The sequence below is a fragment of the Nonomuraea ceibae genome (assembly GCF_019396325.1).
In the GTDB taxonomy this organism is placed as follows: Bacteria; Actinomycetota; Actinomycetes; order Streptosporangiales; family Streptosporangiaceae; genus Nonomuraea; species Nonomuraea ceibae.
On the sequence record NZ_JAHKRO010000007.1, the window covers coordinates 115,344 to 173,014 of the forward strand.

The following is a 57,671-nucleotide window of genomic DNA, read 5'->3' on the forward strand; positions in this document are numbered from 1 at the left end:
GATTTCATGACCCGGCTCATGGCCGTACTGGAGCCGGCGGGAGCGACGCAAGCGTGAACCCACTCACTGAACTCAGCCGCGAAGAACGCGCCTTGTTCAACCCGGCCTTTACCGCGCTTGTCACCTGCCGCGCCGTCCAGGGCCACGAGCTCCAGTACAGCCAGCCGTGCCCGGTCCCAGTAGCGGTCTTGTCCGCCGTGATGGCACTGCAACCAGCCGTACGTCGCACTCTGCCGAGATCCCGAAACAGTGGGCTGAACCGATGGCTGGAGGAGAACAAGGGTGTCAAAGTGACCATGTCACAGAACGCCACCGCCTTGGCCGCAGTGGTGCGGCCCGGGCTCCTCTTGGCACTACAGAGCGATGCCGTACACGTCGATGAGGACGGCAAACTTACCGTGGCACCCGGTCGGCTCACGAAGACGATCAACGGCGCCACGGACGAGATCCAGGCCATCCAGAAGGCGGCCCATCTTCTGGGGCGCTGGCTCCCCAGCACGGGCAGCCTCAGTACCGTCATGACATTGCTAGGAGTCCGGCCGTGACGTTCCAGATCAGTGCCATCTCCATCTACAACGAAGACGGCCACATCCGCACCGTCCCCTTCAAGACCGGCAGGCTCAACATCATCACTGGCGACTCGCGGCGCGGGAAGAGCGCTCTGCTTAACATCGTCGACTACTGCCTGGCCAGCAAGGACTATGTCATCAAGGGGGCGGCGCTGCGCAACTTCGTGCAGGTCTTCGCTGTCACTCTCGTGAAGGACCAACAGCAGTTGTTCGTGGCGCGGCCGGCTCCGGCTGGCAAGGCGGCCACGGCGACCACAATGTGCGTCGTCTCTCAAGCGCTCGGCGCGGCGCCTCCGCAACGGGAAGAGCTGAACTTCTCCACCCCTCTCGACATCGCCAAGGATGTCTTGTCGGAGTTCACGGAGATCGACCGGACGGTCCGGATCCCAGCCGTGCGCAGCACTACCCCGATCCCGCCCTCAGTGCGCCATGCGCTGTTCTTCTGTCTACAGAAGCAGAACGAGGTAGCCAACCCAGACCTGCTGTTCCACTCGCAGGGTGAGGAATTCTTGCCAGCGACGATCCGGGCAATGATTCCCTACTTTCTTGGCGCCGTCGATCCCGAACAGGCGTTGCTAGAAAGCCGACTCCGTCTGCTGCGTCGGGAACTCGCACAGATGGAAGCGGCCGTAGCTGCTGCCCACAGCCTGTCTCCAGCCTCCGGGCAAGCGCTGGCTCTGGTCACCGAAGCCGTTGAGGCAGGTCTGCTGCAACCGCCCCAGCGGGAGATGACAGCAGAAAGGGCGTTGGAGTATCTCCGCCAAGCCGTCAACGAGAGCGCCCCCACGCAGCTGCCCGAGGCCGGAGATGATCCAGTTGCCGCTCTCGTAGAGCAACGCCGAAGGCTGCGTGAACGGCATGGACAGATTCGTGCACGCATCGCCAATCTTAAGCGTGCCGCTCAGGAGAACAATGAATTCCTTGACCAGGCGGCTGAGCAGCATGCCCGTCTGGCCACTCTCAACCTCTTCGCACCACCCACCACCGCAGACCAGGAACCGCGTTGCCCGGTGTGCGACAGCCACCAGCCGCAATTGAGCCAGATCGCGGAGGTCATCAATCGCGACCTCGGCCGCCTCGATGCCGACATGACTGTCATCGGCAGCGACACCCCCGAAATCAACGCCCTCATCGCAGCGGAAGAAGACACCCTCCAGGAGATCCGCAGTGCGCTGGGCCGCAATCAGGAGCAGCTCGACACGCTGACCGCCGGCCAGCGCGCTGCGCAAGGCCAGACAGATGCCTCGCGACGTGCCGTGCTTGTCCAAGGCCGCATCAGCCTCTTCCTGGAAACGGCCGGACGCCATGTCCAAGGACCCCAAGTCGTGGACCGGCGCGAAGAAATCAGAGCGAAGATCACTGATCTCGAGGAAGCGATCGGAGCCGGAGCACGAGACGATCGGCTGAACAGTTTCGTCTCCCGAATCAATATGAAGATCAAAGCCAAGGCTGTCGCCTTGGACCTCGAGCACAAGGAGTCCCCCATCCGCCTCGACCCGCGAGGGTTGACCGTCATCGCGGATACCACACGTGGTCCGGTCCGTCTGGCCGACATGGGCGGTGGAGAAAACTGGCTTGGTTACCACGTCGCCACTCTCCTGAGCATGCACGAGTGGTTCTCCGAGCAGCGCAGCCCCGTGCCTCGCTTCCTGGTCCTAGACCAACCATCCCAGGTCTACTTCCCCGAAGACGCCCCAGACGGCACCGTCTTGGCAGGACCCGACAGGACCGCCCTGCTCAACCTCTACAAGACCATCCAGAGGACGATCGAAGCCCTTGACGGCAACTTCCAAGTGATCGTGATGGAGCACGCCGACCTAGACGACGAACCCTTCCGGAGCTCGGTTGAGGCGCGATGGAGGCGCAGCAACGGCCTGGCTCTCGTTCCTCAAGATTGGATCACCGAAGACATCAATGATGACTGACAGGTCCACGGCTCCACGACGAAGGTCGCGGAGCCGTACCAGTGGACGACCGCTAGCCGGTACGAGCTGCCCGCAATTTCGTGTCAGGTAGTCCGGTGCTACAGAAGACGCCAGAGATGATACAAGGGGGCGCAGCAGCCAACCTCCTGTTAGCCTTCCGCGGCTCCATATTTGTCGGGGCTCGGGCATAACATGCCCATCTGGAGGCACCTGAAGACGGAATCCGTCTCACATTGCTGTTTTTGAGGCGTGGCCTGACCGCGAGATCGCACACTGCGCCCAAACGCCGAGCTCTGAGGCTACTCTTCAAGCCTTAGATGCTCCATCCACCAATAGTAGTCAAAGTCGGTTCGCCCCAGAACAAAGGATGCATGCTTCTCAATTCTTTGGAGGAGTCGCGAGATTTCCTTTGGAGTAAGTTCGTCCGCCTCTGCATACTTACGCAGGAGAAGCGAGGTGGACATCAAACGAGACACGCCTACTTCATCGCAAAGCCGACGGCCAGCCCTGTCATCTGTGGCTAGAGGCCATGAACGCGCGACCGCTGCCGCGATGGTCGCCGCTTCGCCATCATCCACTTTGGCTGCATACTGCACATAGAGTGGAAATTCGTCTTCAACCAGTTCCGTGAACTCCAAAGCCCCGGATCTGAGACGTTCCGCAACGTTGATTGGCACAATGACACGTTCCCCGTCAGCGTTGTCTCGAAGGGAGGAAACTTCTCGGGCGGCCTCGCTTACCATTACAAAGACGAGGTCATTCGCTGCAGCGATCTCATCGAATTTCTGCGTAGCTATCAAATTGATGGCGACACAGGCATCAAGCAGAAGACGCGCGGTCATAGAGTCAGCCCGTAGGGTCTATTTCAACGAGGTCGAAAATTTGTGGGGCCCCATCGTCACTTACGTCGGGGCTCCCGGTAAGAGAGCGGTAGATGTCGCGTGCTCCTACTCTGTCAGTACGGAGGAAGCGGGCAAGTTGCCCTTCTGTGATCTTTCCTTGCGCGTAGAGCTGCACCGCCAGCGTGCGATAGTGCTGCGGCAGAGAATCCCCTTCTCCAAGCAGTTCACTCATCCCCAGATGGCGCTCGGCAGCGCGCGGCTTGAACTTATTATCCACCAGCTTGTCCCAAGTGCCACCGGGAATGAGTTGTAGATCTTCAAGACGGTGAGTCATGGCCTGGACGGACACTCGGTATGCCCTGGCCAACTGCAGCAGCGTGGTGGGGGTTGCCTTGCCACTCTGGCTTCGCTTGAGCTCATGAAATCGTCGGGCGAGCCCGCTTCGGGGCATGAGGAGGGCCGCGGCGAAGGTATCAGCGAATCGCTCGCCCTCGGGGACCCTGGTCGAACGACCAAGAAGGGTTACTTCGGGACGATCACGGGAGACAAGGAAATGCGCGTACTCGTGGGCCATCGTGAACCGCCGGCGTTCCAAAGGATGCTTGGCATTGACTGCCACGCATCCGCCAAGGGGTTCTGCGTAGATGAACAGGCCGGCGACCCGGGCAGGTAGCGAGATGATGAACAGCCTGATACCGACGTCGTTCTCCAGCACCTCACGCAGCCGTTCAACAGGTCCGTCTCCTAGACCTAGACGGTTACGCTCATCGGTTGCGAGGTCTTCGGCCTCCTCCGTACTCAAGTCGAGGGTGCGTAGCGCGGGGTATCGTCGCGGCAGCTCGGCGCCAGCCTGACGCGCGAGATCTAGGTAGTCATCTCCGATCCGCTCGAGTTCAGTGATCAGTGCATCGATGTCTGGCACAGGCGCCTTCGCACCGAGTGCTGCTCTGAAGCGGGCGCCTACCGCCGCAGGCGGCGCTGATGGCCGGAGCAGCTCATTGAGCGGACGGCCGTACAAGCGCGCAAGCCGGACCAACTCCTCCGGCCGGACCTCGCGGCTGCCCTTCTCTATTGCGATGAGGAGAGGACGGCTGACGCCCAGTTCGGCGGCGGCCTGCTGTTGCGTCAGCCCTCGCGCCTCCCTGGCTGCTCGAAGCCGAATGCCTAGCGAAGATGGGCTCTCTTGTTCGGTACTCACAACATCTATGGTCATCACGCAGCCGTCCTGTCCCGTGGTGGGGGGGTATCTCCGAACTTGGCCGACACCACGGCCCACTCCTGACAGTAGGTACGATAGAGCCGGACAAGATCGTTTCGGGAGATCATTCTGGACGCAGATCGTAGAGCCGGAAACTCCATCATGAGCGTGTTCCACGGATCCTCGCCTCGCAGGCAGCGCTCAAGGCGTAGGGCTTGCCAGGCCATGGCCGCCCACTGCTCGCTGGTTGATGGGTCAGCCCGACGATAGAGCTGACCCGCCTCCAGATGACTCTTCTTGGAGGCATGGATTGCCAAACGCCGAAGTAGGCATGAAGTGCAGATTCCGCAAGGTTTTCGGCCGCGAACGCGGGCAGAAAAGCCGCTGTCGCAGGAGACTGATTGTTGAAGCGCCTGATCGGCATCCTCTGGAACGGAAGCGATCAACTCTGCTTTGGTAAGCGTGAGATAGGGAGCGTCGATACTGAACGCCTCGCCGGTCACAGAACCGATAAGAGCGCTCATCATATGCAACGTCTTGGGATGCATTGCGCGCGTGGCCTGTGCGCCATACTGAGAACGCAGGTAAGGCAAGTTTATGGCGCCGATTCCGTTCTCATACACCCTGAGAAAGCGGCGACTCATGGTCCAGGCCGCAGCGATCCCAGAAGCGAGATAGACAAACCCTCTCGTTCGCTGGCTTGATTCGATATCAGATAGGCGTAGATTTAGGTTGAACTGCACAGGCAGGCAATGCCCATGGGTGAGATTTTTGATCACCTGGCGCTGTTGATACAACATCCAATTATTAGTGAACACGCTAACAGCCACAACACGCCGCTCATTCACGAAGAGATCTCTCGCGAGCCCGGCGGTCGAATCCATTCCTCCAGAAAACAGGACTGGATCCGCATCCGGGGGTGCCGTCTCGAAGAGCGGTGACTGACCTGGCGTCAGAGGACCCTCTCCTTGACAGAACTCAAGGATCCATTCGTCGTCCGACAACCAGCGAAGCAGTTGCGCAAGTTGTTCTGCATTGGCGTTCCAGACATCCGGACGCCTCACAGGGATTCGCACACGCATCGTCCGAGACCAGCTGCAGCCGTAGTCGGAGCTTCTCCACCCTATTCGGGGAGTCAGACGATCAGCCGCATGAACACATGCTGCTACTTCGAGGAGATCTGCCGCATACCACGGGATCTGCTGGGCAAGCCCGTCCATGACTCGCCGGCCGTCCAGAGTAATGGCGACACCCCACGCTAGATCCACGGGTGGCTCGGCGATCCCGCCCGGCCAGCAGGCCGCGCCGGGCCAACACCGGACAGAGCTCAAGGACATCACAGATCCCCCAAAGGCGTCTCAAGCAGTTCAGAGGTAGACATGCCGCTCGTTCTGAATCCAGGGGCACGCAGCCCCTTCCCGTCAGGATGCCGCAGCAATCTGACGGCAAGGGCCTTGATCTGTGGATGCGCCAAGACAAGTTCCATGATGTTCAGAACCTGCAGGAGTTCCTTACCCCTGCGCACTGCATCCTTGACCATCCGATCGAAGCCGAAGTGGAAGGCAAGCTCTTTGAGAGATGCCTCCGCTACGACCTGTTGAGCCTCTAAGGTCGCGCAGCTTGCGAGCTTCTCGGGCTGGGCCTCCACGAGGGCATCAACAACTTGCCGAGTGATCACAGTGGGCGGGTGGTTCGATGCATGCAACGGATCATGGCCATCGATCCCGAGGTCTAGTTCCGAGCACTTGGTCTGCGCGCGCTGGACGGCCTCATCGGCAATGTCCCGTAGCTCTGGAACACCGCCTACATCACGAAAGGTACGGGCGAAAGCCTGCGCTGTTGCACGCGCGAGCTGGTCAAGCGAGGCTCCGCTGTCGATATAGCGCCAGACCTTACTCCATCCAGGAGGAAGGCCGCGCAACCACCTGTCATCGTCCGGCATGACGACCACCTAGTCCTTCTGACTATGTCATCATCTTTAGCGTACTTCCTCCTCCTGTTGTGTCAATATGTAAAAGCAGGACGGCAGAAGGGTCCGTCCAGTTGCCACCCTCGACCTGGCCGGAGGCCAACGATGTCGTCGAGCACCATCGAACCTGGAGAGACCCGCAAGACCACGCTTTACCGCCTGCAGGAAGCAAGAGGACATCCGAATGACCTGACGAAGGTCATCGTGCCTCGGCACTTGGATGACGAGCGATTCACGGCCGGCCCCGCCGACGTCACCGGCATCCCGTCCCTCCTCATCCATGGCACGATCTCCAAGGGCGTCACGGACTGGTCAGCCGTACTCGAAAAGCTCACCTCCACCTCCGTCGAGGAGACGAACTGCACGGCGGCCGCCGTACTCGTCATCCCGGTCGACGAGGGGGTCTTCGCCCTCAGCTACAGAATGGGCCACCTGCTGATCGATCCCCGTTTCATCGATCCAGGGTTCGGTCTCAGCTTCGCCGTACGAGCCGTCGACCCCAAGAGCGTCAGACAGGTCACCCGAACGGCCATGCTCGCTCAGCCACGTTACGAGCGCAGCTCTGTCCCCGGCGGCCAAAACATCCGCTGGTATGGCATCGAAGAGTACGGCGAGATCGTCGGCAGGATCACCGGCCAGTTGGCCAACGTCGAACTCACCTTCAACAGAGGGCGAAAACGCCGCATCAGCGTGGCCGGCACCGACTCTCTCAAGGTCCACCTCGCCACCGACCCCGAGGATCTGTTGGATGACCTCCGGCGTATCGGCAAGATCTGCGCCAAGGAGTCTCCAGCCGAGGAACTCGAGTTCATCGCACGCCTGCGAGCGCTGAAGCCGAGAGACCCGCTGATTCCCCGGCTCAACGAGGCGCTGGACGACCTGCTCGGCGGCGGCACGGAAGGTGAACTTGCCCTCGCGCTGCCCCTTGCGTGCCAGGACGTAGAGGAAGAACACCAGTCGTACAGGGTAAAAATTGGTCAACGAAGGTTCACCGCGGAGGAAGACCTGTCCCTCGAGACGCTCCTGGCACTGACGCAGCCGCTCCCCCCCAGGCCAGCGAATCAAAGCGCTCCGGGACGGTTACATCCAGGTTTGCGCCGACCACGAAGGCGAGGAACCGCTGAGCCGAAGGGTGAAGGGGCATCTGTGGATCTCCGCCGACATCCCCTTGGACGCACATCGGTACTTCCTCCACGAGGGCAAGTGGTACGAGATCGGCACCGCACACCTGGAGAGCATCCACAAGCACGTCACGCAGATGCTGTCGCAGGCGCCCTCCATACCCCTCCCCTTGTGGGACCTGGCCTTCACCCGCGAGGACGCCTACAACGACGAGGTCGCCCGTCGCGGCCAGTTCCTACTGCTCGACAAGAAGGTGTTGCGCACCACCCAACACCCTCATGGCGTCGAAGCGTGCGACCTCCTTGGCCCCAACGGCGAATTCATCCATGTCAAGGCACCCACTGGTTCGGGAGAGCTCAGCCATCTCTTTCGCCAGGCTCTCACGTCCTACGACGCCCTCCGCTACGACCCCGAAGCACGAGAAGAACTGGCCAAGCTCGTCAAGGCCACCCAACCCGGCATGTCCATCCCGGCACGTCCCACGGTGATCTTCGCGATCGCACTTAAGAGCAAGAAGAAAGGGCAACCGGCTACCTACCGCCCGCTGACCGTGGATACCTTGTTCACCTTCTCCCAGGTCTCTCTCATCCATACGGTCCGGGTATTCGACCTGGTGCAGGTGAAGGTCGAGGTCATCGACATCAGCCCACAGCCATGACAGCCGTGCGGGGCCTCTCCTTCACACTCCTCCGCCGGGATATGGCATGCCTACGCATCTGGCGTGACGGATGACCGCGACGGATCCTGCGCTTCGCCTCCAGGCCCGGGGCTTGTCTAGGTGCTCCTGAGTGGTGTCGGGGGTGTGGTCATGTCGCAGACGATGGGTGTGGAGTCGGGCGGGATGTCCATGAAGGGACGCCTTTCCAGTGAAGGGCTTCAGGCGGCCTCTCTGGTGCAGCGAGGCGGCCTCGCACACGTCCGTGTCCGCGGACTTATCACGGGCGGACAGCATCCCGATTCGTCGGCCGTGATATCCAGCCCTTCCGTGCTGAGCTCCAGCCGCAGCCCGACCAGAGCAGGATCGCACGGCCTGCGGGGCCTGACCACCAGGACATGGGCAATGCAGCCATCTTTGGCGATCGCCAAAGAGTGCGCCAGAGCCCATTGCACACGTTGAATTCATAGAGTCGTCCATGGTTTCGTCGGATATTCGAGTTCTTGAGCCCCATTCGGTCAAACCCCGGAGGTCCAATCAGGCGTCAACGCTTATGCCTTCGGCGCTTTCGGGAGCAGGTCGTCTGGGCCGCGATAAAGCAGGCGGACGCCGGCGCCAGTGCGAAGTCGTCGGGCACGCAACACGCCCTGGCGCTCGCGGTTGAGGCGAATGGCGGCCTCTCCGAGCAGGTCGTAGCCGCTGGACCAGATCTCAATCTTGTCCGGTCCAGTATCAGTCACGCGCAGCCAGGTACCAGGCTCAGGTACTGTCCCGTACCAGGTGACCTCCTGCAAATCCTCGGTCCTGCGGCCCCATCGAAGCGAGCGCTGTGCCCGCGAGGGGTTCACGAATGCCACCCATGCTAACCGTGACTCGGGTGTAGGCCAGCTTTCGCTCAGGGCCTGCGCAGGGTCAAGGTCATCAATCCATTGGCGCATTTCGGCAGCCGAGTCGAATGTGGCGGCAGTGCTCTTGGCTGCCGATATTGCCGCGAGGCGATGGTCGAAGCCAGAGCGTATGAGGATCGAGGCTGCCCGATTGAACGTTCCCGTCTCGATTGCGGTTACTGCCGTGCCCAACAAGGCGTCGGCCTCGAGGTTGCCTTGGGCAATTTCGTAGACCCTGGCAGCTTCCATTCCCCAGACCAGCCGGTAGATGACGTCGGCCTCGATGAACTGCGTTATCGCGACGCGGTCGCCGGAAAGGTCGCCGAGGGCCAGACCGTGAACCCAGTGCCTCAATACCTCGTGCCAGTTGCCGAGCACTGTCTCGGGAGCGAAGATTTCCATCGCGAACAGAGTATCGGCGATCGCCACGAGCAAGTCGGCGGCGGTCTCGCGGTCTGCGTCGGCGATGGCGGCTTCGGCTTGGCCCGCCAAGGCGATGATGCTTCCAGATACTTGTGCGAGCTCGGACCCGGCGTTGGCACCTAGTCCAGCCAAGAACCAGCCGCGGCGTTGGGACGGTGTGGACGTTTGCCACAAGTGCCTGGTCCGGCTGTACACCAGTCCGCGTACGGCAGCGGCTAACGTGTCGTCGTAGCGGCGAAGTTGCCGTTCCCACAGCGAATCGCGCAGGGCATCTGTGACGATCTGCGTCGCGGCGTCGGCGACGTTGTCCAAGCCGCTGTCTCCGACGACGCTCAGGATGCCGATGTCGAGCAACGCGAGGTTCGACTGCCAACTCTGGGCAGCGGCGGCCCGTCCGTCATCAGGCTCCTGGGACACGATGGGCAGGGACCAGTCGGGCCCGCCGGTGAGGTATTCGAGAAGGGGCTCCACCGAAGTGAGCTTCTGCGATGCGTACATCCTTTTCAGGAGTTCAACGCCGATATCGATGAGACCGGATCGCAGGGCCTTGCCGCCATCTCCCTGCGTGAGTGCGAGCCATTCTCGCCAATGTCTTTGAGTTGGTTTGAAGATCGGATAGAGAACGAGCCCTTCAGTGTCGACGAATGCGCGGCCCGCACGCCCGATCACGTTCGCGAACTCGGAACCCTTGAGCACGTCCCTGCCGCGGTGAAGGCCGTGGAAGAGGACCGTCGACGCGGACAGGTTCAGTCCTTGGGCGAGAGTCGGTGAGGCAATAGTGACCTTCAAGCTGCTCCGCTGCAAGAGTCGCTCGATCTCGCGCCGGAAGGGACCGGGGAGCGCTCCGTGGTGGATGGCCACGCCTAGCCGAAGACACTCCAATATCGGATGGTCGGCACCGAACCACTCGGCGCCCACGGCGAGCGCGTCGTGAAGGTCGACGTCCGCGGGGAGGACGGAGGAAATGAGGTCTCTGCGGTGGAGATCAATGATTGCGCGAGCGTACGGCTCCACGGAATTCCGCTGGGGGCAGAAGACGAGGACGGTCTGGCCTTCTTCGACCAGACGCCACGCGGTGGCGATGACGTGTTCACGTTGGTTCGCCGGGAACATCTTCCTGCGCCGGCCGCTCGGCTTCTTCGCCTCGAAGTAACGCGGGATGAACGGTTGGTCGGGCCCGAGGGTGACAGTCAGTCGCGCATGGTTTTTACGCCACTCGACAAGGCCGAAGCGCTGCTGCGTCGGGCGCCACTCTTCGCGGTGCAGACCGTCCGGGGCATCATCAGTGATCCATGCGACGAAGTCGTCGAGTTCGCTCCCGGACGGAAACACGGCCGAAAGACACAGGATGCGGCGCGTCGAAGCGTCTGGACGACGCAGGAGCCGCTGGATCTGGGCTTCGTAGCGGACCTCACGCTCGGTGGCTCCGATCATGTGCCCCTCATCCAGCACGACGAGGCCGACATCATCGAGGACAGATGGGTCGGATCGAAGCGCGAAATCCAGCTTCTCCGGGGTCGCCACGACGATTGCGCTGGAACGCAGGGTGTCCTCGTCGACGTCACTCGTCCCCATGCTGCCGTAAAGGGACGAGACTCGGATGCCTAGCGGCGAAAAGGTCTGCGCGAGGACCTGCTCAGTCTGAGCGGACAAGGCTCGCAGCGGGGTGACGTACACCGTGCGTCGGCCCTGTGCAAGACACGCCAAGATCGCCAGCTCGGCGATACGGGTTTTGCCAGCGCTGGTTGGCAGCGCGACAACGAGATCCTGTACGTCCTGGAAGATCCTGCCGACGACGTGGAGTTGGGAGGGCCACAGGTCTATCTCCGAGCGTTCCCGCGCGAGGAGCGATTCAACGAAGGTGCGCCGGAGATAGCGCCACCGTTCGACGTTATCAGCAGCTCCTGGCGGTGGTTCATCCGGGATGTTCGTCTCAAGGCTGGTGTCGAACAGGCCTCCGAGCAGATGTCGAGTGAGCCGATAAACCCACCAGGGGCCGGGGGCGCTCACGTCCGAGGACGCCTGCTCGCCAAGCCTCAGCTCTTCGAGGGCCGCATCGAGCAGGTCCCGGCTGCCGATCTCGATTGCGAACAAAGCGGCCGAGACCGCCGAGAGATAGTTCTCGCTGAGGAGAAGGACGATGGGGCCGACCTGGTCCGGCGACGTGTCTTCCTCCGTGCTGCTGCCCACTGCGGTAAGGCTCATCAACAGAGCGTCATCGGAGAGTTGGGGAGAGGAGCGCAGGGACTGGGTTCGCTCCTCGATCGAACTCAAGTCGCGCAATACCAGGTCCGCCAGCGTCTGCTCCATCGGCGTCAACCGCCCCGACTGTCGGCTCGCTTGGATCAGCGAGAACGCCCGCGCGGCGTAGCCACCGAGATGGCTGGCCGCGCCGGCGACAAGCCCGTGAAAGACCAAGTCTGCTTCAGGCGTCGCGTTCCGGCTGGCAGCCTCGAGGGCGTAGGAGCTTTGGATGAACCCCTGCTGTGCGAGGGCGATCTGCTCGGTCGTGTCGTCGTCCGCGGCCTCCAAGAGCTCAAGGCTTGTGGCCAGCAACGCGTACCCGTAGTTGAGCAGGTCCGCGTCCAGAAAGGGACTGAACGTGGGTGCGTCTCGAGGAAGAACGCCCTCGCGCCGGATCATGGATTGGGCCTGCCCACGGGCCAGCAGGCGCCCACGAAAGCCAGTGTCGGTGGCTATGGCAAGACTTTCTGCCAGATCCCGCGCCTCACGAGCCACCGACGATCACCCCTTCGTAGGCGTTTTCAATGAACTCTTTGTGGCCTTGAACCCGAAGCGTGATCGTCAGCTGTGGCACGGCGCCCGGGTACGCCTGGAGATCTGCTGTCACGTGTCTACTCGGGTCGCTGCTTGTGAAGAGGAACATCAAGTGACCAACGCGGTCGGGACGGACGCCTTCCAAGAGCTGCATGTCAAGCACGGCCTGGCCGACGACACTGTCAACCGTGGACACGAGCCGTTCGGCGAACTGAGTGAGCGAGTGCGGCGAGGGCAACTCATCGTTGCGTGCTAGACCTTCGCGAGCCTCCTCAACGGTACGCTTGCTCAGCGTGACGCGGCTTTTCGCCTCCGCCTTGGTGATGTGAGGCTTGCCATCGGCGTCAAGCCTTGCCCCGAGTACGTCATCCCCCCTCATCGCCCACTCTTGATGGTCACGCTGAATGAGTCTGCTCGGTCCAACCACATACCCGCGCTCTTCGTGTAGGTACGCCGTCGCAAGAATCTCACCCATGTCCCCGGAACGAGCGCTTGACGTGGTGGGAAACTTGTTGCGGAGGAACTTAGCCACCGCATCCTTCCCAAGTCGCTCCGCGATCAGCGCAAGGGACTCGGTTTCGGCGTACGCGCTCGGAAGAGTTGCGGCGAGGGCACCAGCACCCCCGGCATCATCGTACGACTCGATGACGCCAGCATGGTGGTCGCCAACAGGCACCAATCTTTTGAGAGTGCACCAGCTCCTGAAGTCAGTCATGCACTTCCGCCCACATGTCCATCCCCCAAGACCTAGTGTTCGCTGGACGAACTGTACCTGGAACGCTTTTCATCCTCACGCCGCCTGCGCAACTCGGTGATTCTGCAGGACGGCGATGGCCTGGCACAGGTGACCGGACTTGGACGGGCTACAGCGTAGCTTGCGGAGGATCTTCCAGCTTCATCTGGGCGTTCGCGCGCTCGCCGGGGACTCGGAGTCTGGTGTGGGCGCGGTTGACCCGCTTCTGGGATTCGGGCTTGTCCTTGCCTTGTACGGGTGCGGACCGGACCTTCGGCTCCTTGGTAGGCCTAATGAGCAGCTAGGCCTCGCCCCGAGCGGCAGTAGGAGAGGCCTCATAAGTAGCCAGCGCTCGTAGTGCTGAGACAAGACAGGCACCCCAGTCTAGTTCCCCCGCCCAGACCAGCTGCAGTGCTGCCTGAGCGGAAACAACTTGGTCTCCGACCCGATGAGGAACCGGGTGCGCCCAGGATCCACCGGGATCCGCCGCTCCGCGTCTCTCACGAACGAAATCACACCAGTTCAAACACCGGCGGAGCCCCTCGAGTGAGCGTGAACTCCTTGCTAAGCCTTCAGCTGTTCCTGACAACTAACCCGCCTGACAAACGTACGGCCCGTGGCATCCTGGTCTGCTCTTCTCCGATCGACTTGGAGGTACACACGATGCGCGATGAGAAAAAGATCCTCGAGTATGCCCGCGCCCTGGCTGACGAGCTCGAACAGGACATGACCTGGAAAGCCAATGACGGCCACGGCTACTGGAAGGCTGACGACCGCCAACTCCTCTCAAGGATCAGCGCACGGGCTGCTGCCGCGCTGGAGTTCTTCCGGCAGTACTCCGGCCCCGACAGTACGTGGACCGAGCAGGCCGCACGGTTGTATGCCAACAAGGGGGACAACCAGTCCACCGAGTCCGGCGCACACGGCCTGGGTGACTTGCTCCGGGAGTGGTGCCATCAGGTCGAGGCCGACATCACGGAGATCGTCGGAGCGCGAGCCTGGGCGGAAACTGGCCTGGCCAGCACCGACCTAATGAGCCAGGTGCGGCGTCTGCTGGACGACCGGCAGACGCACCCGGCCGCCGCGATCATGCTATGCGGCGCAGCACTGGAGATCACGTTGCGCGCAATCGCTGACGCCCGCAGCCTGGTGATCGATCGACCATCCCTGAACGCCTATACCGCCGAGCTGCGGAGGGCCGGGCTGATCACCGCGCAGGACGTTAAGGACATCACGCAACTGGCGGGACTGCGCAACGCGGCGGCGCACGGAGACTTCGACGTGCTCAGCCCAGAGCGAGCGGGACTGATGGAGCAGCAGACCAACATGATGCTCCGCCAGCTCGCCGAGCTGGTGTAGCTCGCTCGTGGTTCTGCACCGGGGGTCGGGACCGTAAACGAGGGCTGGGCCGCTGTCTCCAGACAGGGCAAAGCGCGATGAAGACTGAGCCATTTCCAACCTGAAGCACCACGTCACAGGCTTGTTGCAGGCTTGCGGACTTGACCTACAAACGGAGAAGCCCCTGGTAGATGCGTTGTCGACCAAGAGCAACAGCATCCCCAGGAGCTTCGCGTGCTGTTCTATCGTGCTGCGCTGCCGTTGTCACGCCGTACGTTAACGTTCCTGTCCGGCCTCATCCGCCGTCATCGCAGGAGGATCGGCTCTCGCTGGCGCAGGCTCAACCCTGGTCAGCAGGCCTTGCTCACGCTTGTCCACCTGCGCAAAGGTGAGCCGTTCACGGAACTGGCGGAGGGCTTCGCCGTGGGCGCCACCACGGCCTGGCGCTACGTCCGCGAAAGCGTCGATCTCATGGCCGCCCTGGCCGACAACGTGCACGCCGCCGTAAAGCGCGCGGCCCGGTTGGCCTACACCATCCTGGACGGCACCCTCATCCCCATCGACCGGGTGGCCGACGAACGGCCGTACTACAGCGGCAAACACAAGCAACACGGGATGAACATCCAGTTGCTGGCCGATCCCATGGGCCGGCTGACGTGGGCCTCGCCTGCGTTGCCGGGCGCCGTTCATGACGTGACCGCAGCTCGGAAGGTCGGCCTGATCGACGCCGTGACCGGCGCCGGCGTGACGACCTTCGCGGACAAGGGCTACCAAGGCGCGGGCGGCACCATCCGGACGCCGTTCAAGCGGCATCGCCATCGACCCTGGCTGTCGCGTGGGCAGCGGGACGTCAACCGCTCGCATGCCCGCATCCGTGCCATTGGCGAACGTGCCGTCGCGATCTTGAAAACCTGGAAGCTACTGACCAAGTTGCGCTGCTGCCCACATCGAGCGACCGCGCTCGTGCAGGCGATCCTCGTACTTCAGCTCGTCGAAGAGGACCGCTACTCAGGATGAAAAGAGCTCACTTGTGTAGGATCGCAGACCTCGCCCCAGTTCATGGGCGCGATCCAGCCAGTTCTGGTCGAGGTGAGTCGACCGCTGAGACGCTGGGCCGCGAGGTTACGGGCGTAAATCACTGACCGATAGTTGCTCGTATGCGTTCGATCTGCCGGGGAGCTCGAACCTCGTCAGGTAACCTTGCCCCTACGCAGCACGCCGAGCAGCGAACAAATGGCACATAAGGCCGATGGTCAAGAACGCATGGTTGCTCGTTGGTTGCTCGCACGTATGCGCTACAGCACGGCACGCGTGGGTACAGGCCGTCACAACGCCGGAAAGAATCCCGGCCACAGCGATACAAATCAACACTCGGCGGCACTGAGCGACACCCAGGGAACCGACTCATAATCCGTGGGTCGTGGGTTCAAGTCCCACCCGCCCTACTCACCAGTGCCGCGTTCGACCTGGGCTTTCTCGGTTTCCTGGGGCCTCGCGGCACCTCGTTGATCATGATTGGTTGCTCGCCGACTGCTCGCGGGCACGGACCGGGCACATCGGTAGATCGTTCAAGCGGCCAATCCCGACACAGACTTCACAGCGCCGCCGAGCTCGCCATTCCTGGCGACGCCCGACACTGCCTCAAGCACGGATCGAACCGCATCGACAGTGCGCCTGCCGAAAATGCGTCCGTGCAGGTCAAGCGGCGTTGGAGTATTCGTGGAGGATTCCGCCGAGTCGATCGTGTCGGCGGATGTTCAGATCGAGGATGCGCGCCGGTTTGGATCGGGTCGGGTGCGGCGCGGAGTGGGGCGGCTTGGTCGAGAGCTTGATGAGCGCGATGCTCGTTGCAGAGACGCTCATACTCGCCGAGAGCGTGGCGTAGATGGAGTTCATCCGCGGCATCCGAGTGCCGGTGAGCTCAGTCTGGATACCGGTTTCGGCGAGAATCCCATCCATGAGAGCGGGAACTTGCCGTCTCGGTCGCGAATCAGGAACCGTGCCCGGCAGGTCCGGGCATGCTGCCGTTTCACGATCTCGCGGTGCCAGCGCAGGATGGGGTCCGGGCGGACGACAAGCCGGAGCCGGCGCAAGACTGCGCGGGGAAGCGAGGTCAGGAGAGTCGCCAGGAAGAAGCGGTCTTCGGGGGTGAACCTGACCCGCACATCCGCGCCGAGCCGCCGTTCCAAGATTATGATCTGATGACGCAGCGCGAGAATCTCGACGTCCTTGTCACGATCACTCATCGGCAGTAGCCGTAGCGCGGCGAATGCGTTCGTGACGGTCAGACAGGCCGGACGAAGAAGCGTGAACGGTCATCATGCCGCACCAGCAGCCTCCCCGGACGGGTTTTTCGGCAGGCTACACACCCGCCTTGTGGGCATTCGCGCAGCTTATTGCCCTCTATCTTGTAGGACAATAAGTCAGGCGCCGAGCGGCCCGGTGGTCCTCGCGTGGCCGATGGCGAGGATGCCATCGCGCGACTTGAGCAGGTGGGCGCGCATGAGCCGGTCCGCGTGGTCCTCCTCGCCGCGGAGGATCGCGTTGCCGATGTCGCGATGGAACCGGGCGGAGCCGGCCACCGAGAGCTCGTGGTCGGGAGCGGCGGCCCGGATGACCCGGGTCGTCTGCAGGTGGTAGGCCATGACGTGCAACTGGCCGCCCAGACGGCTCAGGACCTCGTTGTCGGCGAGGTCGAGCACCAGGTGGTGGAAGCGCTCGTTCACGTCCATGTAGCCGGCCGGCTCGCCGCCCTGGAGGAACGTGGCGTTCTCCCGCAGCACCTCCCGCAGCACGGCCTCGTGCTCGCCCTGGCCGATGCGGCGGGCCGCGAGCGGCGCCGCGCTTCGGCTCGACGACGACCAGCCCCTCGCCGGCCAGCCGCCCCAGCGCCTCTCGCACAGGGCCACGGCTCACGCCCAGTTCCTGTGTCCAGTCGGCCTCGATCAGCCGCTGGCCGCCGACGAGCTGACCACGCTTGATGCGCTCGCGAAGCTCGCCGGCGATGCGCTCGACGACCGACGACCCGCTCTCGGACACGACCCTGGGCATGGGTGCATCGTGGCAGTGTTCGACTCGATCGTCCGACAAGAGTGTCGGTCACTTCACCCGGTTTCCGGCCGCGTGAACCGAGTCTGCCGCAACGCGGCCTCGACGCGTTCGGCGAAGCCGAGCACGGCGGTCGCCGCGGAGACGGGGTCGCCGGACGCAACCGCCGCGAACTCGACGTCCGGCTCCACCCAGTCCGCCGCGAAGCGGTACCAGTCCACCGGCGTGGTCGGTTCCGCGGTCAGCGCCTTGCGCACCTCGGCGAACCACCGCTCCCAGCGCGAGCGGAAGTAGCCGCCCACCAGACCCGCCCAGCTCCGGGTGGCGTATTCGGTCAGCACGAACGAATCCTCGTAACCCCAGCTCGTGAGGAGCCGTTTGGCCTCGGTCGCCAGCCGCACGGATTCGTCCGGCGTGCCTCCCCACCGTCTCGCGTCGGCGACCCAGCGCCCGAGGAGGAAGTTCTCGTCGGTTGAGAGGACCGCGTCCTGGACCTCGACGCCGTCGAGGAAGAGCGCCACCAGGCGGTCGTACTGGTCCAGGTCCTTCGCGTCGGCGGCCTCGGCGAGGGCCGGAAGGACGCGTCGCGCCTCGTCATCGACCACCTGACGAGCGAGGTCGACGAGATCGAACCGGAATCCGGGCGTCAGCTCGGCGGGAGCGCCGGACAACATCAGACGCAACGCGGGCACCAGCGCTCCGGCCGGATAGCCGAGTGCTCGCGGACCCACCGTGCTCGCCTGGTTGGCGCGCAGGCTCGGGACGGCCGCGATCACCGAGTCGGTGCCCGCGTAGAACTCGAACTCGATGCCGTCGATCGCTCCGGCGACCTCGTTGTCGTTCATCGGAAACCACGACCCGGTGGGAGCCGCGTGGGCGGCGGCATCGACGGCCGTGCCGGACAACGCCGTGCTCCACTCCGCGGGCGCGGGAGCCGGGCCGGCGCCCCGCCACGACGCGTACGCGGTGGCCAGCAGGATCCGCCAGGCTTCGCGCAGCTCCGGGCGCGCGGTGCCGTACCGGGCCGCCGTCCACGACGCCAGCCAGCCGTCCAGCTCGATCCGGTCGCGCTGCCACGCCACATCGTGGAAGAGGTCCCAGACGACCGGATTGTTCCCGACGCCTTCCGCCATGTTCGCGAGCCCCGTCAACCGCCGCGTACCCGCCCTGCCGAGCTTCGCGGGGGTTTCCGCGATCGCCGCCAGGTCGCCGTACAGCGACGTCCGGCCGCCGTAGTTGGGCAGGATCCCGTACACCCACGGGGTGTCGTCGAACGCGTCGAGCCGCTCCCAGGACTCGCCGGTCAGGTCGATCACGAGGAGATGCTCGCGGTCAACGGCGTCGAGCAGTTCGCGGCGCGGGTTCCCGACCCACGCCTGCAGGACCCAGGTGTAGGCGGGGTCGGCTCGCCGCATTCCCGCCTCGACGCCGCGGGCGGCCTCGGCCAGCGGCACGCCGCCGGACTTGCCGCCCTCGTGGAGCAGGTCGACGGCCCACATGCCGCCCGCGTCGAAGAGGCGGCGCTGCTCGGCGTAGAACGCGTCCGCGACGGCGTCGTAGTGCGGCGTGTCGCAGGCCAGCCAGTCCGGGCGTTCTGGGCCGGCCATGTCGAGGAACCACTTGCCCTGCGGGATCGTACGGGCACCGGGATTCCGCTCGGCGAACCCGCGCGGCACCGTCCCGCTGAAACCGGGCAGGACCGCCCGCATTCCCAGCTCGCGCATGCGGCCCAGCACCTGGCGGGCGAGCTCGGCACGGCGTTCGATGAGGTCGAGACTCGTTCCATCGCCGAAGTGCTCGATGTTGTTGAGCCACTGCCATGGCTGGTGGGACGGCGGGGCGATCCAGGCGAGCAGTTCGTCCTGCCGGTAGCCGAATTGCTGGAAGGTGCTGAGCCACACCGCCTCCTGCCCGAGGGTGAGCTGCACGGTGTTGACTCCGCTCGCCGCGAGCAGGTCCAGTTCCCGCTGCCACTGGTCCCAGTCGAAGTACGGCGTCGTGTACCCGCCGACCGTGATGTTGTGCGCGAGGCGGATGGGGTATCCGCACCGCATCTCGATCGGCGCTCCTTCGATGAGCTCACCCGAGATGGGCCGGACGCCGAAACGCGACACGCTGCCGAGACCCGTCCGCCGGGCGTACGCGGCGTAGGCCGACACCGCTGCCACGACGTCGCTCGCGCGGATCCGCAGGCGGCCCCCGGAGGCGTCGACGGCGAAGGCCGAGTGATCTCCAGGGACCGTCATCGGCGAGATCACGATACGGTCGGCCGGCAGCCCGCTGAGGCGGGAGATCGCGGCGACCGCGGCCGTGAACGAGACGCTGTCCGTTGACATGAAGTTCCATCCTCCTGGTACGTCAGGGGCCGGGGCGATCATTTGTCCACGCGCTGGGGTCTGACCCGGAGCACCGTGAGTGATCCGAGGAACGCGAACACGCCGCCCACGACGAAGAGCGCGGGATAGCCGCCGAGCCTCTCCACCGCCAGCGCGGCGGCGAAAGGCGCGATGACCTGGGGCGCGGTGAGAGCGATGTGGAAGACACCCAGGTCACGACCGGCGTCGCCGGTCTTGGGCAGCACGAGGGTCGCGAGGGAGAGGTCCACGCCGAGGAACGCGCCAAGGGCGAATCCGCTCAGCCCGGCCTGGACGAGGAACATGGTCCAGCTCGGCGAGAACAGGGGCAGGACGATCGAGGACGTGAGGAGCAGGGACGAGATCAGCACGAAGCCCCGGTGCCGGCCCAGCCGATCCACGAGCGGTCCGGCGACCAGGGTGCCGATGGTGAGGAACACGATGCTGGTCGTCTGTGCCGTCGCCACCGCGGCGGTGGGCGTGAGTCCCGCCGGCAGCTCGACGTAGTCCTGAAGGATGTACAGGCCGAAGCCGAAGACGATGTAATAGCCCATGTAGATGACGGCGCGGGAGACGAACACCCAGCGATAGTCGCGATCACGCAGACTGCTGAACATCGCCATGAACTGCCGCCCGATAGGCGTCCGCTCAAGCCGCGGATCGTCCAGCGCCGTGCTGGAGCGGTCGCGGACGAGTATCGCGGAGATGACGGACGCGATCAGGAAGAGGCCGCCGAGGAGCGCGTAAGCGACCATGGGCGAGCCGGCCAGCGCCGCACCCAGTTGAACGCCGATGACGCCGCCCACGGGGATGCCGACGCCCTGCACGGTGCTGGCGAGTCCGTGCCGCCTCGGCGGAACGCCCTCCGGGATCGTGGCCAGGATGATGTTGAGGCCGATGTTGATCGTGGCCTGGATCAGGAAGGAGCCGATCACCAGGCCGGTCACGGTGGAGACCGCTCCGGTGAGTACGAGCGCGGCCGCGGTCGTGACGCCGCCGGCGAGGATCCACGGCGATCGGCGGCCCCAGCGGGTTCGCGTACGGTCCGACATCAGTCCCACCAGCGGCGGTATGCCGAACGAGGCGATCGCGCTCACGCTGGTGACGAGGGCCAGGGTGGCGACGGCATCATCGCCGGCGGCGGACCTCACCTGCGTGGGCAGGAGCACGGTGAGGGCGGCGTTGTTGGCGGCGTAACCGAAGACGTTCACGAGGAACATCGCGGTGAGGAGCGGCGCGATGCGTCTCAGGGGCGCCGGGGCGGCGGCGGTCTCGGTTCCGCTTCCTGTCGCGGGATAGGCAGTCATGGGGGGTCCTCTGTTCTCACGTCACGGCTCTGAGACGGGCGATGCCGATGAGGCCCGCCGATCAGACGTGTGTTCGCTCACCTGCGGTTGATCGCTTTCAGGCGATCGAGCACGGCGCGCTCACAGGAGGTGAGCATTGGCGCTGCGGCCGAGAGAAGCCAGCAAATGCCATGAAAGTACCGGAATCGGTCAATAACGGCGTGGCCGCTGCGGCGTGTCTCGGCGATCGTGGTGGCACCGAGTCGCCGGCGGCCCGGAAACCCCCGGGCACCCGTTCCAGAGAGGTTCGATATGGATGTCACCGTCAACAAGCCTGCCTGCGTGGGCGCGGGCCAGTGCGCCCTGGTCGCCGGAGAGCTGTTCGACCAGGACGACGACGGCATCGTGATCATGCTGAAGCCGACGATCGGTCCCTCCGACGAGGCGACCGTGAGACGCGCGGCGACGTTGTGCCCGGCTCGCGCCATCAGGATCGCGGAGTAACAGGGGATGCCATCTGGTGCGCGATCAGAGGTGCTCATCGTCGGCGCGTCGGTGGCGGGGCTGTCCACGGCCGGAACGCTGCGTGACGAGGGCTTCCCGGGCGGAATCACCATGATCGGCGATGAGGACGCGCTGCCGTACGGCAGGCCCCCGCTGTCCAAGCAGATCCTGTCCGGCGAGTGGCCGATCGACGAGTCCGCGTTGTGCACACCGGCTGAGCTGGACAGACTCGGCATCAGGCTCGTACGGGGAACGGCAGCGGTGTCACTCGATCCTTCCGAGCGGGTCGTGACCACGGCCTCGGGTGACGACATGCGCTACGGCACCCTCGTGGTGGCCACCGGGGCATCCGCCCGCCGGCCGCCCTACGGCGACGGCCTCGGGGGCGTCCACTGTCTTCGTACCCGCGCCGACGCCACGGCCCTGCGAGCGGACCTCGCCACAGCCCGGCACGCCGTCGTGGCAGGCGCGGGCGTCCTGGGGTCGGAGATCGCCGCCGGCCTGCGCAAGCTCGGTCTCGCGGTGACCCTCGTCGGACGGTCACCGGAGCTGCGCCTCGCGCAGGCGGGCGCCTTGTTGTCGCCGCTCATCGCGCGACTGCACCGCGAGCACGGCGTCGATCTGCGACTCGGTGAGGAGGTCGTCGCGCTCCGCGGCGCAGACCGGGTGTCGGCCGCGAGGTTGTCCGGCGGCGACGTCATCGAGACGGATCTCGTGGTCGCGGCCATCGGATGCGTCCCCAACACCGGCTGGCTGTCATCGAGCGGGCTCGACGTGTCCAACGGGGTCGTCTGCGACTCCGCGGGCCGTGCCGCTCCCGGCGTCTTCGCCGCGGGCGACGTGGCGGCCTGGACCGACCCCGCAACGGGGATCCCCGCCCGGGTCGGGCACCAGCTCAACGCCGCCGAGCAGGCGCAGATCGTCGCCCGGACCATCGCCACCGGCGCCGTACCCACCGCGCAACCGGTCCCGTTCTTCTGGTCGGAGCTGTTCGGCACCAAGATCCAGGTCTTCGGGCGCTGCGACGGTGTCTCGCTGGACACGATCGCGGGCGACACCTCGTCGGGGCGCTTCGTCGCCGCCGTCCAGCGAGACGGAGTCGTCACCGGAATCGTCGGGTGGAACATGCCGCGCGACTTCCGTATCGCCCGGGAGCGGGTCGGCCGTCCGGCCGAAGGTCTCGACCGATCAAGACAACGTGTTCACTGACAGGAAGGTAGCGATCGTGACGGACTCGCTTTCCACCACACCCGACACCACGGCGGCGGGCTGCCCGTTCCACACCGCCGTCACCATGCCGTTCGACGGGACGCCGCAGCGGCCGTCGTCCCGCTTCGCCGAATGGCGGGCACAGGCTCCGGCGACGCGGATGAAGGCGTCCGACGGAAACGTCGGCTGGTTCGTGACCCGGCACGCCCTCGCCCGCGCCGTGCTCGGGGACGCGAGGTTCAGCCAGCAACCGCAGCGGTTCCCCCTCGGGCCGACCCGCTCCTTCGGCGACGCGGACGAGGACGCGCTGCGCTCGATCGCGTCCGGAAACCTGCTCTCGCTCGACTCGCCGCAGCACGTGAAACTGCGGCGGGCGGTGATCGGCCGTTTCTCCGTCAAGTCCGCCCAGAGCCATAGAGCGGCCATCGCGGCGTTCACGGGGAAGCAGCTTGAGCGATTTCTCACCCACGGCTCACCCGCGGACCTGTACAAGCACTACGCGGAGCCCGTGTCCGTGTTCGCCCACTGCCGCGTGCTCGGGATCCCCGATGACCACATCGAGGGGTTCACGGCGGCCTACGTCGAGGAGGCGCCGCTGGACCTGATGTTCGGCTTCGTCCGGACACTGCTCGACGTCAAGAAGGACGACCTCGGAGAGGACGTCGTCAGCGATCTGCTGCGATCCGAACTCTCACGACACGAGATCGAGGGAATCCTGACCCTGCTGATGGCCGCGGGCCGCGACGCTGTCGCGCACATCATCGCGACCGGCGCCGCCCTGCTGCTCTCCCGTCCCGCGCAGCTTGAGAGGCTGAGATCCGAGCCGGCCCTGATCTCGACCGCGGTGGAGGAGTTCGTCAGGTACGGCGGGATGTTCGTGTCCGTCTTCCCCAGGACGGCGACCGAGGACGTCGTCCTGGAAGGCATGCGCATCCGTAAGGGTGAGTCGGTGTGGGTATCGCCCGCGGCGGCCAACCGCGACGAGAGACGCTTCGCGAACCCCGACGAGTTCGACGTCGGCCGCGACGCGTTCGGGCACCTCGGATTCGGATACGGGACGCACGGCTGCGTCGGGCAGCAACTGGCGCGGGTGGTGATCGCCGAGGCAATCACCCAGCTGGTCGCGGGTGTGCCCTCTCTCACGCTCGTGTCCGCAGAGCAGGACGGCCACCTGCCCTTCGCGGGCGACCTGCCGACCTACCAGACAGGAGCGGTGTTCGTTGCGTGGAAGTGAGCGCCGGGACGCGGCGGGCGGCACCGCGTCCGGCGGGACGATGCGCTGGCAGACACTTCCGTCCGGGGTGCCGGCGAGCACGGAATGGTCTCATTCCGGCATAGCGCTGGATCGGGAGGGGAACCTGTTCTGGGCGCACCCCGGCGGCGGGGCGGTTCTGGTCCGGCGAGCGCTCGACGGCGGTGTCGAGCAGATCGAGGTGCCCCTGCTCGAAATCCACGGGATCAGCTACGACCCTCGCCATGGAGGTGCGCTCTGGCTCGCGGATCCGGGTTTCAAGCCGCGACCGCCGGACTACGACGTCGAGGCACGCGAAGGCCGCGGTGGCCGCCTCGACCTCAGGACGCGACAGTTCACCGCGTTGAGCCGGCCGTCGCACCCGGCGTACGCGAAGGATCCCTGGCGGCCCACCTCCATCGCGGTCGACGGGCCGGCCGTCTTCGTCGCCGACGGCTACGGCGCGAGCCTCGTCCACCTCTACGGCGACCGCGGGCACGAAAGGACCATCGACGGCTCCGAATCGGGGCTGCCCTTCGCGTGCCCGCACGGCCTCGTGATCACCGAAACGGATCGCGGCCGGGAGTTGGTCGTGGCCGACAGGGGCAACCGGCGGCTGGTCACCTTCGGGCTGGACGGCGCATACCACGGCACCTTTACCCACCCCGGGCTGAGGAGTCCGACCTGCCTCGCCGTACGAGAGCGCGAACTCATCGTGACCGACCTCGACGGCGCGCTGACCGCGGTGGACCTGGAGACGGGCGCGCTTCGGCACATCATCCCGTTTCCCGCCGCCGGCAAGAGAGACGGCTGGCCGAACGCCCGGCGCGGCGGCACCCTGAGCCGACCCGACCTGGTCGAGGGCACGCTCAACAGTCCCCACGGCGTGGCTGCCGGGCCCGACGGCTCCATCTACCTCACCGAGTACGTCATCGGTGGCCGCGAGGTCCGGCTGACGCCGTAGCCGGACGGCGAGAGTCCGGGCCCCAGGGCCACGACGGGTGAGCCGGCGCGGCGGCTACGCTGAGTGGAGAGCACGGGGGACCGGGCTGCGCGAAAGAAGGACCAGGGTCAATGCGTATCGTCTATGAGCATCTTGAGCCGGAATTCCCGGTCAACTGGCGCTACACTCGGTTCCAGGAGCCCCGGCTGGATGCTTACTGGCATTTTCATCACGATTACGAGCTGACCTACATCCTCAACGGAAACGGCACCCGCCTGGCCGGGAGCTCGGTGGAGGAATACCGGCCCGGAGACCTTTCCCTGTTCGGTCCCGATTTGCCGCACACGTACGTGTCGACGCCCGAGAGCGAGCCGATCGAGGCGATCGTCGTCCATTTCACCCGGGATTTTCTCGGCCCGGAGTTTTTCGACTCACCGGTGTTCGGAAACGTCGGGCGCATGCTCGACGACTCGCTGCGCGGCATCCACTTTCCTGACGTGGTCCCCCCGCTCGCGGGCCTTGACCGGCTCGCGGCCCCGGAGCGGACGGTCGAGCTGATCAGGATCCTCGTCATGCTGAGCCGGGCGCCCTACATCCTGCTCGCGACGGGACGGAGCCCGTCCGTTCTCCACCACGGCACCGCGCTGCGGATCCAAGCCATGATGAAGGTGATTCATTCCGGTTACACGGCCCGGTTGTCGCTGGACGACATCGCAGCGGCGGCGCACATGAACGCCAGCGCCGCCAGCCGGCTGTTCTCCCGCAGCACCGGTTTCACCGTCTCCCACTACGTGAACCTCGTCCGCGTCAACCGGGCCTGCCAGTTGTTGCGCGACACGGATCGCTCGGTTTCGGTGATCGCCGCCGACTCCGGATTCGGGAACCTCTCCAATTTCAACCGCCGTTTCCGCGAACTCAAGAACATGTCGCCCCGTGAGTATCGCGCGAACTTCCGGGTCGAATTGGAGGCGGTCGGCGGCAGGGACCTCCGCGGCGTCCGGGTGGATCTGCGCGAGCTCCGCAGCCGGCGTGGGAGCCGTGTTTAGGCGCCCGGTCCCGGGCCGCTCCAGTCGGCCGTGCCATCGACCCCGCACGACCGAGAAGCGTCACGAGCCCATCGAACCCTGCTGATGCGGCTGCCGCTGCCGCCGCTGCGGATCCCGCGCGTGCTGGGGGTCGATGACTTCGCGCTCAAGCGCCGGCACCGGTATGCCACCATCCTCATCGACGCCGAGACGGGCGAGCGGATCGATGTCCTGCCCGGCCGCGGGGCCGAGGTCCTGGAAACGTGGCTGCGCTCCCACCCGGGGGTCGCGATCGTTCGCCGCGACGGGTCAGGCGCCTACGGCGAGGCGGTCCGGCGTGCCCTACCGGATGCGGGGCAGGCCGGCCGGCCGCGCTCCTCGGCTCGCACATGTCCAGCCCTTCGTGGCGCTGGTGAGCCCGCTGGGCCGTCGGCCGGCCTTGCAGGCATGTGCCCTGGCGGCGACACCGCGCCGGCGACGCACCCGTACGAGATCCGCACAGTCTGAGATCGCACTGGACGACGATGATCACGTATGCGAACATGAGTTCGACAATTTCCCGCCTGAATGGAGTGCATGTGCGCTTCTCCAACTCTGGCCGTGCTTCTCTCCCCCACCGATTAGTCGCCCTGGCCGGCTCCCTGTTCCTGGCAGCGGCCCTGCTGGTCACCCAGGCGCCCGCCGCCTCGGCCGCCGACACCGTCACCGACCTCGGCGTACCCGCCGGCAGGGGCGGCGACGTGGTAGGGCACACCGGCAAGATCTTCGTCGCCGCCGACGACCGGATCGTGGTCACCAAGAGCGACGGCACGCTCATCGACACGATCGGCGGCCTGTCCGGCGCCCTGGCCCTGTCCGTGGCGGACAACGGCAGGCATGTGTACGCGGCGCTGCGCGACTCGCATGAAGTGATCGAAATCGACATGGCGACGCTCGCCATCACCAGGCGGGTCGACCTCAGCGCCTACCCGTGCCCGTCCACGCTGGCGCAGGCGTACGAGCGGGTGTGGGTCGGCTACGGGTGCGGCCAGGCGGGGGCCGGAGGCGTCGTCACGCTCGAGACGTGGAGGCCCACACCCGCCCTCGTGCCGGTCGAGTCGGGCACGACGCAGCCTCCGCTGGTCGCCGTTGCCGGGCGCACGCTGGCAGTGGGAGAGCCGGGCGCCGGCCCTGCCTCGATCAGGCTGTACGACGTCGGCACCGCTCCGGCCACCCCGCTCGGCGAGATGCGCGCCGGCACGGCCCTGCGGGACCTCGCGCTCGCCGGCCACGGGTCGACGGCGCTGTCGGCGCTGGCCGACACCCACCGGTTCGACGCCTGGGACACGACGACCAGAACCACGACACGCGCGTACGACAGCGGCGAGCTGAGCGAGCACGGCCTCCCCGCCGCCGTCGCGGCCAGCCAGGACGACGACTACGTCGTGGGCGGCTGGAACTCCACCGCGGGCGACGCGGCGGAGCTCGTGGTGTACGACCCGGCCACGGCGGAGGTGATCTACTCGGCCGGCCACCAGGGGAAGACGCTGGTGCCGGGCAGCATCGCCTTCTACGGCGTACTCACCTACGCGGTGCTGAAGGAGCCCGGCACCGGGCGGATGCACCTCTGGCGGCTGCCGCATTCGCCGTACCACTCCTCCACCCTGACCATGACGGCTCCGTCCGAGGCGACCGCGCTCAAGCAGCTGACCTTCCACGGGCGGCTCACGCTGAGCACCGGCGCGCTGCCCGGCGTACAGACGCTTGAGCTGTACAGCTGGCTCCCCGACGGCACCTCGCGGCCCTTCCGGGAAGTCACCACGGAGGCGGACGGCACCTACCAGTTCACCGACACCGCACCGGCAGGAGGGTCGTACGAATACAGGTTGTCCTGGCCGGGCAACTCATGGTTCCGGAGCAGCTGGGACACGGCTGTCGTCGCGGTGAGCCGGTACCAGCCGGTGCTCACGGTGACCGGCCCGCAGACCGGCACCGTCGGCGAGCCACTCGCCTTCAGCGGAACGTTCGCCGCCGACGGCATCACCTTCCCGCCCGGCGTTGTCCTCGTCGTCCGTACCGTCTCCAATTCCGAGGGCAGTACCTCGAAGAGTTTGGCCAAGATAACCACCGGTGCCGACGGGTCGTTCAGCTTCGCCGACACGCCCGAGACGGCCGGCAAGTACACGTACGTCATCCGATCGGTGGCGAACTCGGCCGTCGAGTCGGCGAGGACCAGCCACGTGATGCTCGTCCGCCAGCCCACCACGTAACTCCGACGGGGTGACGGCGATCCGAATCGCCGTCACCCATGTCATATCGTTGAACCACGAAAACCCCAGCCCGCTCGGGTCCTCCCGCACGAACCGATGCGGGCCGCGCGACCGCCCATCGTTCGGCAGGCCACCGGCGTCGTCCTACGCCAGCTCCGGGCCCGTCATTATGTGGAGTCTGTTCTGTCAAGCGGGGCTATTCGCTATCAGCTGGCCGGTTTCGTGCAGAACCTGGACAATCGCCTGGCGTGATGGGGATTTCCGGGTTCGAGCCGACCTTTCTTGTCGGGCTCGAAGCTGTCCGCGTGCAGCACGGACCGGGCCTTGCCGCGCGATCGCGCGTTTCGTCGAGGACGGGGACCGGTTCGCCGACGGCACCCTCGCGGTGGAGTTCGCCGGTTGATCTCGATGACCGGCAGCCGGTGCGCGAGCCCGCGTAGCCGCGTACAGCGGATCGAAATCGGCTTCCCGTAGCATCCGGACATCCTGGACCGACACGGGAGGGGACGATGCAGAACCGGCCATCGCGTTCCACGTCCTGGTGGCGATTCTGCCCTCCATGAAAGCCCCCGGACCATTAGCCGGGCATCCGCGCAATTAGACACCTTGGACAACCAGAAGGATCGGCACCTACTGATACGCGAAACGGGGGAGGCTGCATGCCAGACACGCAGGGCGATCGGCTCGAAATCGCCGGGAGGATCGGGCCGGTGGAGTTCCGGGTGTTGGGCGCGGTGGAAGTGCTCAAGGACGGGGATCGCGTCAACCTGGGCGGGGCGCGGGAACAGACGCTGCTCGGCGCGCTGCTCCTGCATGCGAACGAGCCCGTGAGCGTCGGGTATCTCGTCGAGTCCGTGTGGGATCGCCCGCTGGCGTCCCCGGAGACGAATCTGCGGAGTTATGTGTCCAGGCTGCGCCGCCGGCTGGACGTGGTGCCGCATGGCGGGGACCGGCTGCTCACCCGTAGCGGTGGCTATCTGCTCGTGGTTCAGCCGGGCGAGCTGGACGCCGACGTCTTCGAGCGGCTGCTGGACGAGGCCGAGCGCGCGCTCGCCGCGGATGACCTGTCCCGGGCGGTGACGGCGCTGCGGCAGGCGGTGGACCTGTGGCGGGGCGCGCCCATGCAGGGCGGCCGGGCGGGGCCCGCGCTGTGTTCGGAGCTCACCCGGCTGACCGAACGGAGGTTGTGGGCGTTGGAGCGTTACTACCACACGAGGATCCGGCTCGGCGAGCACGCGGCGGCCTCCAACGACCTGCACCGGCTCGTCGCGCATCATCCGTTGCACGAGGAGCTCTGGGCCCTGCTCATCGTCGCGCTCTACCGCTCGGGTCGCCGCGCCGAGGCGCTGGCGGCTTACACGCGCGTGCGGAACCGGCTGGCCGACGAGCTGGGGATCGCGCCAGGGCCCCGGCTCCGGCAGCTCCATGCCGCGGTCCTGCACGACGATCCCGCACTCGCGCCCCGCCGGCCGGCCGACGACCTGGCGGAGCTCAAACCGCTGCCGACATAGCCCTGTGCGGTCACCGCCTGTCCGCCACCGCCTGCGACTCGGGAGAGGGCCACGGATCCCGGCGGCGCCGGTACCTCAGGTGCATGGCCGCGTCCGGCCCAGGAGCAGCGGGAGCGCCCTCCCTCCGAAGCCGCCTCGGCTGCTGCTGTATTCCGCTGTGTCGTTCACCCGTGGGAACGGCTCATCGGGCACCGGCACCTCGAGGAATGCGCAGAGCGGTTTCCAGCCGTCGCGGACGTCGAGTACCAGTAACCGGTCCGCGGGTACGGTCTCCCGGATCTGCGCGGTGTGCTCCTCGAACAGCTCGACAGCGCGTTGCGGCGTCTGCTCGGCCAGGAATCGCAGGGCCTTCGCCTCGTACGTCACCTGAAAGAGCCTGACCAGTGGAGCGAGATCCGTGCCGAACATCGACGACAGGAGGACCGCGGCCTTTCCGGGCAGCGAATCGACGCGCCGGCGTCGCTCGTACAGCGTCTTCCGTATGCTGTCCAGCCAGCGTTCGGGGTCGCGCACCGTGTGGACGACCTTCGCCTCCGGATAGCAGCGGACCAGCCTGCGCCAGCAGACGGAGGCCGGCTCGCCCAGCAGTGATGCATACCCGGTGAGGATGCCTTCCCAGGGCGCCGAGTCGTCCTCGATGATCCGGAGCAGCGGCCGGATCAGCTCCGTCCTGTCGAAGATCGCTCCCGCGCTGAAACACGGGCCGAATCCGAGCCGTACCAGCGCGACCTCGAGGGACGTCGTTCCCGTACGGCCCAACCCGGTGGCTATGACCTGCATCGATGTCTGCTCCTGTCTCGTCACGAGGGACGGGGGACGCCTACGTGGAACTGCTGGGCCAGGTGGTCCGAGAAGGCCCCTCCGCCGGCCAGCCGGTGGTTGGAGACGGCCACGTCGCCCTTGGTGTACAGCCAGTCGAGACGCCACAGCGCGGGCAGCGAGTAGTCGCGGACGGGCCACGTGTGAGGCGCCCCCAGGGAGCTCCGGGGCCAGTGCGCCTCCGTACCGGCTCCGAGGGGGTAGAGCTCCATCCAGGGCGTGTTGAAGTCACCCGCCACCACCGCCGGGTTGGGGTTGCCGGCGAGGTCCGCGCGCAGCCTGTCCAGTTCCTTGAGCCGCCAGGTGGCCTGTTCCTCGATCAGCCGGGCGGTCTGCGAGGTGAAGACGCCGGAGAGGCTGCCGCGGAAGGGGTTGTCCCCCAGCCGGAAGGGCGTCGGCAGATGGACGTTGTAGAAGGAGACCGTGCGCCCGTCGATCCGGATGTCGGTGCGCTGGTTCTTCGCCGCCTTCCAGAACCACTGGGAGCCGGTGCCGGGCACGTGCTCATGGTGCGTCGCGACGATGGGCAGCCGGGAAAGAGTGACGAACGTGCTGTCGACGGACAGGTGGTAGCCGGGGAATTCCGTCCGCAGCCGGGCCGACTCGTCGATGCGGAATACGTGGTTGTACGGCGCGGCCTCTTTCGCGTGGAGATATTCCTGCAAGAGATAGACATCGGCATCCTGGCGGCGCAGGAAGGCGTAGAAGTCATCCCTGTCGTCCCACATCTCCCAGTATCCGGTGTTCCAGGCGAACACCTTGATCCCGCCGGAGGCACTGGTGGCGCCTGACCATCCACGGCCGTAACCGGCCAGATAGGCCCCGGCCAGCAGCAGGAGAACCAGGACGACCGAGAGCCAACGGCGGACCGGGCGCGCGAACCACACGAACGCGAGCAGCAGCAGCGGCACCACCACCGCCGTCACCGGAGGAGTGGCCTCGAAGACGGACCACACCCACCACCGCCCGGCGAACAGGATGAGCAGGACGAGGTACGTGATCCACGCCGCCGTGGCGGCCACGAGGAGCCGTGTCCCCTTGCACCAGCGGCGTCGCGCGCCCTGGGTGTCCCGCGGCTCCCCGGTGTCGTCTCCTTCGGGCGGGGACAGGGACGGATTGCCTTCTTGCGCCTGTGCGTGTTCCATCGGAGCGTGCGTCCTAACTGACCTGTCGATAGGTGTCTGACGGTTTCACCCGGCGGATTCCGGCCAGCAGCCCCAGCACGCCGAGGGTCGCGACCACGTGGCCCAGGGTCGTGATGGCCCGGCTCAGCAACAGCAGGGTGACCAGGTCCGGCCCGCCGAGCAGAACGCCGAAGGTGAGGCTGAGCACGGCCTCGCGCACTCCCAGGCCGGCGGGCGCGAACGACAGCCCTCCGGCGACGGCGCTCAGCGCGAACCCCCCGATGCCCAGCGTCATGGCGGACGCCGCGGGCACCCCGAGGGCGATGCCGATGATCGCCGCGTGCAGGCCCGTGCACCACCATCCGAGGACGCCCAGGGCGATCACCGCCAGGGAGACCCTGCCGGTGGGAAGCGTGATCTCACGCTCGCCCCGTCGCAGTAGCCGCTGGCCCAGGCGGATCAGTCGCCTCAGCAGGGGCGGCGCCAGCATGACCACACAGGCGCAGAGCACGAGCGGCACCATCAGCCACCATCGGGGACTGTCCGCCACCAGTTGCGGGAGGGCGAGCAGCCCGACCAGGGTCCCGCCGATCGCCGTCATGATCATCATCACCAGGCCCGCCCCGAGGAGCCTGGTCGCCGGCACTCCGACCCGCCGGGCGAGCGTGGCCTGGGTGACGGTGGGCCACATCGCCCCGGGCAGGTAGATCGTCACCCCGGAGAGGAAATACAGCCAGGCCGCGTCGGTAACGGCGAGGCGTCCGCAGGTGCGCGTCACCAGGAGCCGCCACCCGAAGAATCCGGGGAAATTCGCCATCACGGTGACCCCCACCGCGGCAGCGGCGGCGCCCCAGCCCACGGAGCTCAGGCTGTCCGCGAGGCCATGTCGTACACGCCAGACCTGCCAGCCGAGGAAGACGGCGACGGCCGCGTAGACGGCCACTCTCAGAACCTTGAGAACGCTCTTCGACGAACGCACCGCTATCGCACCATCGTGGTTCGGCGATGCGAGCCGATGACGGAAGGGCAGTCCCGGAGCGGAACGAGCTGATCGAACAGCTCCTCGTACGCCTTGAAGCAGTTCTCCTTGTCGTAGAGCTCCCGGGCCCTGCGCCCGCCCTCCGCGCGCTCTGCCGGGGTCAGCGCCGCGAGCTCGGTGATCGCGCGGGCCAGCGCGGCCGGATCACGCATCGGGACCCGGCGGCCGAACCCCGTTTCCATGACGGGCGAGCGCCCTCCAGGAAAGTCCGTGGTGACCGAAGGGACGCCGGCCATCATCGCCTCGGCCTGCACGATGCCGAAGGATTCCCAGATGGACGGCAGGGCGAAGACGTCGATCGACGCGTAGAAGTCGTCGATCTGGCCTCCTCTCAGCATGCCGAGCATCCGCACCCGGCTGTCGTCGCCGATGAGCGGGCGAAGCCGATCTTCGATTCCGCCGCCGGCCACCTCGATCCAGTCGCCGCCGATCAGCAGCCGGGCGTCCGGGTCGTCGAGCAGCTGGAATGCCCGGATCAGGTATTCGATCCCCTTCTCTTCCACGATCCGGCCGAGGAATCCGATGTGCAGCCCGGGCCCGTCACGATGGTTCGGCTCGGCGCCCCGGCGATCCAGGCACGGCGGCGCGATCCCGCGCCAGTGCCTGCGCCTGATCATGGGCCACAGCTTGGAGCCACGCGCCTGATCGGAGCTGTTCAGTACGACGGCGTCGGCGAACCGCATCGCCATCCACGTGGAACGGCTGACCGCGTTCGTCGCGACCGAGTTGACCACTCCCGGTGGCAGCCACAGGTCGGTGTGGTGCGTGATCACCAACGGCCGGTCCCGCACGCTCAGCGCGATCGGCGCCACTTCGAGCATCGGCACATGCAGGTTGACGATCGCCGACCGGCGAGCGACACGCCGGACAAGGGGCACGAACTGCGGGCTCACCGGCCCCCGCCCGATTCTGGTGCGGACAGGGCTGCGGAAGATCGAGACGCCGGCGCGGAGCTCCCGGAGCGGCAGCGACTCGTCGTGCTGGACGGCCACGACCGCCACCCGGCTCCCCCGCTTGGCCAGCCCCTCCGCCAGCGTCTGGGCATAGATCGTCAGCCCGCTGACGTACGGAGCGTAATAGTTGATGATGATCGCAACGTCGAATTCGTGAGCACTCATGGCAGGCATCGGTTCCTCACCCGGACGCGACCAGGGCGTGAGTTCGTGGCGCGCGTTCATGGCGCGGCGGGATGGTGGCCGAGCACGAACAGGACGCTGAACGCGACCGCCCACAGAGCACAGGCGCACTGCAGGGTGCGGTCGCGCAGCAGGTGCCGCACCGGATCGCCGTCGTTCCGGCTCGTCAGCTGGATCTGCAGGTAGCGGAAGACGATGAAGAGCGCGAACGGGGCGGACAGCGCCATCGCCGTCTGGCCGTGGTCGCGGCTCAGCGAAGCCCCGGTTCCCAGGTACATGAGGCCGGAGATGAGGGCGAACACCGACGTGACCTGCATGAGCCAGCCGGTCAGCTCCACCGTGTAGCCGCGGAGCGCCGGCCGGTGCACGGCTCCCGCGCCCAGGAGTTCCTGGCGTCGCTTGCCGAGGAGGAACAGCACGGACACGGCCAGCACCGTGACCAGGAGCCAGTGCGCGACGGGTTCGCCCACCGCCAGATAACCCTGGACGACCCGGAGGACGAAGCCCAGCCCCACCGCGCTCAGGTCCACGAGCGGGACGTGCTTGAGAACCAGGCTGTAGGCCACGTTGAGCCCCAGGTACACCAGCACCGGCCAGCTCGGGACGGGGGCGAAGGCCAGCACCGCGCCGAGCGAGGCGAGCAGTCCGGCGCAGTAGAGGTATCCCACCGGCACCGGAATCCGGCCGGAGGCGATGGGGCGGTGGCATTTGACCTCATGGCGGCCGTCCCGGTGCCGGTCGGCGATGTCGTTGCCGACGTAGACCGCGGCGGAGGCCAGCATGAACGCGCCCACAGCCCACGCGATCCTGCCGGCCATCGCGACGTTCCAGGGCCAGGCGTCGATGAGCGCGAGCGGGACGAAGAAGACCGCCTTGACGGAGTGCAGCGGCCGCGCCAGCCGGACGAGGTCCAGGACCCACCGCAGCCGGCCGCCCTCGGCCTGCTCTGCCGGTGAGTCCGGGCGCTCGGAGTTCCTCGGCACCCCGGTGGATCCCAGGACATGCATGTCGCAACCTCCGGCCAGGCTCAGAAGAAGACCTTCGCGAGTGACAGTGCGCCCTGCCGCCAGGCATCGCGGCTGGTCCGGCCCGCCCTCCCGGACGACCTGGCCTGACGTTGCTCCTGCCACCACTCGTACGTGCGGAGGATCGCTTCCCGGTTGGACAGCCGGGGCCGGAAGCCGAGCCGGTCACGGGCCTTGTCGATGCTGACGTAGGAGTCGTCGAGCAGTTTGTGGGCCAGCCGCCCGTACACCGGGGAGAGCCGCATCCGCTCCAGGATCCGGAGTCCGGCCAGAGCCGGCCGAGCCGGGAGCGAGACCACCCGCTTGCCGTGGCCCGCGGCGTCGAGCACCGCCTGGAAGTTCTCCCGGACCGTGCCGAACTCCGCGGCCGCGATGTTGTACGTGTCGCCCGCCACGTCCGCCGGAGCGGAAAGCACGCCGACGACGGCCTCCACCAGATCCTCGATGGCCAGCATCTGGTTGCGGGTATTGCCGTCGCCCAGGACGGGGAAGTTGCGCCCCTCCTCGGCCCACTCGAAGAGCATCGCGAACAGGCCCATCCGGCCGGGGCCGACGAAGGTCTTGGGACGCAGGATCGGAACGCACATGCCGTCCGCCCGGTACTCTTCGGCCACTTCCTCCGCCGCGCTCTTGGCCCGCGTGTACGGGTCGACCGGCTCGCGCGGATGATCCTCCGGGGTCGGCACCAGCTTGGGCAGCCCGTAGACGGCGGTGGACGAGATGTGGACGACCCGCTCGACGCCGGCGCGGCGTCCGGCCTCGAGCACACTGCGGGTGCCGTGGACGATCACGTCGTGGATCTGGGCAGCCGGGTAGCTCGGCAGCGCACCGGCGCAGTGCACGACGGCGTCGGCCCCCGCCATCGCGTCGGTCAGCAGCGCGGTGTCGCGGATGTCACCGATCCGCTGCCGCCAGCCGTAGCCGGGGTCGGGCGACAGGCGCAGGTCCACGCCGACGACGTCACGGCCCTGCCCGACGAGATGCCGGGCCAGTACGCCGCCGAGCATTCCCGCGCTTCCGGTGACTACGATCCGCTCGGCCATCGCGGCGCCACCTTCTCCCGTACGAATCGGACGAGGAGCCGCGACAGGCCCTTGGCCAAGGTCTGGTCCAGGGCGTCCAGGAAGTATTCGACATCCGCGGGCTCCGCCACCAAGGGGGGTGCCACGACGAGCGGATTCCGGCCGTTCAAGGTGTAATACGCGTAGACGTCGTGATCATGATATAAGGCGTCGATGACCGAGCAGGTGATCAGTTTGACGCGGAAATTCGGGTCGCGAGCCAGGCCGCTGGGCGCCAATTTGGCGACGAGATCGAGGATGCGCGGCCCGCCGTCCAGGAAGACGCCGTACAGCGCACCGGCGCCGCGCACGTCGGCCACCGCATGACCATGCTCCTTGCGGATCCGGTCCAGACCTGGCGCCAATACCTGCTCGATGTCCCTCGCCCGTTTCGGATAGTCGTCCTCGACGGCGATGTTGACGGCCTCGATGGCGGTGACGCTCTCCTCGCCGAACCCGTAATACGTCGTGCTCGTGCTGAGCAGGAGGGAGTCGGTGAGGTTGTCGTACGCCTTGCGGAACACCGGCTCCCTCGCGATGTATGCAGAAACCGAGGATTTCCCGCCGCCGAACGATTTCGACGTCGTGAGGATGTCCGGGACGAGATCGGGGTAACGCATGAAATAGAACAGGCTCCCGGACTTCCCCCATCCGGTGTAGATCTCGTCGAAAATCAGGATGATGCCTTCTTCGGTGCAGAGATCCCGCAGCCCGCGCAGGAACTCCTCCGAGCACAACCGCATGGTCGACGCGCTGAACGGCTCGATGAGAATCGCGTACACATCGCAGCCGCCGTCCGGCCGGCGGGCCCGGCGGACCGCGTCCCGTACGGAATCGAGGTCGTCGTAGCGAAAGCTGCCGATGCCGGGGATCGTGGGAAAGGCGAAATTCTTCTGCGCCCCGCCGGTGAGGCCGGCGGATCCGAGCAGCTTGCCGTGAAAGCTGATGTCGGCGTGGAGGATCTGCCCTCTTCTGCCCTCATGGTATTTGTACGCCATCTTGACCGCGCCTTCGACGGCCTCGGCGCCGGAATTCGGGAAGAACGACATGTTCAGGTCGCCGGGCAGCAACTGGGCGAGGTTGTGGCTGAGCGCGGCGACGTAGGGCGAGAAATAGGTCTTGTGCACCTCCATGCGCCGCCGGTCGGCGAAGCGGCGGCGAGCGGCCAGGATGCGCGGATGATTGTGTCCGTGGTTGAGAACTCCGACCCCGCCCGTGACGTCGAGGACGCGGCGGCCGTCACGCGTCCAGATCCACGCGCCTTCCGCCCGGTCGACCAGTTCGCGGCCGAATCCGAACGAGGTCATCAGGGACACCTGGCTGCGGCTGACATATTTGCGGTAAAGGTCGTGAACCTGTTTTGCGGTAAGACGCTCACACTCGTCGACTGTGATCAGCTTGGACATGTGGGCATTTCCTTTCGCAGGCGTGAAGACCGCGTTCCCGTCGGTGACGGCCCGCCCTTTTATTGCCTGACCGGCATTCGCAGGATGACAGTGAGGGCGCTCAAATCCCGCCCAACTTCCGCCCAAGACGGGTGGCACGGTATTCATCCGGGCCCGCGCTGCCGGCCCGCCCGGACCCGCCACCGGAGGACGCCGGCTCCAGCGGCCGGGGCGCCTCTTACGCGCCCGCCGGTACCGGCATGCAGCAGCCTGCCGTCCGCCCGTTGACTGGCCGATCGCGACGTCCTACCGTCAGTGCCACTTAAAGGAAAGTTTCCTATAAATTCGGGAGACGTCACGTGAAGAAGGTCCTGCTCGCCCTCACCCTCTTACTCGGCATGACGGTGGTGTCAGCCCCCGCCGAAGCCCACCGCGACGGCTTCAAGAGAGTCGCCTACTTCATCCAGTGGGGCGTCTACGGCCGCAACTACCACGTCAAGGACATGGAAGCCAGCGGAGCGGCCCGCAAGCTCACGCACATCAACTACGCCTTCGGGCTCGTGAACCAGCAGGCCGAGTGCTACTCCTCCGACCCCTGGGCCGACTGGCAGCGGCCCGTGCCCGCCGAGCAGAGCGTCGACGGCGTCGCCGACACGGAGGGCCAGGCGCTGAACGGCAACCTCAACCAGTTCAAGAAGCTCAAGGCCAAGTACCCCAAGCTCAAGATCCTGATCTCACTGGGCGGCTGGACCGGCTCCGCGCACTTCTCCGACGCCGTCCTCACCCCCGAGTCGCGCAGCAAGCTCGCCAAGTCCTGCATCGACCTGTGGCTGCGCGGCAACCTGCCCGGCCTGCCCGAGGGCGCGGGCGCCGGCATCTTCGACGGCATCGACCTCGACTGGGAGTGGCCCGGCTTCCCCGGCGCCCCCGGTAACGTCGTCCGCCCCGAGGACAAGCAGAACTTCACCGCCTTCGTCGCCGAGCTCAGGTCCCAGCTCAACGAGTACCGGCGCTCCGCCCTGCTGACGGCGTTCCTGCCCGCCGCCACCCGCGTCATCGACGCCGGCCTCGAGGTGCCAAAGATCTTCCGCAACCTCGACTACGCCACCATCCAGGGCTACGACCTGCACGGCCCGTGGGACAAGATCACCGGCCACCACTCCAACCTCTTCAACGACCGCCGCGACCCCAACGAGATCCGCGAGAGCCTCGACCAGACCATCACCTACTACCGCGAGCGCGGCGCCCCCGCCCGCAAGCTCGTCGCCGGCGTCCCCGCCTACGGCAAGGGCTGGACCGGAGTCCCCGCCGGACCCGCCCGGGACGGCGTGTACCAGCCCGCCACCGGCGCGGCCCCCGGCAAGTGGGAAGCCGGCTCCGAGGACTACAAGGACATCCTCACCAAGCCCGGCAAGCGCTACCGCGACCTCAGGACCGGCGCCGTGTGGCTGTACGACGGCAACGAGTTCTGGACGTACGACGACCCGACGGTGATGCTGCAGAAGGCCGCCTACATCCGGCACAAGAAGCTGGGCGGCTACATGATGTGGTCCATCGACGGCGACGACGCCAAGGCCTCCCTCACCTCCGCCTTGTACAGGGTCCTGCGCTAGATGCACTTGGCCAAGATCTTGTGACTCTCCCTGATCGCGCCTTCCGGCCGCGGTCAGGGAGAGGAGCCACGGCTCCTGCGCTCCCCCGGCTGCGCGATCGGTGTGGCGGTTCTTCACGGACCCGGCCCGCCTGGCGCGCTGGTGGGGGACGGCCGAGCTGGACGCCCGCCCCGGCGGCACGCTGCGGGTGGCGATGCACGAGGGCCCGCGCCCGGTGATGCGCGGCCAGTTCGTGGAGCTCGTCCCGTACGAACGGCTGGTCTTCACCTTCGGCTGGGAGCCCACGCCGGGAGCGCCCGGCCTCGGCCCCGGCGCCTCCCGGGTCGAGGTCACCCTGACCCCCGACGGTGACGGCACCACGCTCACCCTGCGCCACAGCGGCCTGCCCGCCCCGCTGGAGGAGGAGACCGGCGGCGGCTGGGCGCACCTGCTGCCCCGCCTCGGCGAGGCCGCGGCCACGGCCACGGACTGACGGCGGGTGGCGGAAGGCCGGCTGTGCGGAAACCTTCAATGCGGCATCGCCGGCCGGCTCCCTAGAGTCATGAGCATGGACGTGGTACGGGGGGCGGCGCGCGGCATGGCCGGGCTGGTGCTCGGGGCGGTGACGGCCGTGGTCGAGCTGGCGTGGGTCGTCGTCGCGGTGCCGATGCTGGCCCTGCCGGCGACCCGGTCGTGGTCGGTCCGCGGCACCCGGTGGCTGGCCGAGACCGATCGGGTCCGGGTCAACCGCTGCCTGGGCGGCGCGATACCGCCGGGGCCGGCCGGGGGACGCTCGCTCGCGTACGTGGCGGCGCACGCCGTGGTGGGCGGGCTCGGCGGCGCGGTGCTGGTGCTGGTCGGGGTCTGGGTGGTGGTGAGCCGGCGGGCGCTGTCCGGAGGCTCGGGCACGCGGGCCGCGATGAGCTGGTACGACCCGATCACCTGGACGGCGTTCGGGCTCCTCGTCCTGTTCCTGGCGGCGCAGGCGCTGGTCGGCCTGGCGGCGCTGGAGCGGCGGCTGGCGGAGTGGGGCCTGGCGCCCAGCGACAGGGAGATGCTGCGCAGCCGCGTCCAGCAGTTGTCGCGGACGCGGACGGAGGTCCTGGAGGCCGTCGACGACGAGCGGCGGAGGATCGAACGGGACCTGCACGACGGCGTGCAGCAGCGGCTGGTGGCGCTGGGCATGCTGCTCGGCCGCGCCGAGCGCCTCGGGGACCCGGGCGCCGCGGCCCCGCTGTTCCGCCAGGCGCGGGAGGAGTCCCGCCGCGCGCTGGAGGAGCTGCGGGAGGTGGCCTGGCGGATCTACCCGGTGGCTCTGGACGACGGCGGCCTGCCGGCGGCGCTGGAGTCGCTGGCCGAAGGGTCGAGCGTGCCGATCGTCCTCGACCTCGACCTGCCGGTACGGCCCGGGCCTGCCGTGGAGACGGCCGCCTACTTCGTGGTGTGCGAGGCGGTGACGAACGCGCTCAAGCACAGCCGGGCCGGGCGCGTCGAGGTCGGGATCAGCCGGTCCGGCGGCGTCCTGCTGGTCCGGGTCGCCGACGACGGCGTCGGCGGCGCGCGGGCCGACGGGCGCGGCCTGTCGGGCCTGGCCCGGCGGGTGGCGGCCCACGACGGCCGGTTCGAGCTCGACAGCCCCGTGGGCGGGCCGACGACGCTGCGGGCGGAGCTGCCGTGCGCGTAGTGCTGGCCGAGGACAACACGCTGCTGCGTGAGGGGCTGACCCGGCTGCTGGGCGAGGACGGCCACGAGGTCGTGGCGGCCGTCGGCGACGGCGAGGCGCTGGTCGCCGCGTGTGACGAGCATCGGCCGGAGGTGGTCATCGCCGACGTCCGCATGCCGCCCACGTACACCAGCGAGGGTCTGCGGGCCGCGCTCGCCGTCCGGCGGCGGCATCCGGGGATCGGCGTGCTGGTGCTGTCGCAGTACGTCGACACCCGCTACGCCGCCCAGCTCCTCGACGGCGACGCGCGCGGGGCCGGCTACCTGCTGAAGGACCGGGTGGCCGAGGTCGGCGACTTCCTGGAGGCGCTGCGGCGGGTGGCGGACGGCGGCACGGCGTTCGACCCGGAGGTCGTCCGGCGGCTGCTCAACCGCGCCCGCGACACCGTGGCCCTGGCCCGGCTCACCCCGCGCGAGCACGAGGTGCTGGCCGGGATGGCGCAGGGGCACACCAACGAGTCGATCGCCGCCCGCCTGCACGTCTCGCGCAGCGCGGTGGAGAAGCACGCCAACGCCATCTTCGACAAGCTCGGCCTCGCGCACGCCGACGGCTACAACCGGCGGGTCCTGGCCATCGTGCGCTTCCTGAACGAGTAACCCCTCCTGACCCGACGACCGGGCGGCCCTGCGAGCCGCGGCCGGTCCCCTCGTCCTGCCCTTTCCGACGGAGCCTGCCCCTTTCCGACGGAGCCTCCCCCTTTTCCGATGAAGCCTGCCCTTTTCCTATGGAGTGCGTATGAACGTGTTGACCAGGCGGCTCGTGAGCGGTGCGGCCGCGGCCGTGGTCTGCCTCGGCCCGGCGGCCTCCCCCGCTTCGGCGGCGCCGCCGCGACCGGACCCGGCCGCGATCGCCGGCGTGGTGCGGGCCAACCTCGGCCCGGCCCGCCTGCCCGGCGTCGCGGTGGCGCTCGTCAAGGACGGCCGCGTCCTGCACACCGGCGGGTACGGGCACGACGCGCGAGGCGAGCCGGTCACGAGCCGTACGCCGATGCGGATCGCGTCGCTGTCGAAGTCGTTCACCGCCCTGGCGGTGATGCAGCTGGTCGAGGCCGGTCGCCTCGGCCTCGACGATCCCGTGATGCGCCATCTGCCGGAGTTCGCCCTGGCCGACCTGAGAGCCGGGCGGATCACCGTCCGTCACCTGCTCGACCACAGCTCCGGCATGTCGGACACCACGTACCCGGAGGCCACGCTCCCTCAGCCGGACTCACTCCGTCAGGCGGTGGCGGACCTGCGCCACGCCCGGCTGGCCGCCGCGCCGGGCGTGCGGCACGACTACCACAACCCCAACTACTGGGTGGCCGCGCGGCTGGTGGAGGTGGTGAGCGGGGTGCCCTTCGCCGACCAGCTCGACCGGCGGGTGTTCACCCCGTTGCGGATGACCTCGACCGTGACCGTCGGCAACTGGCGGGACCCGGTGCCGAGGCTCATGGACGGGCACAACCGCTTCCTCGGCCTCACGTGGCCGCGCACCGAGCCCGACCGGTTCGTGGCCGGCTCGGCCGGCGTCGTCACCACGGCCGACGACCTCGCCCGGTGGCTGGCCCTGCACACCCGGGACGCGACGAGCGCGGTCCTGTCCCGGCGCGGGCTGCGGGAGCTGCGCCGGCCCAGCGCGCCCGACGGGCGCTACGCCCTCGGCTGGGACAATCCCGACACCTACGGCGGCCCCCGGCAGATCACGCACCCCGGATCGTCGTTCACCTCGACGGCGACCATGGTGCTGCTGCCCGACACCGGGTACGGCATCGCGCTGATGTCCAACAGCCGGATGCCGCTGGAGGCCGACGTCGAGGCCGTCATGGAGGACCTGATCGCCCTGACCCGGGGCTCGTCCGGCGCGGGCGCCCCGCTGCCGCTGGCCTTCGTCGCCGACCTGACCGCCCTCGCCGCGGCGCTGTCGGTCGCGGCGGCCGGGGCGGTCAAGGCCCGCCGGGCGCGGCTCTGGGCGCGGCGCCGCGCCGGCGCCGCGCGGTGGCGGACGGCGCTCCGGCTGGTGCCCTATCTGCTGCCGTTGCCGGGGTTCGTCTTCCTGCCGCGCCTCCTGGAGCTGGTCACCGGCGGCCGTGACGTCACCTTCGTCCTGCTGTCGCACATCTGGCCGACCCTTCTCGCCACGGCCGGCCTGACCGCCGCGACCGGGCTCCTGGTCCTGGCCGCCCGCATCCGCGCACTCCTGCGGCAGGGCGGCGCGGGCCACGGAGGCTCGCCGCCCGGCCGTGCTCAGCCAGAGGCGCGGGCGTCGTAGGTCTCGCGGTTGGCGAGGACCTCCCCCATGTGCGACTGCGCCCAGCCCCTGAGCCCGCGCGCCATGCGGTGGAGCGAGAGGCCGAGGTCGGTCAGCTCGTAGGTGACGGTGACGGGGACGGTCGGCGTCACGGTGCGGACGAGCAGCCCGTCGCGCTCCAGCGCCCGCAGCGTCTGGGTCAGCATCTTCTGGCTGACCCCGGCCAGCAGACGGGAGATCTCGGAGTAACGCATCGCCTGCGGAGCCGCACCACCCTCGTCAGCGCCGCTGTCGCCGCCCAGCGCGCACAGGATCAGGACGACCCACTTGTCCGAGATCCGGTCGAGCAGCCGCCGGCTGGGGCACTCCGCCAGGAACGCGTTGTACTCCACCTTGGCCTGGGCCCTCTTCTGGGCCGCCTTCATCGTCGTCACCGCTTCGCACCTCTCACCGCTGGGCGAGTTACGCACTTCAGAGTGCCTACTTCCGGAAAGGAAGCTTCTCTCCAATGCTGATGCAAGGAGGCGGCGGACGCCACCTCCTGATGGCATGACGAAAGGCGATGACATGAGCACCCCGGCTCGCACTCTTCCCGGCGGCACCTGGACCCTGGGCGACCTGACCGTCACCCGGTTCGGGTACGGCGCCATGCAACTGGCCGGCCCGTGGGTCATGGGGCCGCCCGCCGACCGCGACGGCGCCCTGGCCGTGCTGCGCGAGGCGGTCGACCTCGGCATCACCCACATCGACACCAGCGACGCGTACGGGCCGCGCGTCACCAACGAGCTGATCCGCGAGGCGCTGCACCCGTATCCCGAGTCGCTGCGCATCGCCACCAAGGTGGGCGCGACCCGCGACGAGCAGGGCGGCTGGCCTCCGGCCCGGCGGCCGGAGGACCTGCGCCGCCAGGTCCACGAGAACCTGGAGTCCCTGGGGCTCGACGTGCTCGACCTGGTCAACCTCCGGCTCGGCGACGCCGAGGGTCCGCGGCCCGGCTCGCTCGCCGAGGCGTTCGGGACGCTGGCCGACCTTCAGCGGCAGGGCCTGATCCGTCATCTCGGCGTCAGCAACGCCACGGCGGAGCAGGTCGCGGAGGCGCGGAGCATCGCGCCGATCGTGTGCGTGCAGAACATGTACAACCTCGCCCACCGCGGCGACGACGCGCTCATCGACCGGCTCGCCGCCGACGGCGTCGCGTACGTGCCCTTCTTCCCGCTCGGGGGCTTCACCCCGCTCCAGTCGTCGGCGCTCTCGGCGGTCGCCGCCCGCGCGGGGGCGGCGCCGGTGTCCGTCGCGCTGGCCTGGCTGCTGCGGCGGTCACCGAACATCCTGCTCATCCCCGGCACCTCGTCGACGGCCCACCTGCGCGAGAACGTCGCCGGCGCGGGCCTGTCCCTCTCGGAGGAGGACCTGGCCGAGCTGGACGGCATCAGCCGCTGACCGGCCCCCTTCAGCAGGAGGAGCGCGCCAGCCGGGCCGCGAGCTCCCGGACCTGCTCGGGGCGGGGGTTGGCGCCGGTCAGCACGGTCGCCGGCCGGTCGCCGGCGACCAGGCCCTGGGCGATCGCGGCCAGGCCGGCCGCGCCCGCCGGTTCCAGGAGGATGCCCAGCGTGCGCGCCGCCAGCTCCACGGCCGCGGCGATGGCCTCGTCGCTCACCAGGACGATCTCGTCCACCAGGGCGCGGGCCCGCCGCACCGAGGCTTCCAGCGGGAGGCTCACCGCGATCCCGTCGGCGAAGGTGCGGGCGTGTTCGACGCGGACCGGGCGGCCGGCGCGCAGGCTCTCCAGCATCGAGGGCGCGCCCTCGGCGTTGACGCCGACGATCCGGGTGCCGGGAGCGTGCTCCTTCATCCACCGTCCCACGCCGTTGATCAGCGCGCCGTCGCCGACCGGGAGCACGACGGCGTCGTACACCGGGCGCCCCGCGCCACCCGGCCGGGGCCGGGTCAGCTCGACCCCGATCGTCCCGGCTCCCTCGGCGATCGCCGCCTGCGAGCCGTCCTGCGCGTAGAAGCGGTCAGGGTGGTCCGCGGCGTAGGCGGCCGCGGCCTCCCGCGCGGACGATCCGTCGGGCCCGGCCGCGATGACGCGGGCGCCGAACGCTTCCATCCGTTCACGCTTGCCGGGGTTGACCGTCTCGGGCACGAACACCTCGACCGGCATCCCCCGGGCCCGCCCGGCGTAGGCGACGGCCTGCCCGAAGTTGCCCGAGCTGGCGCACACCACCGGTGTGCCGGGGGCGAGGGTGCTCAGCATCAGATCGGCGCCCCGGCCCTTGAAGCTGCGCACCGGGTTGGCCGTCTCCACCTTGACGGTCACCGCCCGGCCGCCCAGCGCCCGGCACAGCTGCTCGTCGAGATACTGCGGCGTGTCCAGGAACACCGGATCGATCACCCGCACGGCCTTCTCGATCCGCGCCACGTCCAGATCCACGCGCGCCGCCCTTCCTCGGTAGTTTCGGGAACCCGGCCGACGTTAGCCGAACTCCCGATCGAACCGATTGAGGATTCTCGCCCCGCGACGCAATAATCTTGCATGCCCGAACCGCCGCCGCCCCGCCTGGACGAGATCGACGCCCACCTGCTGGACCTGCTCCAGCACGACTCCGGGCGCACCCTGCACGAGCTCGGCGAACAGGTCGGGCTCTCGCCCAGCGCCGTCCAGCGGCGGATCGCCCGCTACCGCAGGGACGGCCTCATCACCCGGCAGGTCGCCGTCCTCGACCCGCACCTCTTCGGCCCCACCGTCCTGGCCACGGTCCTGGTGACCCTGGCCAGGGAGTCGTTCGAGCACCACCGCGCCTTCGCGGGCCGGATGCGCGCCGACCCGCAGGTCCAGCAGTGCTACCGGGTCGCCGGACCGTGGGACTACGTGGTCGTCCTGGCCGCGCGGAGCACCCGCGACTGCGGCCGGCTCGGCGACCGCCTGTTCAAGGCGGACGACAACGTCCAGCGCTACGAGACGCTGGTCGTCTTCGACACCGTCAAGACCGGCCTGACCCTCCCCCTGCCCGCCCTTCCCCAGGACGGGCGGTCATAGGTCACCCGTCCTGAGCGGGCCGAGGTCGCGGACGGTCCTGGCGAGGGCGCGGATGGGGCCGCTCTCCGCCTTGGTGCGCCACACCAGGGCGTACGGCAGGGCGCCCATGTCGCGTACGGCCAGGTAGGTGAGGTCGGGCTCGTGGACCAGGGCCGCCCCTGCGGGTGATCTTCGGGGTGGGCATCCACCCGATGATCCAGCAGGTCTGCGCCGACCGGCTCAGGACCTGGGACGAGTGGCAGGAGCTCTCGGCCGCGTCCCACGGCGGGACGTGAGGCCGGGACCGGCGCTCAGGGCTGGAGGTCGGTGAGGGTGAGGATGGTCGCGCCGGTGCTGCCGCCGTAGCCGGGAGCCAGGCAGTCGAGGAGCGGCGTGATGGGGTCCTCCAGGGTGACGCCCTCGGAGGTCACGGTGTCGCCGGCGAACTTGCCCGCGGTGACGGCGCCGACGACGGCGAAGACCGACTGGCCCGCGACCACGTTGAGCGTGACGGTGTAGCTGATGGTCGAGGTCTCGCCGGTGTTCCAGGTCACGACCTCGGTCGCGGGCATGGCGCCGGACAGGCAGCCGAGGCTGCCCTGCCCGGAGATCGTCGACGTGCCCGAGGTGATGTCCGGGTCGCTGGACACGCAGGTCGGGTAGGTGCCGGTGCCGGTCATGGTCACGTTCTGCTCGGTCAGGCGCAGCTTGGGCGAGAAGGTCAGGGTGTTGGTGCCGTCGATCGAGCAGAGGACGTCCTGGCCGATGGCGTGCGCCGGTGCGGCGTACGCCATGCCCAGGGGGCAGAGCAGCGCGAGGACGGCGCCGCAGACCGCGGTCCTGGCTGAGGTGGCTCCGGTGCGCATGGGGCGTCCCTTTCGCGACGAGGCGGAACAGGCGCTGGGAGCCGGTTCTCCCGGACCCCCACCCAGGACAGTAGAGGTCACGGAGCGTGTCGACCAGGTACGATTCTGCCACCATCGCGGGCATAGCGGCGTACCGAGGATGAAGCTGTCATGTCTTGGTACGTCCGATGATTCCGTCCTTGGGAGTGCCCGGTGACCTCTCGTTCCTCTCGGCCGCGCCGAGGCGTGCGCGCCCTGATCGCCGTCGCGGCCGTCGCCGCCTTCAGCGTGGCCGTCCCGGCCGCCGGTCCCGCCCAGGCTGCGGCGCCCGCGCAGTGCCAGGGCACCGAGACCGTCACGTACAGCCCGGGGGTGACCTTCACGCCGCGGGACATCGAGGTGACGGTGAGCGGCGACTTCAGCTCCTGCCTCGACGGCGCGGGCCAGGTCACGAGCGGGACGTACGGGGAGCGGTTCACGATCTTCGCCGGGTGCAACGACCTCCTCGACGGCTTCGAGGCGGTACGGGTCGTCGAGTGGAACACCGGCGACAGCAGCGCCATCGACGGCGCCGGGAGCAGCACCGCCGTGGCCGGTCAGGTGATCACCACGTTCACCGGCCCTGTCGTCCAGGGCCGGTTCCAGGGCCGGTCAGCCGTGCAGACCGTCACGCTCGTCCAGCCGGACCTGCTGAAGTGCCTCACCACCGGGCTCACCGGGGCGAACGGGGTGACGACGCTCACCATCACCTGAGCCGGTCGCCTGAGCTGGTCACCTCGTCCAGGTCCACTTCTGGTTGTCGCCGCCGTGGCAGGCGTAGAGCTGGAGGCGGGTGCCGTTGGCGGTGCCCCGGCCGACGGCGTCCAGGCACAGCCCGGACTGCACGCCCACGATCGAGCCGTCCGCGTTGACGCGCCACTTCTGGTTGTCGCCGCCCCAGCAGGAGTAGATCTGGATGGCGGCGCCGTTGCCGGTGCCTGCCGCGTCGAGGCACTTGGCGCCGTAGACCTTGATCTCGCCGGCGGCGGTGGCGGCCCACTGCTGGTTGGCGCGGCCGTTGCAGTCCCACAGCTGCACGGCGGTGCCGTCGGCGGTGGCGGCGCCGGGCACGTCCAGGCAGCGTCCGGAGCCCGTCCCCCTGATCTGCCCGGCGCCGTCGCCGGGCGTGCCGCCGTCCAGGCCGAAGAAGCGGACGGCGTGCGCGGCCATCCCGGGGTGCGGCAGGTCGTGGCCGGCGCCGGTGACGGTGTACGCCTCGACCTGCCCGGAGCCGAAGACCCGCCGGGTCCAGCCGGGCTGCGGGCTGTCGGTGGTGACGGGGGTGGTGCTGATCCCGTGCACTCCGGTCCACTGGTCGACCTGCTCCTGCAGCATCGTGTAGGGCAGGACGGAGTCCTGCGTGCCGTGCCAGGTCATCAAGCGCGGCCGGGGCCCGGTGTAGCCGGGGTAGGCGTTCCTCACCATGTCGCTCCACTGCTGCGGCGTCCTGTCGGCGCATCCGGCGGGGCCGAGGCACCCGTACGGGACGCCCGCGAACGGCGCGCCCGCCTTGAAGACGTCCGGGTAGGTGGCGAGCAGGTTGACGGTCTCCATCGCCCCGGAGGAGAAGCCGGTGGCGAACACCCGCTGCGGGTCGCCGTCGTAGCGTTGCAGGACGTGGTTCGTCATGGAGACGATCGACACCGGGTCGCTGCCGCCGCCGTGGCGCAGGGCGGCGTCCGACCACACGTCGAAGCAGTTCGACAGGCCGTTGGCGCTCTTGTTGGCCTGCGGGTAGATGACGACGAAGCCGTGCCGGTCCGCGAGTGAGGCGAACTCGGTCCCCTGGTGGAAGGCGGGGGCCCAGCCGTTGCAGCCGTGCATCGCCACCAGGACGCCCGGCCTGGGCGCCAGCCGGTCGGGGACGTAGACGTACATCCGCAGGCCGCCCGGGTTGGGGCCGAAGCCGGTCACCTCGGTCAGGGAGGCCGCCGCCGCCTGCGGCGGGGCCGTGAGGAACACGGACAGGAAGGTGATCAGAGCCGCCAGAGCGGCGTACTTCCTGGTACGGGCTCTCGCGGGGGGTGCTGGTCCCATGCTTCCGCCTCTCTCAGGGGGGTGTTAGCGCTAACAGACACGGAGTCGCGGGCGCTGTCAAGCGGGCCCGCATCGGCGCGGGACCCCCTCCCCCGCGCCGACCTCGCGATATCGGGCCATAGGGCCGCGCGGCACGATGAAACTTTCATGCCGGCGCCCCGCCGCCGCATCGCCGGGCGAAACTTTTAGGCGCGCGAACGCAGGACCACCTGGGCAGGCACAGCAGCACCCCGCCGAAAGTTTTCAGTCATATCTTGACAAGTTTCGGGACGCTTCCCACACTGAGCCCCCAGGACGATCTCCAGCTCGTGATCCGCTTCATGGAGGTTCAGGCAATGAGCGTCAACGCCGTTTCCCCACCCACCGCCCGGCCACCGCGAAGCGGGCGCCGCCGGGCGCTGATCACCGGCGCGATCGGCGCCGTCGGCCTGGTCGCCGCGCTGACGTCGGCGCTGCCCGCGAGCGCCGCGGAGAGCACGCTGGGCGCCGCCGCCGCCCAGAGCGGCCGCTATTTCGGCACCGCCATCACCTCGAGCAAGCTCGGCGAGGCCGCCTACACCTCGATCGCGGCGCGCGAGTTCGACATGGTGACGGCCGAGAACGAGATGAAGATCGACGCCACCGAGCCGCAGCGGGGTCAGTTCAACTTCACCCAGGGCGACCGCGTCTACAACTGGGCCGTCCAGAACGGCAAGCGGGTCCGCGGGCACACCCTGGCCTGGCACTCGCAGCAGCCGCAGTGGATGCAGAACCTGTCCGGCAGCACGCTGCGCCAGGCGATGATCAACCACATCAACGGCGTCATGGCCCACTACAAGGGCAAGATCTACTCCTGGGACGTGGTCAACGAGGCCTACGCCGACGGCAACTCCGGCGGCCGGCGCGACTCCAACCTCCAGCGCACCGGCAACGACTGGATCGAGGTCGCCTTCCGCACCGCGCGCACCGCCGACCCGGCGGCCAAGCTCTGCTACAACGACTACAACATCGAGAACTGGACCTGGGCCAAGACGCAGGGCGTCTACAACATGGTCAGGGACTTCAAGGCGCGGGGCGTGCCCATCGACTGCGTGGGCTTCCAGGCGCACTTCAACAGCGGCAGCCCGTACAACAGCAACTTCCGCACCACGCTGCAGAGCTTCGCGGCGCTCGGCGTCGACGTGGCCATCACCGAGCTGGACATCCAGGGCGCCTCGGCCGCCACGTACGCCGCCGTGACCCAGGACTGCCTGGCCGTGCCACGCTGCGTCGGCATCACGGTGTGGGGCGTGCGCGACATCGACTCCTGGCGCTCGGGCGACACCCCGCTGCTGTTCGACGGCAACGGCAACAAGAAGCCCGCCTACACCGCGGTGCTCAACGCGCTGAACGGCGGCAGCACGACGACGCCGCCACCGGGCGGTGACGAGGGCCAGCTCAAGGGTGTCGCCTCCGGCCGCTGCGTGGACGTGCCCAACGCCTCGAGCGCCGACGGCACCGCGGTGCAGCTGTGGGACTGCAACGGGCAGACCAACCAGCAGTGGACGCGGACCTCGGCCGGGGAGCTGCGGGTCTACGGCAACAAGTGCCTGGACGCCGGGGGCTCGGGCAACGGCGCCAGGATCCAGATCTACTCCTGCTGGGGCGGCGACAACCAGAAGTGGCGCGTCAACTCCGACGGCTCGATCGTGGGCGTGCAGTCCGGGCTGTGCCTGGACGCCGTCGGCAACGGCACCGCGAACGGGACCGGGCTGCAGCTCTACACCTGCTGGGGCGGCAGCAACCAGAAGTGGACGTACAACGCGGGCTCCGTCTCGCCCTGATCGCCCCTCCGGGTTCCCCCTCCCTCGGGGTGGAGGGGAAGGGGAACCCGGGGCGGCACGTCGACGCGCGATCTCCCGCACGTTGACGGGCCGGCCCCAGGCCGCCGCCGTGAAACTTTCACGGCGGCGGGCGGGGCCGCGCGATCTCCTCCCGGCGCGAAAGCGCAGCAGGGAAGCCGTCCGGGCGGCATCGGCCGCGCCGCCGGGGGAGGCCCGCCGTTGACGGCGGGCCGGACTGTCGTATGTACTCCCCGGCAACACCCCGAGGAAGAGAACGACGCAGATCCGGCCGGCGAAATGTTAACGCTAACACTCCCCCTCCCCCCAAGGAGCACCGCATGTCCTTGAGCCGTCGTCAGCTCCTCCAGGCCGCGGGCGCGACCGCCGCGTTCACGGTCGCCGGCCAGGCGGCCGGCGCCTCCCCCGCGCTCGCCGCCGCCCTCCCCTGGGCCAGGCCCGACATCGGCGTCTCGGCCTACGAGTTCGACCTCGGCCAGGTCCGGCTGACCTCCGGCCGCTGGCTGGACAACCAGAACCGCACCCTGGCCTACCTGCGCTTCGTCGACGTCGACCGGCTCCTGTACGTCTTCCGGGCCAACCACCGGCTGTCCACCGGCGGCGCGGCGGCCAACGGCGGCTGGGACGCGCCCGGCTTCCCGTTCCGCTCCCACATGCAGGGCCACTTCCTGACGGCCTGGGCGCAGGCCTACGCCGTGCTCGGCGACACCACCTGCCGGGACAAGGCCGACCACATGGTGGCCGAGCTGGCCCGATGCCAGGCGAACAACGCCGCCGCCGGGTTCACCGCCGGCTATCTGTCCGGCTTCCCCGAGTCGGACATCACCGCCGTGGAGAACCGCACGCTGAACAACGGCAACGTGCCGTACTACTGCATCCACAAGACGCTGGCCGGGCTGCTGGACGCCTGGCGGCTGATCGGCAACACCCAGGCCAGGACCGTGCTGCTGGCGCTGGCCGGATGGGTGGACGCCCGCACGTCGCGGCTGAGCCAGAGCCAGATGCAGGCGATGCTCGGCACCGAGTTCGGCGGCATGAACGCCGTGCTCACGGACCTGTACCAGATGACCGGCGACGCCCGCTGGCTGACCACGGCCCGGCGCTTCGACCACGCGGCGGTGTTCGACCCGCTGGCCTCGGGCCAGGACCGGCTCAACGGGCTGCACGCCAACACGCAGGTGCCCAAGTGGATCGGCGCGGCCCGGGAGTACAAGGCGACGGGCACGACCCGCTACCGCGACATCGCCGCCAACGCCTGGTCCATCACCGTCGGCGCGCACACGTACGTGAACGGCTCCAACAGCCAGGCCGAGCACTTCCGCGCCCCCGACGCGATCGCCGCGCACCTGACCAGGGACACCGGGGAGGCGTGCAACACGTACAACATGCTCAAGCTGACCCGGGAGCTGTGGCTGCTGTCGCCGACGCGGGCCGACTACTTCGACTACTACGAGAACGCCCTGCTCAACCATCTGATCGGGCAGCAGGACCCGGCGAACCCGCACGGGCACGTCACGTACTTCACGCCGCTGAACCCCGGCGGGCGGCGGGGTGTCGGCCCGGCCTGGGGCGGAGGCACCTGGAGCACGGACTACAACTCGTTCTGGTGCTGCCAGGGCACCGGGATCGAGACCAACACCAAGCTGATGGACTCGATCTACTTCCACGACGGCACCACGCTGTTCGTGAACCTGTTCGTGCCCTCCACGCTCGACTGGGCACGGCGCGGCATCACGGTCACCCAGACGACCTCCTACCCGGTCGGCGACACCACGTCCTTGCAGGTCACCGGCAACGTGAGCGGCTCGTGGACGATGCGCGTGCGCATCCCGGGCTGGACGCAGGGCGCGACGGTCAGCGTCAACGGGGTCCGGCAGGACATCGCCACGACGCCGGGCAGCTACGCCGCCCTCACCCGGTCGTGGGCCCCGGGCGACACCGTGACCGTGCGGCTGCCGATGCGCGTGATCATGAGGGCCGCCGCCGACGACCCCCGGGTGCAGGCCGTCACCTACGGCCCGGTCGTGCTGTCGGGCGACTACGGCAACACCGCCCTGTCGTCGGCCCCCACGCTCACCCCGTCGTCGGTCACCCGGACCAGCGCCTCCTCCCTGACCTTCACGGCCACGGCCGACGGGGCGCAGGTGCGGCTGGGGCCCTTCCACGACGCGCACGGCCACAACTACGTCGTGTACTGGAACACCGGCGGCCCGGGCGGGAGCGGCGCGGCGAGCTTCCGGCTGATCAACGCGGCCAGCGGGCTGGCCCTGGGCATCCAGAACATGTCCACCGCCGACGGCGGCCTGGCCCTCCAGTGGACGGACAACGGCACCGCCGACCACGACTGGGTCCCGATCGCCGACGGCAACGCGGTGCGCTTCCGCAACGCGCACAGCGGCAAGGTGCTCGGCGTCGAGAACATGTCGACGGCCGACGACGCGCGGGTGCTCCAGTGGGGCGACACGGGCACCGCCGACCACCGCTGGACGGTCGGCGACGCGGGCGACGGTTCCGTCAAGATCCGCAACGCGCACAGCGGCAAGCTGCTCGGCGTCCGCAACGGCTCGACGGCCAACGGCGCGCAGGTGGTCCAGGACTCCGACAACGGCAGCCCGGACAACCTGTGGCGGTTCGTACCGAACGGCGCGCGGCGCATCCAGAACGTGGGGACCGGGATGGTGCTGGGCGTCACCGGCATGTCCACGGCCGACGGCGCGCTCGTCGTCCAGTGGGGTGACACCGGCACCGCCGACCACCTGTGGACGGCGGTCGTCGACAGCGGCGGCTACCTGCGGCTGCGCAACTCCCACAGCCAGAAGGTGCTGGGCGTGGAGAACATGGGCACCGCCGCCGGGTCGCGCGTCGTGCAGTGGGCCGACAACGGCACCGCCGACCACCGCTGGCGGCTGCGCCACGGGCCGGGGGTGACGTTCCGGATCCAGTGCGCCAACGGCGGCCGCGTCCTCGGCCTGGCCGGCACGTCGCAGGGCGCGCAGGTGGTGCTCGCCGACGACGGCGGCGCGAACGACATCCTCTGGAGGTTCCTGTGAGGCGCGTGCTCTCCATCCTGTCGTCCCTGCTCGTCGTGGGCGTGTTCCTGACCCCCCAGGCGTCGGCCGCCACGGTCGACACCAACGCCTGGTACGTGCTCGTCAACCGCAACAGCGGCAAGGCGCTGGACGTGTACAACCTCTCCACGGCCGACGGCGGCCGCATCACCCAATGGGCGCGCAACGACCAGAACCAGCAGCAATGGCAGTTCGTCGACTCAGGCGGCGGCTACTACCGGCTCAAGTCCCGCCACTCCGGCAAGGTCCTGGACATCTACAACTGGTCCACCGCCAACAGCGCCGCCATCGTCCAATGGACCGACCACAACGGCACCAACCAGCAATGGCGCCTGGCCGACAGCCCCGACGGGCACATCCGCCTCATCTCCCGCCACAGCGGCAAAGCCCTCGAAGTCCAAGGAGCCTCCACCGCCGACGGCGCCAACATCGTCCAGTACGACGACTGGGGCGGCGCCAACCAGCAATGGCAACTCGTCCGCGTCGACGGCGGCGGCTACACCAACCCGGTCGTCTGGCAGGACTTCGCCGACGGCGACATCATCCGGGTCGGCGACGCCTACTACTACTCCGCCTCGACGATGCACTACTCGCCGGGCGCGCCGATCCTGCGCTCCTACAACCTGGTCGACTGGGAGTACGCCGGCCACTCGGTCCCGAGGCTCGACTTCGACTCCGGCGCCTACGACCTCAACGGCGGCCGGGCGTACGTGAAGGGCATCTGGGCCTCGACCCTGAACTACCGGCCCAGCACCGGCACCTTCTACTGGATCGGCTGCGTCGAGTTCGGCCGCACCTACGTCTACACCGCCTCCGCCGTGGACGGCACGTGGACCAAGCGCTCGCGGATCGACAACTGCTACTACGACGCCGGCCTGCTGGTCGACACCGACGACACCATGTACGTCGCGTACGGCAACGGGACCATCAGCGTCGCCCAGCTCACGCCCGACGGGCTCGGCCAGGTGCGGGCGCAGCAGGTGTTCCAGACCCCGAGCAGCGTCGGCACCCTGGAGGGCGCCCGCTTCTACAAGCGCAACGGCTACTACTACATCTGGCTGACCCGGCCCGCCAACGGCCAGTACGTGCTCCGCTCCACCTCGCCGTGGGGCCCGTACGAGATGCGCCAGGTCCTGCTCGACCTGCCCGGCCCCATCTCCGGCGGCGGCGTCCCCCACCAGGGCGGGCTCGTCCAGACGCAGAACGGCGACTGGTACTACATGGCGTTCGTCGACGCCTACCCCGGCGGGCGCATGCCCGCGCTCGCGCCGATCACCTGGAGCGGCGACTGGCCGTCCGTGCGGACCGTCGACGGCCGCTGGGGAGTCACGTACCCGAAGCCGAACATCCAGACCAGCCGCACCGTGGCCCCCATGATCGGCCCGGACGCCTTCACCTCGCCCGCCCTCGGGCACCGCTGGGAGTGGAACCACAACCCCGACACCAGCCGCTTCACCACCGGTGACGGCCTGCGGCTGCGGACCGCGACCGTCACGAACGACCTCTACAACGCGCGCAACACGCTGACCCACCGCATCCAGGGCCCGTCGTCGACGGCGACGATCGAGCTCGACCACACGCAGATGGCGAACGGCGACCGCGCCGGACTGGCCATGCTGCGCGACCGGTCGGCGTGGATCGGCGTCAAACGCGACAACGGCGTCAGCCGGGTCGTGATGACCGACGGGCTGACCATGAACAGCTCGTGGCAGACCACCGGCACGGGCGCCGAGGCGGCGAGCGCGGCCGTTCCGAGCGGCCGGATCTGGCTGCGGGTCAGCGCCGACATCCGGCCGGGCTCCGGCAGGCAGGCCCGCTTCTCCTACAGCACCGACGGCAGCACGTTCACGAGCCTCGGCCCGGCCTTCACGCTGAACAACGCCTGGCAGTTCTTCATGGGCTACCGCTTCGGGATCTTCAACTACGCCACGCAGTCCCTCGGCGGCGCGGTGACCGTGCGCCGCTTCGACCTCACCACCCCCTGACGAAAGGCACAGCCGTGAAACGCAGATTCCTGACCGTCCTGGCGACGGTCGCCGTCATGCTGGCGAGCCTGTTCGCCGCCCTGCAGACCCAGGCCGCCCATGCGGCGACGGTCGACACCAATGCCTGGTACGTGCTCGTCAACCGCAACAGCGGCAAGGCGCTGGACGTGTACAACCTCTCCACGGCCGACGGCGGCCGCATCACCCAATGGGCGCGCAACGACCAGAACCAGCAGCAATGGCAGTTCGTCGACTCAGGCGGCGGCTACTACCGGCTCAAGTCCCGCCACTCCGGCAAGGTCCTGGACGTCTACAACTGGTCCACCGCCAACAGCGCCGCCATCGTCCAATGGACCGACCACAACGGCACCAACCAGCAATGGCGCCTGGCCGACAGCCCCGACGGGCACATCCGCCTCATCTCCCGCCACAGCGGCAAAGCCCTCGAAGTCCAAGGAGCCTCCACCGCCGACGGCGCCAACATCGTCCAGTACGACGACTGGGGCGGCGCCAACCAGCAATGGCAGCTCGTCCGCGTCGACGGCGGCGGCAACCCGGGACCGTGCGACCTTCCGTCGACGTACCGGTGGAGCTCGACCGGCCCGCTGGCGACGCCGAAGGCCGGCTGGGTCTCGCTCAAGGACTTCACCGTCGCCCCCTACAACGGCAGGCACCTCGTCTACGCGACCACGCACGACACGGGCACCCGGTGGGGCTCGATGAACTTCGGCCTCTTCGGCAACTGGTCCGAGATGGCCTCGGCCAGCCAGAACGCGATGTCCGCCTCGACGGTCGCGCCCACCCTCTTCTACTTCGCCCCGAAGAACGTGTGGGTGCTCGCCTACCAGTGGGGCGGGACCGCGTTCTCGTACCGGACGTCGAACGACCCGGCGAACCCGAACGGCTGGTCGGCGCAGCAGGTGCTCTTCTCCGGCAGCATCAGCGGCTCCGGGACCGGCCCCATCGACCAGACGCTCATCGGTGACGGCACGAACATGTACCTGTTCTTCGCCGGGGACAACGGCAAGATCTACCGGGCCAGCATGCCCATCGGGAACTTCCCGGGCAGCTTCGGCACGAACTCGACCGTCATCATGAGCGACACGACGAACAACCTGTTCGAGGCCGTCCAGGTGTACAAGCTCCAGGGCCAGAACCGCTACCTGATGATCGTCGAGGCGATCGGCGCGCAGGGGCGCTACTTCCGCTCGTTCACGGCCACCAGCCTGGGCGGCTCGTGGACGCCGCAGGCCGCCACCGAGGCCAACCCGTTCGCCGGCAAGGCCAACAGCGGCGCCACCTGGACCAACGACATCAGCCACGGCGAGCTGATCCGCACCAGCCCCGACCAGACCATGACCGTCGACCCGTGCAACCTGCAGCTCCTCTACCAGGGGCGCAGCCCGAACTCCGGCGGCGACTACGGCCTGCTGCCCTACCGGCCCGGCCTGCTGACCCTGCAGCGCTGAGCCGATCCGGCGGGCCCGGCACGGTCCGGGCCCGCCCTCGCCCTCTGGCTGGACCGCCGCCGTGGCCACGGAGCCGTCCGCGAGAGCACCGCACCGCCCGCCGGGCCGTGATCGGGTATCAGGTCACGGCCAGGTGGACCCGGTGGTGGCGCGGGTTCTCGGCCTCGTCCAGCAGGGCGATGGCGAAGTCCGCGTACGACATGCGCGCCGCAGGGTCGCCGTGGTCGCGGATCTCGTAGCCGCCGGTGCGCCGCCCCTCGTGGTCGAAGTCGCCGGCCGGGCTGACGTACACCCAGTCCAGCGGGCCGGCCTCGGCCCGCAGCGCCTCCAGCCCGGCGGCGTGGGCCAGGCAGAAGGGCCGGAACTCGGCCGGGAACGCGGGCGCGTCCAGCAGCCGGACCCCGTCGGCGTCGTGCAGCAGCGAGGCGAGCCCGGCCGTGACGAGCCTGTCCAGCCCGGC

47 protein-coding genes and 5 pseudogenes (2 of these 52 cut by a window edge) are annotated in these 57,671 nt (G+C 68.2%); 28 read left to right on the forward strand and 24 right to left on the reverse strand.

Going from position 1 to position 57,671, the window contains the following annotated elements; genetic code table 11:
• The 3 genes in view from KME80_RS07480 to KME80_RS52635 are tightly spaced (each overlapping or abutting the next) and all read left to right on the forward strand, a layout consistent with a single transcriptional unit that may run on beyond the window.
• On the forward strand, positions 1–57 hold the 3' end of the coding sequence (locus KME80_RS07480) for an ABC-three component system protein (RefSeq protein ID WP_219501829.1). The gene continues 1,176 nt to the left of window position 1, outside the view; only the last 57 of its 1,233 coding nucleotides appear in the window; its start codon lies off the left edge, out of view; the stop codon is at positions 55–57.
• Positions 54–545, forward strand: coding sequence for a three component ABC system middle component (locus KME80_RS07485; protein ID WP_219501831.1), 492 nt, complete (start codon positions 54–56; stop codon positions 543–545). The genes KME80_RS07480 and KME80_RS07485 overlap by 4 nt, the downstream gene beginning before the upstream one ends.
• Positions 542–2,494 (forward strand): DUF3732 domain-containing protein, encoded by a 1,953-nt coding sequence (locus tag KME80_RS52635; RefSeq protein WP_219501833.1) that lies wholly within the window; start codon positions 542–544, stop codon positions 2,492–2,494. The genes KME80_RS07485 and KME80_RS52635 overlap by 4 nt, the downstream gene beginning before the upstream one ends.
• Positions 2,495–2,793: 299 nt before the next feature.
• On the opposite strand, the gene KME80_RS07495 is transcribed toward KME80_RS52635, so the two are convergent.
• From KME80_RS07495 to KME80_RS07510, 4 genes are all read right to left on the reverse strand, one after another.
• Positions 2,794–3,336, reverse strand: a complete 543-nt coding sequence (locus KME80_RS07495) for a hypothetical protein (protein ID WP_219501835.1) — start codon at positions 3,334–3,336, stop codon at positions 2,794–2,796.
• A gap of 4 nt (positions 3,337–3,340) precedes the next feature.
• Positions 3,341–4,534, reverse strand: coding sequence for an XRE family transcriptional regulator (locus KME80_RS07500; RefSeq protein ID WP_219501836.1), 1,194 nt, complete (start codon positions 4,532–4,534; stop codon positions 3,341–3,343).
• A 14-nt stretch (positions 4,535–4,548) separates the two neighbouring features.
• Entirely contained in the window at positions 4,549–5,616 is a 1,068-nt protein-coding gene (locus KME80_RS07505) for a 7-cyano-7-deazaguanine synthase (protein ID WP_219501838.1), read from the reverse strand.
• Positions 5,617–5,870: 254 nt separating this feature from the next.
• Positions 5,871–6,476: a hypothetical protein gene (locus tag KME80_RS07510; RefSeq protein WP_219501840.1), complete on the reverse strand. Its 606-nt coding sequence runs from the start codon at positions 6,474–6,476 to the stop codon at positions 5,871–5,873.
• Positions 6,477–6,608: 132 nt separating this feature from the next.
• Here KME80_RS07510 and KME80_RS53135 point away from each other — a divergent pair.
• Positions 6,609–7,481 (forward strand): annotated as a pseudogene (locus KME80_RS53135) (DUF6119 family protein); the annotation flags it as partial.
• A gap of 79 nt (positions 7,482–7,560) precedes the next feature.
• Positions 7,561–8,283 (forward strand): annotated as a pseudogene (locus KME80_RS51720) (DUF6119 family protein); the annotation flags it as partial.
• 548 nt (positions 8,284–8,831) lie between these two features.
• Here KME80_RS51720 and KME80_RS07525 read toward each other — a convergent pair.
• From KME80_RS07525 to KME80_RS50075, 3 genes and pseudogenes are all read right to left on the reverse strand, one after another.
• Positions 8,832–12,329 (reverse strand): DEAD/DEAH box helicase, encoded by a 3,498-nt coding sequence (locus KME80_RS07525; RefSeq protein ID WP_219501846.1) that lies wholly within the window; start codon positions 12,327–12,329, stop codon positions 8,832–8,834.
• Entirely contained in the window at positions 12,319–13,083 is a 765-nt protein-coding gene (locus KME80_RS07530) for a Hachiman antiphage defense system protein HamA (protein ID WP_219501848.1), read from the reverse strand. Before KME80_RS07530 ends, KME80_RS07525 begins: the two co-directional genes overlap by 11 nt.
• A gap of 75 nt (positions 13,084–13,158) precedes the next feature.
• Positions 13,159–13,360, reverse strand: a pseudogene (locus KME80_RS50075) (transposase family protein); the annotation flags it as partial.
• Between the two features lie 404 nt (positions 13,361–13,764).
• Here KME80_RS50075 and KME80_RS07535 point away from each other — a divergent pair.
• Both KME80_RS07535 and KME80_RS07540 read left to right on the forward strand, forming a co-directional pair.
• Positions 13,765–14,460, forward strand: a complete 696-nt coding sequence (locus tag KME80_RS07535) for a hypothetical protein (protein WP_219501850.1) — start codon at positions 13,765–13,767, stop codon at positions 14,458–14,460.
• A 213-nt stretch (positions 14,461–14,673) separates the two neighbouring features.
• Positions 14,674–15,456 carry a transposase family protein gene (locus KME80_RS07540; RefSeq protein WP_219501851.1) on the forward strand — a complete coding sequence of 261 codons (783 nt, stop codon included), beginning with the start codon at positions 14,674–14,676 and terminating at the stop codon, positions 15,454–15,456.
• 681 nt (positions 15,457–16,137) lie between these two features.
• On the opposite strand, the gene KME80_RS07545 is transcribed toward KME80_RS07540, so the two are convergent.
• Positions 16,138–16,398 carry a hypothetical protein gene (locus tag KME80_RS07545; protein ID WP_219501853.1) on the reverse strand — a complete coding sequence of 87 codons (261 nt, stop codon included), beginning with the start codon at positions 16,396–16,398 and terminating at the stop codon, positions 16,138–16,140.
• A 59-nt stretch (positions 16,399–16,457) separates the two neighbouring features.
• On the opposite strand from KME80_RS07545, the gene KME80_RS07550 reads away from it, so the two are divergent.
• Positions 16,458–16,694, forward strand: coding sequence for a hypothetical protein (locus tag KME80_RS07550; protein ID WP_219501855.1), 237 nt, complete (start codon positions 16,458–16,460; stop codon positions 16,692–16,694).
• Between the two features lie 168 nt (positions 16,695–16,862).
• Here KME80_RS07550 and KME80_RS50080 read toward each other — a convergent pair whose 3' ends face one another.
• The 4 genes and pseudogenes from KME80_RS50080 to KME80_RS07565 all read right to left on the reverse strand — a co-directional run bounded on the left by KME80_RS50080 (position 16,863) and on the right by KME80_RS07565 (position 21,148).
• Positions 16,863–17,348 carry an FCD domain-containing protein gene (locus tag KME80_RS50080; RefSeq protein ID WP_308125649.1) on the reverse strand — a complete coding sequence of 162 codons (486 nt, stop codon included), beginning with the start codon at positions 17,346–17,348 and terminating at the stop codon, positions 16,863–16,865.
• A pseudogene (locus KME80_RS50085) lies at positions 17,335–17,490 on the reverse strand (GntR family transcriptional regulator); the annotation flags it as partial. The pseudogene KME80_RS50085 and the gene KME80_RS50080, both read right to left, overlap by 14 nt.
• Positions 17,491–17,543: 53 nt before the next feature.
• The gene (locus tag KME80_RS07560; protein WP_219501857.1) at positions 17,544–19,823 is read right to left on the reverse strand and encodes an alpha-N-acetylglucosaminidase; all 2,280 of its coding nucleotides are present in this window, start codon (positions 19,821–19,823) and stop codon (positions 17,544–17,546) included.
• A 38-nt stretch (positions 19,824–19,861) separates the two neighbouring features.
• Entirely contained in the window at positions 19,862–21,148 is a 1,287-nt protein-coding gene (locus KME80_RS07565) for an MFS transporter (protein WP_219501859.1), read from the reverse strand.
• A gap of 291 nt (positions 21,149–21,439) precedes the next feature.
• On the opposite strand from KME80_RS07565, the gene KME80_RS07570 reads away from it, so the two are divergent.
• The 8 genes and pseudogenes from KME80_RS07570 (at position 21,440) to KME80_RS07605 (ending at position 29,799) form a co-directional block, all read left to right on the forward strand.
• Positions 21,440–21,631 carry a ferredoxin gene (locus KME80_RS07570; protein ID WP_219501861.1) on the forward strand — a complete coding sequence of 64 codons (192 nt, stop codon included), beginning with the start codon at positions 21,440–21,442 and terminating at the stop codon, positions 21,629–21,631.
• A 30-nt stretch (positions 21,632–21,661) separates the two neighbouring features.
• Positions 21,662–22,840, forward strand: coding sequence for an NAD(P)/FAD-dependent oxidoreductase (locus tag KME80_RS07575; RefSeq protein ID WP_219501863.1), 1,179 nt, complete (start codon positions 21,662–21,664; stop codon positions 22,838–22,840).
• A 16-nt stretch (positions 22,841–22,856) separates the two neighbouring features.
• Positions 22,857–24,074: a cytochrome P450 gene (locus KME80_RS52640; RefSeq protein WP_219501865.1), complete on the forward strand. Its 1,218-nt coding sequence runs from the start codon at positions 22,857–22,859 to the stop codon at positions 24,072–24,074.
• Between the two features lie 40 nt (positions 24,075–24,114).
• Positions 24,115–25,035 (forward strand): NHL repeat-containing protein, encoded by a 921-nt coding sequence (locus KME80_RS07585; protein WP_219501867.1) that lies wholly within the window; start codon positions 24,115–24,117, stop codon positions 25,033–25,035.
• A gap of 110 nt (positions 25,036–25,145) precedes the next feature.
• Entirely contained in the window at positions 25,146–26,060 is a 915-nt protein-coding gene (locus tag KME80_RS07590) for an AraC family transcriptional regulator (protein ID WP_219501869.1), read from the forward strand.
• Between the two features lie 78 nt (positions 26,061–26,138).
• Positions 26,139–26,399 (forward strand): annotated as a pseudogene (locus KME80_RS07595) (transposase); the annotation flags it as partial.
• A gap of 218 nt (positions 26,400–26,617) precedes the next feature.
• Positions 26,618–28,288: a hypothetical protein gene (locus KME80_RS07600; RefSeq protein WP_219501871.1), complete on the forward strand. Its 1,671-nt coding sequence runs from the start codon at positions 26,618–26,620 to the stop codon at positions 28,286–28,288.
• 659 nt (positions 28,289–28,947) lie between these two features.
• Entirely contained in the window at positions 28,948–29,799 is an 852-nt protein-coding gene (locus KME80_RS07605; RefSeq protein WP_219501873.1) for an AfsR/SARP family transcriptional regulator, read from the forward strand.
• Positions 29,800–29,874: 75 nt separating this feature from the next.
• Here the strand turns inward: KME80_RS07605 and KME80_RS07610 are convergent, their stop codons facing one another.
• From KME80_RS07610 to KME80_RS07640, 7 genes are all read right to left on the reverse strand, one after another.
• A complete protein-coding gene (locus tag KME80_RS07610; protein ID WP_219501875.1) occupies positions 29,875–30,579 on the reverse strand; it encodes a sulfotransferase family protein in 705 nt (234 codons plus the stop codon).
• A 20-nt stretch (positions 30,580–30,599) separates the two neighbouring features.
• Positions 30,600–31,640 carry an endonuclease/exonuclease/phosphatase family protein gene (locus tag KME80_RS07615; RefSeq protein ID WP_219501877.1) on the reverse strand — a complete coding sequence of 347 codons (1,041 nt, stop codon included), beginning with the start codon at positions 31,638–31,640 and terminating at the stop codon, positions 30,600–30,602.
• A gap of 136 nt (positions 31,641–31,776) precedes the next feature.
• Positions 31,777–32,685 carry a lysylphosphatidylglycerol synthase domain-containing protein gene (locus KME80_RS07620; protein WP_219501879.1) on the reverse strand — a complete coding sequence of 303 codons (909 nt, stop codon included), beginning with the start codon at positions 32,683–32,685 and terminating at the stop codon, positions 31,777–31,779.
• A 38-nt stretch (positions 32,686–32,723) separates the two neighbouring features.
• Positions 32,724–33,959 carry a glycosyltransferase family 4 protein gene (locus tag KME80_RS07625; protein ID WP_246644277.1) on the reverse strand — a complete coding sequence of 412 codons (1,236 nt, stop codon included), beginning with the start codon at positions 33,957–33,959 and terminating at the stop codon, positions 32,724–32,726.
• On the reverse strand, positions 33,956–34,924 hold the full coding sequence (locus tag KME80_RS07630) for a UbiA prenyltransferase family protein (RefSeq protein WP_219501882.1): 969 nt from the start codon (positions 34,922–34,924) through the stop codon (positions 33,956–33,958). Before KME80_RS07630 ends, KME80_RS07625 begins: the two co-directional genes overlap by 4 nt.
• 20 nt (positions 34,925–34,944) lie before the next feature.
• Complete coding sequence (locus KME80_RS07635) at positions 34,945–35,985, reverse strand: NAD-dependent epimerase/dehydratase family protein (RefSeq protein ID WP_219501884.1); 1,041 nt, start codon at positions 35,983–35,985, stop codon at positions 34,945–34,947.
• Positions 35,967–37,409, reverse strand: a complete 1,443-nt coding sequence (locus KME80_RS07640; RefSeq protein WP_219501886.1) for an aspartate aminotransferase family protein — start codon at positions 37,407–37,409, stop codon at positions 35,967–35,969. The genes KME80_RS07635 and KME80_RS07640 overlap by 19 nt, the downstream gene beginning before the upstream one ends.
• A gap of 338 nt (positions 37,410–37,747) precedes the next feature.
• Between KME80_RS07640 and KME80_RS07645 the strand changes: the two genes are divergently transcribed.
• From KME80_RS07645 to KME80_RS07665, 5 genes are all read left to right on the forward strand, one after another.
• Positions 37,748–39,001 carry a glycoside hydrolase family 18 protein gene (locus tag KME80_RS07645; protein ID WP_308125650.1) on the forward strand — a complete coding sequence of 418 codons (1,254 nt, stop codon included), beginning with the start codon at positions 37,748–37,750 and terminating at the stop codon, positions 38,999–39,001.
• Positions 39,002–39,101: 100 nt separating this feature from the next.
• Positions 39,102–39,473 (forward strand): SRPBCC family protein, encoded by a 372-nt coding sequence (locus tag KME80_RS07650; RefSeq protein ID WP_219501888.1) that lies wholly within the window; start codon positions 39,102–39,104, stop codon positions 39,471–39,473.
• Between the two features lie 75 nt (positions 39,474–39,548).
• Positions 39,549–40,664: a sensor histidine kinase gene (locus KME80_RS07655; protein WP_219501890.1), complete on the forward strand. Its 1,116-nt coding sequence runs from the start codon at positions 39,549–39,551 to the stop codon at positions 40,662–40,664.
• On the forward strand, positions 40,655–41,299 hold the full coding sequence (locus tag KME80_RS07660) for a response regulator transcription factor (RefSeq protein WP_219501892.1): 645 nt from the start codon (positions 40,655–40,657) through the stop codon (positions 41,297–41,299). The genes KME80_RS07655 and KME80_RS07660 overlap by 10 nt, the downstream gene beginning before the upstream one ends.
• 139 nt (positions 41,300–41,438) lie before the next feature.
• The gene (locus KME80_RS07665; protein ID WP_219501894.1) at positions 41,439–42,950 is read left to right on the forward strand and encodes a serine hydrolase domain-containing protein; all 1,512 of its coding nucleotides are present in this window, start codon (positions 41,439–41,441) and stop codon (positions 42,948–42,950) included.
• On the opposite strand, the gene KME80_RS07670 is transcribed toward KME80_RS07665, so the two are convergent.
• On the reverse strand, positions 42,926–43,354 hold the full coding sequence (locus KME80_RS07670) for a winged helix-turn-helix transcriptional regulator (protein ID WP_246644306.1): 429 nt from the start codon (positions 43,352–43,354) through the stop codon (positions 42,926–42,928). The two genes, KME80_RS07665 and KME80_RS07670, sit on opposite strands and share 25 nt — an antisense overlap.
• A gap of 142 nt (positions 43,355–43,496) precedes the next feature.
• On the opposite strand from KME80_RS07670, the gene KME80_RS07675 reads away from it, so the two are divergent.
• Complete coding sequence (locus KME80_RS07675) at positions 43,497–44,369, forward strand: aldo/keto reductase family oxidoreductase (RefSeq protein WP_219501898.1); 873 nt, start codon at positions 43,497–43,499, stop codon at positions 44,367–44,369.
• A 10-nt stretch (positions 44,370–44,379) separates the two neighbouring features.
• Here KME80_RS07675 and KME80_RS07680 read toward each other — a convergent pair whose 3' ends face one another.
• A complete protein-coding gene (locus KME80_RS07680; RefSeq protein WP_219501900.1) occupies positions 44,380–45,363 on the reverse strand; it encodes a threonine ammonia-lyase in 984 nt (327 codons plus the stop codon).
• Between the two features lie 102 nt (positions 45,364–45,465).
• Here KME80_RS07680 and KME80_RS07685 point away from each other — a divergent pair, with 102 nt between their 5' ends.
• Positions 45,466–45,969 (forward strand): Lrp/AsnC family transcriptional regulator, encoded by a 504-nt coding sequence (locus tag KME80_RS07685; RefSeq protein WP_219501903.1) that lies wholly within the window; start codon positions 45,466–45,468, stop codon positions 45,967–45,969.
• Between the two features lie 290 nt (positions 45,970–46,259).
• Here KME80_RS07685 and KME80_RS07690 read toward each other — a convergent pair whose 3' ends face one another.
• Entirely contained in the window at positions 46,260–46,814 is a 555-nt protein-coding gene (locus KME80_RS07690; RefSeq protein WP_219501905.1) for a hypothetical protein, read from the reverse strand.
• A gap of 192 nt (positions 46,815–47,006) precedes the next feature.
• Here KME80_RS07690 and KME80_RS07695 point away from each other — a divergent pair, with 192 nt between their 5' ends.
• On the forward strand, positions 47,007–47,546 hold the full coding sequence (locus tag KME80_RS07695) for a hypothetical protein (RefSeq protein ID WP_219501907.1): 540 nt from the start codon (positions 47,007–47,009) through the stop codon (positions 47,544–47,546).
• Between the two features lie 18 nt (positions 47,547–47,564).
• Here KME80_RS07695 and KME80_RS07700 read toward each other — a convergent pair whose 3' ends face one another.
• Positions 47,565–48,869: an extracellular catalytic domain type 1 short-chain-length polyhydroxyalkanoate depolymerase gene (locus tag KME80_RS07700; RefSeq protein ID WP_219501909.1), complete on the reverse strand. Its 1,305-nt coding sequence runs from the start codon at positions 48,867–48,869 to the stop codon at positions 47,565–47,567.
• A 335-nt stretch (positions 48,870–49,204) separates the two neighbouring features.
• Here KME80_RS07700 and KME80_RS07705 point away from each other — a divergent pair, with 335 nt between their 5' ends.
• From KME80_RS07705 to KME80_RS07720, 4 genes are all read left to right on the forward strand, one after another.
• The gene (locus KME80_RS07705) at positions 49,205–50,671 is read left to right on the forward strand and encodes an endo-1,4-beta-xylanase (RefSeq protein ID WP_219501912.1); all 1,467 of its coding nucleotides are present in this window, start codon (positions 49,205–49,207) and stop codon (positions 50,669–50,671) included.
• A 338-nt stretch (positions 50,672–51,009) separates the two neighbouring features.
• Positions 51,010–53,739, forward strand: a complete 2,730-nt coding sequence (locus tag KME80_RS07710) for a beta-L-arabinofuranosidase domain-containing protein (RefSeq protein ID WP_219501914.1) — start codon at positions 51,010–51,012, stop codon at positions 53,737–53,739.
• Entirely contained in the window at positions 53,736–55,742 is a 2,007-nt protein-coding gene (locus KME80_RS07715; RefSeq protein WP_219501924.1) for an RICIN domain-containing protein, read from the forward strand. Before KME80_RS07710 ends, KME80_RS07715 begins: the two co-directional genes overlap by 4 nt.
• Before the next feature lie 56 nt (positions 55,743–55,798).
• Positions 55,799–57,211 carry a non-reducing end alpha-L-arabinofuranosidase family hydrolase gene (locus KME80_RS07720; protein ID WP_219501968.1) on the forward strand — a complete coding sequence of 471 codons (1,413 nt, stop codon included), beginning with the start codon at positions 55,799–55,801 and terminating at the stop codon, positions 57,209–57,211.
• 118 nt (positions 57,212–57,329) lie between these two features.
• On the opposite strand, the gene KME80_RS07725 is transcribed toward KME80_RS07720, so the two are convergent.
• Positions 57,330–57,671 carry part of the coding region annotated (locus tag KME80_RS07725; RefSeq protein ID WP_219501927.1) for an NAD(P)-dependent oxidoreductase on the reverse strand (this coding region is incomplete at its 5' end). Its footprint extends 188 nt past the window's final position, so 342 of the 530 annotated nt are shown.

Bases quoted from the DNA above. Each gene is read 5' to 3' on its own strand.
- KME80_RS07495 (WP_219501835.1), bottom strand. From the start codon at position 3,336: ATGACCGCGCGTCTTCTGCTTGATGCCTGTGTCGCCATCAATTTGATA.
- KME80_RS07505 (WP_219501838.1), bottom strand. From the start codon at position 5,616: ATGCGTGTGCGAATCCCTGTGAGGCGTCCGGATGTCTGGAACGCCAAT.
- KME80_RS07510 (WP_219501840.1), bottom strand. From the start codon at position 6,476: ATGCCGGACGATGACAGGTGGTTGCGCGGCCTTCCTCCTGGATGGAGT.
- KME80_RS07530 (WP_219501848.1), bottom strand. From the start codon at position 13,083: ATGACTGACTTCAGGAGCTGGTGCACTCTCAAAAGATTGGTGCCTGTT.
- KME80_RS07535 (WP_219501850.1), top strand. From the start codon at position 13,765: ATGCGCGATGAGAAAAAGATCCTCGAGTATGCCCGCGCCCTGGCTGAC.
- KME80_RS07545 (WP_219501853.1), bottom strand. From the start codon at position 16,398: ATGGATGGGATTCTCGCCGAAACCGGTATCCAGACTGAGCTCACCGGC.
- KME80_RS07550 (WP_219501855.1), top strand. From the start codon at position 16,458: ATGCTGCCGTTTCACGATCTCGCGGTGCCAGCGCAGGATGGGGTCCGG.
- KME80_RS07560 (WP_219501857.1), bottom strand. From the start codon at position 19,823: ATGTCAACGGACAGCGTCTCGTTCACGGCCGCGGTCGCCGCGATCTCC.
- KME80_RS07565 (WP_219501859.1), bottom strand. From the start codon at position 21,148: ATGACTGCCTATCCCGCGACAGGAAGCGGAACCGAGACCGCCGCCGCC.
- KME80_RS07570 (WP_219501861.1), top strand. From the start codon at position 21,440: ATGGATGTCACCGTCAACAAGCCTGCCTGCGTGGGCGCGGGCCAGTGC.
- KME80_RS07585 (WP_219501867.1), top strand. From the start codon at position 24,115: ATGCGCTGGCAGACACTTCCGTCCGGGGTGCCGGCGAGCACGGAATGG.
- KME80_RS07590 (WP_219501869.1), top strand. From the start codon at position 25,146: ATGCGTATCGTCTATGAGCATCTTGAGCCGGAATTCCCGGTCAACTGG.
- KME80_RS07605 (WP_219501873.1), top strand. From the start codon at position 28,948: ATGCCAGACACGCAGGGCGATCGGCTCGAAATCGCCGGGAGGATCGGG.
- KME80_RS07610 (WP_219501875.1), bottom strand. From the start codon at position 30,579: ATGCAGGTCATAGCCACCGGGTTGGGCCGTACGGGAACGACGTCCCTC.
- KME80_RS07625 (WP_246644277.1), bottom strand. From the start codon at position 33,959: ATGAACGCGCGCCACGAACTCACGCCCTGGTCGCGTCCGGGTGAGGAA.
- KME80_RS07630 (WP_219501882.1), bottom strand. From the start codon at position 34,924: ATGCATGTCCTGGGATCCACCGGGGTGCCGAGGAACTCCGAGCGCCCG.
- KME80_RS07635 (WP_219501884.1), bottom strand. From the start codon at position 35,985: ATGGCCGAGCGGATCGTAGTCACCGGAAGCGCGGGAATGCTCGGCGGC.
- KME80_RS07640 (WP_219501886.1), bottom strand. From the start codon at position 37,409: ATGTCCAAGCTGATCACAGTCGACGAGTGTGAGCGTCTTACCGCAAAA.
- KME80_RS07655 (WP_219501890.1), top strand. From the start codon at position 39,549: ATGGACGTGGTACGGGGGGCGGCGCGCGGCATGGCCGGGCTGGTGCTC.
- KME80_RS07665 (WP_219501894.1), top strand. From the start codon at position 41,439: ATGAACGTGTTGACCAGGCGGCTCGTGAGCGGTGCGGCCGCGGCCGTG.
- KME80_RS07670 (WP_246644306.1), bottom strand. From the start codon at position 43,354: ATGAAGGCGGCCCAGAAGAGGGCCCAGGCCAAGGTGGAGTACAACGCG.
- KME80_RS07675 (WP_219501898.1), top strand. From the start codon at position 43,497: ATGAGCACCCCGGCTCGCACTCTTCCCGGCGGCACCTGGACCCTGGGC.
- KME80_RS07685 (WP_219501903.1), top strand. From the start codon at position 45,466: ATGCCCGAACCGCCGCCGCCCCGCCTGGACGAGATCGACGCCCACCTG.
- KME80_RS07690 (WP_219501905.1), bottom strand. From the start codon at position 46,814: ATGCGCACCGGAGCCACCTCAGCCAGGACCGCGGTCTGCGGCGCCGTC.
- KME80_RS07700 (WP_219501909.1), bottom strand. From the start codon at position 48,869: ATGGGACCAGCACCCCCCGCGAGAGCCCGTACCAGGAAGTACGCCGCT.
- KME80_RS07705 (WP_219501912.1), top strand. From the start codon at position 49,205: ATGAGCGTCAACGCCGTTTCCCCACCCACCGCCCGGCCACCGCGAAGC.
- KME80_RS07710 (WP_219501914.1), top strand. From the start codon at position 51,010: ATGTCCTTGAGCCGTCGTCAGCTCCTCCAGGCCGCGGGCGCGACCGCC.
- KME80_RS07720 (WP_219501968.1), top strand. From the start codon at position 55,799: ATGCTGGCGAGCCTGTTCGCCGCCCTGCAGACCCAGGCCGCCCATGCG.